The organism is Mucilaginibacter sp. P4_A11 (assembly GCF_056402535.1).
The window spans coordinates 403,699-461,369 of the sequence record NZ_JBFUHE010000005.1; the positions used below are offsets into that span (position 1 = coordinate 403,699).

Genomic DNA, 57,671 nt, shown 5'->3' on the forward strand with positions numbered 1-57,671 from the left:
ACTGTATCCACCAGTTTACCATTCAGCAAGACCAGGGCATAATCATGCGGTTCTGTAATGGTAAGGGTACCGCTTTTGCGGCCTATTAATTTTGTCCGGTATAAAATGAAGCCACTGTACTGCCCAAGGGCTTCCATTGGTACGGGCTGGGCCGATTTAACAGCCGCGGGCAATTCATTCCAGATGGTATTAACGGGCTTCACATCAAATGCAGCAACTTCCGTTACCGGGGTTGCCTTTGGAACGTTTGGAATTTTATACTTTACATATTTGGCAATGAGGCCACGCAAAGCATAGTATTTTGATGTGGCTTCACCACGCTCATTAACCGGCGCATCATAATCATAACTGGTAACATCCGGCTGAAACTGTACAGGGCTAAAGGCATTAGCGCCGGCATTAAACCCAAAGTTGGTACCGCCATGGATCACGTATAAATTGAATGATTTTTTATGCTCAAGCAGGTAAGTAACTTCTTTTAAAATGCCGTCATTACCTGGCTTTTGCCATTTTTCTTTCCAGTGGGTTAACCAACCAGGATAACTTTCACTGCTGAATGAGGGTACATTTGGATTTTGCTTTGCTGCCTGATCAAAATCGGCATCGCTTGAACCACTGTCCAGCCCTATCGCCGCACCATCCACTCCACCGGCTTCCAGCATAAATGCAGTTGGGCCATCAGCAGTGTAGAAAGGCACACTAATACCATTTTCAACCCACAGGTCCTTTAGTTTCGCAATATATTCACGATCATTAGCGTAGCTTCCGTATTCATTTTCAACCTGTACCATGAGGATGGGGCCTCCGTTTGTACATTGCAGATCGCGCACCTGTCCTGATAATACATTTACGTATCTTGTAACTTCGGCCATGTAACGTGGATCCATACACCTTAGTTTAATATCCGGTATAGTTAACAGGTATGGAGGCAAACCGCCGAAATCCCATTCGGCACAAACATAGGGACCGGGACGAAGCAGTACCCACATCCCCTCTTCCTTACAAATGCTTATAAATTCGGCGATATTCCTGTTTTCTGTTTTGAAATCAAATACGCCTTTTTGCTGCTCATGATAATTCCAGAAAACATAAGCGGCTATCGTGTTACAGCCCATGGCCTTAGCCATCTGGATGCGCTGCCTCCAATACATTTTAGGTATCCGGGCGGGGTGCATCTCACCGCTGACGATCTGAAAGGGTTTACCATCAAGCAAAAAATCACTTTTACCTAATGAGAATACATGTTTTTGCTGCGCACCGGCAATACCGGATGTTAAAATTACGAGAGCGAACAGGAGGATCTTTTTCATTATGAGTGCAATATAAATTAATCAGTATACTTAAACGGGAAGAGCAATATAGCCCTTCCCGTTCAATTTTTTATTTACCAGCCCGGATTTTGTACCAGCTGTTTGTTCAAATCGATCTCATTTTGAGGAATAGGCCACAGGTAGTCACGATTTGCATTAAACTGCCTTTTTTCAACAAGGATATGCTGACCGTAATCGGCCCTTGACGAATTAAAATAATTAAGGATACCGTAGGCATTGCCGGGCATTACAGTTTCAGCTGTTTTCCATCTGCGGATATCAAACAAACGGTTATCTTCCATCGGAAATTCAACATGCCTTTCACGCCTTACAGCGGCCCGCAGCTGCGCTTGTGTTGCGGCCTTTGCAGCTGTTAACGCAGGCATATTAACACCTGCCCTCTGCCTTACTTTGTTAATAGCATCATAAACCGACTGATCTATTGTACCTGCTTCTATCATAGCTTCCGCATAGTTCAGCAATACTTCGGCATACCTGATCAAAACAATATCGTTTGATGAATTGGCATCATAACTTCCGGATATTACCGTCGGGATGTATTTTTTATAATAATAGCCGCTAAAAGAAGCATTGTTTTTACCCAAAGCATCGATTGAATTTGTGTTGGTGATATCGATAGTATTACCATTAACTACCGAACCCGGAACAACCACGGTCAACTTAAGCCTTGGATCACGGTTATCAAATGGTTTTGTCGCATCATACAACGGTGAATTATCAATGGTGTTACCATCTGTACATTCATAATCATCAACCAGTTTTTGCAGCGGCACTACTTGTGACCATCCGCCTACCGTAGGTCCGCCAACCCAGGTTGCGGTTCCGTTGGCATAGGTATTAGCAATGTACTGTCCGGCAAGGATTATCTCAGGACTATTTTTATTGGTGCCGTTAAATAAGCTCAGATAATCGCCATCTATGCTGTACTGGCTTAAATCCATTACTGCTTTTGCAGCGGCAGCGGCTTCTGTGTATTGCGCATTATAAAGCAATACCCTGGCTTTTAAAGCTAAAGCCGCGCCACGGGTTATCCGGCCCTGATCTGCAGCGGCATAAGTAAGGGGCAGGTAACCGGCAACAGTATCCAGTTCGGCAACTATAAATTTAGCTACCGAAGCTTTTGGCGTACGCGCCACATCGAATTCGCTGATTGCCTGTACGTGGGTAACCAATGGTACATCGCCATACATACCTATCAATTGCTGGTAAGCATAAGCCCTTAAAAAGCGCGATTCACCAATGAGGCGCTTACGCATATCATCGCTCATACCGGTTACTTTATTGATATTGTCAAGCACATTGTTGGCTGCACCGATCATGGTATAAAAGTTTGACCAGTAGTGGCTAAACACCCCGTTACTTGAAGTACCGGTTCCGTTGCCTGCATATTGTATATCATCAGGCCAGTTACTCCATGAATAACTGTCGTCTGTACCGCATGACAGGAAGATCCTGTCGGTAAAATCGCCAAGATAACGGTATATATTGTTCACCGCCTGTACGGCATTGGTTTCGGTTTTCCAGTAGGTTGTACCGGATGAAGCATCTAATGGTTGTTTATCAAGCAGGTCTTTTTTACAGGCCGAAAACGCCACAGCTACAACAACCAGCATTAATATTATATGTTGAATCTTTTTCATCTCTGTTCCTTTAAAAATTTGCGTTTATACCAAAGGTGTAAGTCTTAACCTGCGGATAGTAGCGGTTATCATTTGGCGACTCAGGGTCGATATCGCTTGGCAGGTTACTGAAGGTGAATATGTTTTGTCCCGATACATATAACCTTAGTTTTGACAAGCCCAGTTTGCTGATGAGCGCCGGTTTAAGGCTGTAACCCAGCTGCATACTTTTAACCCTTAAATATGATCCGCTTTTGATCCAGAATGAAGAAGCCTGGTAGTTTTGAGTTGAAGTAGTTAACCTTGGATAAGCAGCATCGGTATTTGTAGGTGTCCAGCTATCTTCCTGGATGGCTTTGAAGTTACCATCGGTGCTTGTTGGTGCCCTTTGCATTACCAGGGTACTTACATCAACTTTACCAACGCCTTGTAATAAGGTTGAAAAGTCGAAACCTTTATAGCTTGCGCTTAAGTTGAAAGCGTACGTATAACGCGGGATATTGCTACCCAAATAAACGCGGTCTTTTGAATCAATAACACCATCACCGTTCTGATCTTTATAGATCAGATCGCCGGCCGAAGTGCCTGCGGTTTGGGTTGCATGTGAAGCTACTTGGGCAGTCGACTGGAAGATCCCCTCAACCTGGTAACCGTAGTAAGAGCCAATAGGTTTTCCTGTGATGTAACCAAAAGTATTGTTGTTATTATCTGTTGTCAAATAATCAGTACCCTTCAGGTCGGTGATCTTATTTTTCACATCAGAAATATTGCCGCCTGCCGAGTATTTAAAATCAGACCCAATAGTGCCTTTGTAATTTACACTAAACTCATAACCTTTGTTGTTCATGCTGCCCGCGTTTTGGTAAGAGGCAGTAAAACCTACTGTTGACGGGATAGGAAGAGCATATAGGATGTTATCGGTAGTTTTGTTATAGTAATCAAAAGTAAAAGTCAGCTTGTTATCCAAAACACCTAAGTCAAAACCGATATCGGCCATTTTGGTGGTTTCCCAGGTAAGGCCATTATTTACATAAACACTTTGACTGGCTGCTGTATTCAGCGTGCCGCCAAAAGGATAGCTGTTGTTGTAGCTGAAGGTTGACTGATATGGGTAATTAACCACCGCGCTTGTAGTTGAAAGCGGGTTGTCGTTACCTAACTTACCCCATGAACCCCTTATTTTCAGATCCTGGATACCGGAAAAATCCTTCATGAACTCTTCTTTGGCAAGGTTCCAACCGGCAGAAAATGACGGGAACCAACCATAGTTTGATCCTTTAGGAAAACGTGACGATCCATCGCGGCGGATGTTTGCCTCAAACAGGTACTTGTCATCATAGGAGTAATTTAATCTTCCGAAATAAGATACCAGCAGGTATTCGGTGGAAGTACCGCTGTTGGTAGAGGTACTTGCCGAACCGGCATTGATCTCTGAAAGGTCACCGTCAGGGATGTCTTTTCTGAAAGCAGTCAGGTAATCATAGGTTTCGCTCAGTCTCGATGCACCCGCCAAGAAGCTCAAGTTATGTTTGCCTAAGGTTTTCTTGTAATTGATCAAGCCCTGGTAATTCTGGAACCAGTAGCCTGTATATTGTTTGGTGATATCATTCTGACCTACGGTCAGTGTGTTTTTGGTATCATACTGAATATAGTCAAATGCCTTATTGTGCAGACTGTTGTATGAGCTCTGATAGTTGTCAGATGCCGTACCAGTAAGCGTTAAACCATCAATAACCTGGTAGTTCAGTTTGAAGTTGCCGATAAACAGGTTCTTTTTATAATCATAAAGACCGCCTTCATCCTGAAGCCTCAACGGGTTTTGTCCGCCGCGTAGCGTAGCCCAGGTGCCATCAGTGTACTTGTCAACACTTAATGGGTTGGCTATAGCAGCCTGGCCAAACTGGTACCATGCCGAACCAGCAACACCTTGAGGTTCCTGTTGTTTGGAGATATTGGCCGATATATCAGCACTGAAGTCAAGGCGTTTGGTGATCTTGGTATCAGTGTTAAGCCTTACGGTAAGCCTGTCATAATTCATATTTTTGATCAAGCCGTCCTGGTTAAAGTAGTTGGTAGAGAAACGGTAGGTATTTTTTTCACCACCGCCCGATACCGACAGGCTGTGTTGCTGCTGGAAGCCGCTGCCTGTAAGAATTTTTTGAAGCCAGTAATTATCGGGATATAAATTCTGATTGCGGTTTGGGTTGTTATATTCGTCAATCTGCGCATCAGAATAAACTGCACCTGAACCTGAGTTAGTATACATCAGGTTTGCTAAGCGCATAAACTCCTGTGCACCTACAAATTTAGAGATGCGGGTTGGGTTCTGCCATCCAAAATAATCAGAATAGGTAACTGCTGTTTTGCCACTTGCCCCTCTTTTGGTAGTGATCAAAACCACACCATTTGCAGCCCTTACACCATAAATTGATGAAGCTGCCGCATCTTTTAATACCGAAACGGAAGCAATGTCATTGGCATCAACGTTATTGATATCAGTTTGAACACCATCAACCAAAACGAGTGGATTACTGTTATTCAATGTACCTATACCCCTGATCCTTATGGTACCCTGATCGCTTCCCGGCTGGCCCTGGCTTTGCGTAACTGTAACGCCCGATGCCATACCCTGCAAGGCAGTTGATACCTGGCCTACCGGTTTCCAGTTAAGGTCGTTTCCGCTTACAGATGTTACCGAACCCGTAAGGTTCACTTTTTTCTGCGTTCCGTATCCAACCACAACAACTTCGTTAAGCTTGCCCAAATCCGGCATCAATTTCACACTCATCGGCGATCCTGATGTTGCCGGCAATTCTGCCGTAGCAAAACCTATAAATGAAAATACCAACACAGCATTACCATTCGGCACTTCTATTTTGAACTTTCCATCTGCATCAGTAATGGCTACTGCCGTACCGCCTTTTACCTTAACGGTAACACCTGGCAACGGGAGGTTCTTATCATCTGTAACATGCCCGGTGATTGTAACCGCAGCCGGTACCACTTGTACGGGTTCATTGTTAGTTTTTTCCTGAAGTATGATAGTTTTATCAAGTACCTTATAACTTAAAGAAAGATTATTGAGGCATTTTTCAAGCGTTTCGGATAGCGAAGCCTCATTAAGTTTAACTGTAACTGTTTTGTTTTTTACATCTTTAGAATCATAAAAAAACACATATCCGCTTTGCTTGCTGATATTGTCAAGCACATTCACCAACGAAGTATTGGTTTCGTTAAGATTGATTTTTTGACTGAAAGCTTTGGCACTACACTGAAGCAGGCCTGCTATTAAAAAAATGGTGGTCAGTTTCATAACCAGGAGGAATTTTTTGGGCAGCCATTTTTTATACATGGCAATAGAAAAAGCATTATAATTCATACTTTTGATTAGTTTGGGTTAATACACGATTAGGTTCAATTATTCGTATTTCCGGAAACGGAAGGGGTTAACTCAAATATTCGTACCCTGATTGCCGTCGGGGTACGTTTTTAAATTAACAGCCTTTAAAATGCGCCGCTAAGGCAGGTGATGTAGTTTTCTGTTCATTTTTCTCTATGTTTTAGTTTATTGATTAAAATATCTGAATGCTATACTCAGAGGGTAATAATTATAGTTTTACCTTGTATCCGGTATTTAACCTTTTTAAAGCTTAAAAGATCAAGTATCTGCGAAGCCTTGACATTGCGCGAGATCCCGCCCGAAAATTCTCGATCAGGAACGTTACCTTCAAACTTCACGTCAACATCATACCAACGGCTAAACTGTCGCATAACTTCATAAATACTGGCATCATGGAAGTAAAAAAGACCATTTTTCCACGCTATTGCCTGGTCGGTGTTCACTTTTACTACGTCAAGCTTATCTGCATTCAAGCGGGCCTGTTCGCCGGGTTTGATCACTTTGTTGCTGCCATTATGAGAGACTTTCACAATGCCTTCTAAAAGCGTTGTGCTCATTACCTGCTCATCTGCGTAAGAATTGACATTGAAGTGGGTACCTAAAACCTCCACAACCTGTCCGTTGGAAACTACCCTAAAGGGCTTGCTCCTGTCATGGGCAACCTCAAAATATGCTTCGCCTGTAAGCTCTACCCTTCTCTCGTTGCCTTCAAACTGCACGGGGAATTTAAAAGTGGTAGCGGCATTTAACCATACCTTAGTACCATCGGATAAAGTGAATTGATATTGCCCGCCCCGCGGTGTGGTAGCGGTATTAAACAAAGTTTCGGCGGATTGCTGCCCCCCTTGTTTCGATGCATAAGCAACACTGCCATCGGCTGTTTTATTAATAGCAATACCGGCATCGCTGGCAACCAGTCCGTTTTTTGCGCCAGAAAGCACAACCTTATTACCATTGGATAACGTAAGCGTTACTTTATTGCTGCCCGGCAGCAGATCAGCTGCCGGAGTTTGAGAAGCCGTGGTATTTTGTTTTACCTTATTGTGGCTGGTAAACTGATAAACGCCTATTGCAAGCGCAATAGTTAGAGATGCGGCAGCAAGCATGAACCGCCTCCCATATAGTTTGCGCACTTTGTTGCCGCTACGGGCATATTCAGTTAAACCGGCGATACTTTGCTGCTGGTGATGCTTCAGTAGCTCATCGTCAATTTCAGGCGATGGATTACCGGACCGGTATGACAGGTACCATGATTCAACAATGGCTTTTTCCTCTTCAGAAACGTTGCCTTCGTCATATCGCCTTAATAAATCTTCAGGGTAATTTTTATCCATAAGCAGGGTTTATTCCTTTTGATCACGCTAATGACAACCGGGAAGAACCTATGGAGTAGAAGAATTATAAAAAAATTGAAAAAAAATAGGTACTTAGTTTCACCTTTAGTATTTTAAGGGAGTTTTGAACCTGTTTACGTACGGTAAGTACGCTGATATCAAGCTCGTTGGCAATTTGCTGATGCGAGAGGTATTGCTTGCGGCTCATCTCAAAAACCAAACGCATTTGAGCTGGTAATTTTTCAACCTCGGTTTCAATAAGCTCTGTGAGTTGCTTTAGCCTGATATTGTGATCTGCTTCGGTAGTACCGTTATCTATAAATGATTGAAGGGAATCAAAGTAATCATACTTCAGCTTATTGCGTTTGTAAACGTTGATAACCCGGTTTCGCACAGCCGTGTAAAGGTAACCAGATAAACTAACGGTAAATTGAATCGTGTCCCTGTTATCCCACAAATAGGAAAAAAGTTCCTGTAATATATCCTGAACCTCGGCGTCATCCTCCAGCCTTTGCAGGGCATGCCTATAGAGGACAGCGTAATACCGGGAGTGTATTTCGGTAAAAGCGTCAACATCGTTTTGTTTCAGCTTAGCTATTAATTCTGTATCGGTGTGCGACCTATAAACACTCATTAACAATTAAAACGGGGTATTCAATTTTCAATATTAAGGAATTATTTCTTAAGATGAGGATTATGTTAACTCCAACGTGTCATTTTAACAATTAATAACACTTTTGTCCGGCAGGCCCGGTAAAGCCAGAAACAATCGATTGAATAGTGATCTATTTCTGTGTAATTGGCCTTCCTGTACGGTAATTGCACATTTGTCCCATAAACCATCCAAGTACGTGACCACCGTAACCGGAGGCAGATAATTTCATGGTGCCATTTAAAAAATTTTCATTGTCTTAAAATCTTTACATTGCTCAATCGTCTGCTTATAGAGATACGCATTTGTATCAACTTATATAAATGGCAAAAAGACTTCCCCTGATCGTACTGCTTTGGCTGGTTAGCGATCTTTATTTTTTTCAGGCGTTAAAAACGCTCACCAATTCAGGTATCATTTTACAGTGCTATTGGCTTATTGACCTATTGCTGATAGGAAGCATAGTTGCAGTAATTTTTATACGGCGCGGTTCACGTGTGCAGCAAACACTCATCACCTGGTTGATGGGGTTGATGCTATCGACCTTTGTTCCCCGTTTATTTTCTCTGCCGGTTTTATTAATTGAAGACATAACCCGTTTGTTCCGCGGATTTCCGCCAAGGGCTTTTTGGGTAAGCGAACTCGCGATGGTCGTGGCTGCCCTGCTCTTCCTGATCGTACTGTTCGGCATTACGCGTGGCCGGCACTTTTACCGGGTAAGACGGGAAACGCTGCAGTTCCCCGACCTGCCTGCAGCTTTTGACGGATTTACCATCACGCAGATCACGGATGTTCATTCGGGCAGCTTTACTAATGCCACAGGCGTTAAAAAGGGCTTGGACCTGGTTAATGCCCAGCGCAGCGACGTTATTTTATTTACCGGCGACCTGGTTAACAACACGGCATCTGAAATGGATCAATGGATCCCTGCCTTTGCCGGTTTACAGGCACCAATGGGAAAATTCTCGGTGCTCGGCAACCATGATTACGGCGACTACATCCGGTGGGAAACGCCGGAAGCCAAGCAAACTAACCTGGCCCGGCTGAAACAGGTACATACAGAAATAGGGTTCCGGCTATTGCTGGATGAAGCCATCACATTAAAAAAAGACGGCCAATCCATTACCTTATTGGGGGTAGAAAACTGGGGAAAAGGCGGCTTTCACCAATATGGTGACCTCAACAAAGCAACCGCCGATGTACCCGACCAGGCCTTTAAAGTACTGTTGTCGCATGATCCATCGCACTGGGAAGGTGTAACGCTTGATCATCATCAGCACATCCACCTAACGCTTTCGGGGCATACCCATGGCATGCAGTTCGGCATAGAATTGTTTGGCTTTAAATGGAGCCCCATTAAATATGTTTATAAGCAGTGGGCCGGGCTTTATCAAAATGCCGGGCGCTTTTTATACGTTAACCGCGGATTTGGCTTTTTGGGGCTCAAGGGGCGGATCGGGATGTGGCCGGAAGTAGCTGTCATCACTTTAAAACAAAAGTAGCATTTGATTGATTTTAAGCGCGACCTGTAACCCGCATCAGGTTTTACAACAGTAAACTTAATCCACCAAAATATCCTGTAATATCTGTCTAAACAATTCGACATTTTATCAGTTGTTACCAACAGAAGGCCAGCTATGGAAAATTACCCGATCACAATCAGTAAAGACAAAGACGTGCATCATTTTGAGGTAGGCGAATATGCCCATCATTATGATGAAAAATGTAAATTCAGGGTATTTGAAAACGGGGTATATGTTGCAAGTTTTGAACCTGACGAGCAGCAATTTCTGCACATATGTCAAAACCCGGGTAAGGTTGACGAAGAAATACTTCACCTCCTTGCCGATCAGATCGAGATACAACATCCACATGGCACTGCTAACAATATCACCAAATTAAAGTTATGAGAAGCATCTGGAAAGGTTCCATTGGGTTTGGCCTGGTCAGCATTCCCGTCAAACTGTACTCTGCTGTGCAAACTTCTTCCCTTGATCTTGACATGCTGGACAGCCGTGACCATGCCCATATCAAATTCCAGCGGGTAAATGAAAACACTAAAAAAGAAGTACCGTACGATAAGATTGTAAAGGGCTACAAATATGATGACGATTATGTGATCATTGAAGAAGCAGATTTCCAGGCAGCTGCCCCTGAAAAAAGCAGGGTGATCGAGATAGAAAACTTCGTTGACATTGCCTCGGTAAACCCCATGCTTTACGAAACCTCTTACTATACCGAGCCGGAAACGAAGAATAATAAAGCATACGCTCTCCTTCTGGAAGCTTTGAAAAAATCAGGCAAGGCCGGTCTTGCACGGTTTGTATTACGCAATACCGAAAACCTGTGTATTGTACACCCGGTGGAAAAAGCGATAGTGGTAACCCGGATCCGCTTCGAGCAACAGATCAGGGACCAGGATGAGTTAAAGCTCGATGATAAAGTAACCATATCTAAAAAAGAACTGGACATGGGCCTGGCGTTGATCAATCAGTATGCTGAGCCGCTCGACCTGTCGAAATACAAAGATGAGTATCATACGGAGCTATTGAAACTGATTGAGGCCAAAGCCAAAGGCAAACGCCCTACCATCAAGAAACTCAAACCAAAAGTGTCCAAAAATGATGATCTTTATGAACAACTGATGAACAGTTTACAAAGTAAAAAAGGAGCATAGAATGACGAACCCTGTACAAACCAGCCTCCCCCAAGCGGACGGCAGCAAACGCTACGTAATCATAGAACCGGTGCTTAAAAAAGATGCCCCCGCCCATCTCCACGAAACCGGCATTTTTAAGATCTATAAGGATGCATTTGGTGATGAAAGTCATTTATTCACCGAGCCCGCGGAAAACGAAGGGCAGGCAGATGACTTACCCGACGACCAAAATCCCGATTACCTGGGGAAACTTCATTTTTCCGGAAAACACTGGCGTTATGAAGGCAGCGGTTTGAATAACAAAGAACAGGAAACACTGGCAAAATTGATCCGGAATGGTCAATCGGCTGAAGATACAGAAGAGTTCCCGGAAAGCGCCAATCCGCCGGAAGACATGCCACTGAACCCTGGAAGCCTGAGTTAAACCACTTGGTAAGATGCTGCGCTTCTATAGTCTATAAAACTCCCATCAAAAAACGAAGCTGTATCACAAATCCAATTGACCACTATTGGCATTGTGTTACCTATGAATTGAAATTTAGCCGATAATATTTATACAAAAGGGGGTTAACATATTTCCGAGATAAAAATCACTCAACTAACTTATTATTAATTATATATGCTAATGTTAACCCTAAATTATGTTAACCCTGTTAACCCCTTTTTGCAGTAGAGTTAACCCCAAACTATATATCATTTAAGTATCTGAATATTCAAAAAAACGAGGCTGATCATGTAAAATCATGATCAGCCTCGTTTTCAATTAAATACCGGCATAATCGTTCAATCTATTTCCAGATAGATTTCAATGCGGTTTGTTTCAGGCTAATGCCTTTGCTTGTTATATGATCAAACGGTTTGTTGGGGAAAAAGATGGTGGTCATGGTAGTAAGGCCGTTATCGGCAAAAAGCTCAACTGAGGTGCCGTCAATCACCAGTGTAAGGTCTGATGCTTTTGCGGTTGCAAATCTCGGGGCAACAAATCGGCCTTTAAAATCATGCTGAAAATCAACTTTCCCTGCTTTTGTCCTGTCGATATAATATTGATTGGCCTTTTTATCATAACCGATCACCAGCTCCTCACCGACATCATTTGAAAGCATAATGGTATAGTCACTAAGTGATGCTGTACTCATTTTTAACAGGCTTTGCGCAGGCAATTTTGCTTTAACCGAAGTTGACAGTCCAGAGACAATACCTTTAAGCTCGCCAACAGGCACTGAAGCCAACAACAGTTCATCGTTTACTTTTTTTAGGGTTATATCCCGTGGGATGGTCATGGCATTGCGCCATTTTTCGGTTGGAACCTGGTTGGCATATTGCCAGTTGCTCATCCAGCCTAAAAATATTTTACGGCTGCCGGTGTTACCCCAGGTAATACCTGCGTATTCATCGGGCCCATAATCAAGCCAGCGGGTTTTGGTATCAATAGGAGTAAATTTATTGCCATCAAACTGGCCAACAAAATATTGAGTTGCCGAGCCGCCGTTTGGCCCGCCGGGGTTGATGTTCACAATAAGCACCCAATAGGTTTTACCATTAAGTTTTAAAGGGAACAGATCCGGGCATTCCCAGACACCGCCATGCGCGCCGATTTCCAGGCCAAATTCACTTTCCTTTTTCCAGCTTTTCAAATCGGGGGCCGAATAAAAGGTAATATGATCTTTAGTGGCCAGTGTCATTACCCATTTCTTCTCTTTTGCATACCACATCACTTTGGGGTCACGAAAGTCCTTGATGCCGGGGTTCCTCAGTACAGGGTTGCCTTTATATTTGGTCCAGGTGTTCCCGTTATCCAGGCTATAGGCAAGGCTCTGGTTTTGAAATTTATCGCCCCCCTCCTTTTCACCTTTAGGGTCATGATGGGTAAATATAGCTACCAGCGGCGTCTTTCCCTTTTTGCCAAAACCGCTGGTGTTGTTTGAATCAACCACGGCGCTGCCCGAAAATATATAGCCCAAACTGTCGGGATATAAAGCTATCGGCCGCTCCTTCCAGTGAATAAGATCGGCACTGGTGGCATGCCCCCAGTGCATAGGCCCCCAGGTTGAACCTTTGGGATAATATTGAAAAAACAGGTGATAGGTATGATTAAAATAAACCATGCCGTTAGGATCGTTTATCCAGTGTTCTTTGGGCGAAAAATGGATCTGCGGGCGATATTGTTCCTTGTAAGTTTTGGGGGGCGAATCCTGTGCCTTACAAATACTATTTAAAGTAATAAACACAATCAGCATTAATACGCCACATTTTGTTTTCATAATTTAAGCTTTTAATGGTTATATATTTAGCAGGATAGTACAAAAAAACTGAGCTGTATAATTGGTATAAAATAACAGGAATCCCAGCCTGATTGATCAAGCCAGGACTCCGTTAATTTAATAATTTAATAACCAGGATTTTGTTTATATAATCCGTTAGTGAATGTAATTTCTGATTGCGGAATTGGAAGGTATTCGTCTCTCCCGGCAGTAAATTTAGCCGTTGCTAAAAATGGTCTTCTAACTTTTTCAACATTGATATAGTCGTTTAAAGTTTTTTCTGCAATTCCCCATCTAACTAAATCAAAAAAACGCGCCCCTTCGGTGGCAAATTCCAGTCGTCTTTCCCATTGCAATGCTTTACGTGCATAGTCCTGGGTCCAGCTTGCCGGGGTATAAGGTTTTATATTATAGGTTGAAGGGAACGTCCCATCCAGTTTTTTTAGCCTCCCCGTACTGGCCGCAGCCCTGTTTCTGATTTGATTAATTAGCGGCAGCGCATTTGCCTGTTGTCCTAACTCAATATAAGCTTCGGCCTGCATTAACAAAACATCATCATACCGGATGATATCATAATTTTTTGCCGAGCCCATAAATGGCCCAAGCTTAAAGTAAGATGAGCTTGTGGCTAATTGCTGGTTACGCATGGTATGAAAATTCCCGTAAACACCCGGGTCACGCACCCAACTGTTGCTGAACGGTTTGGTGTTATCGTATTTATAAGGATGCCCGTCTATCCCAACAGTATGGTCTATCCTTGTATCTACAGTAACTTTTGACAGATCGGCGATACTATTATTAAATGTATCAAAATTAGGTAAACCATTTGCATCAGTTGTATAGGCATTTACCAAATTCTGACTTGCAGCGTGGAAACCACAGCATCCATATTGAGGCGCCCCATGCGGATAGTTCAGCCCGTCTTCAAAATTCAAGCGACCGGCAGTAGTACCGTCATTGATGGTAAACTGTATGGCGAAAACCGATTCCGGCCCGTTCTCGGTTTCAGGTAAAAAGTTATCAGCAATATCCGGACTTAACGAATATTTACCAGATGCAATAACTGCCTGTGTAAGCGTAACAACTTCCTGTAACCTTGTTTTATTAATATTGGTGACATGATGGTTACCATCCTGCTCGTATGCCTGGTACAATTTTAATTTAGCTAAATAAGCTTGTGCGTTCAACTTATTGGCCCTCGCTAATTCGGGCTGCGTGGCTGGCAAATTATCAACTGCATATTGAAAATCGGCAGCAATCTTATTCCAAGAATCATCGTTTGATAAAGTGTTTGAAACTTTCAGGATGTCGGCTTCAGTCGCGGTTTCATCAAAAATGGGTATGTTTTTGTAGAGCAATTTCATGGTAAAATAGCTATGGGCGCGTAAAAATCTCAATTCGGCCAAACGGATCTTTTTGTTTGGAAAATCTGCATCCGAAAGTGAATTAACAGCCCTGATGGCTACATTTGCCCTTGAGATAGATTTAAACAGATTTTTCCAGGTTCTGGAAACAAAGGAGTCCATTGATGGGGTTACCAGGTTGTAATGCTCTAAAGCATCCACCTCGCCAACATCGCCGGTGCCGCCGCCGCCTTTATAAGCGTCATCTGAGCGAACGCTGCCATAAGCCCAATCGCTGTATATTGGCCCAATCATATCGCCGTTTCCGATAGCCGCATAAGCCGCGGTTACCAGTCCTTCAACAGCGGTGGGTGATTTTAAATCTGAAGAAGACAGTACACCCTTTGGTGTATAATCTAATGCTTTTTTACAGGAACTAAAAATAATCAGCCCCGATAAAATAGTGGTTACAAATATTTTCGATTTCATATTGAATGATTTTTGAGATTAAAATGATGCATTGGCTCCAAAGCTGAAGATGCGTGGAATTGGCACAGGATTGAGGTCAATCCGCTCTGGATCAGGACTCAGGTACTTGCTGCTTTTTACCGTAAATATGTTTTCGGCCATAGCAAATACCCTGAGCCTGGTAAATACAGCTTTAGGTAAAATGGTATATCCAATTTGAAGGTTCCTTAATTTGAAATACGAGGTGTTAACAATGAAGTAATCAGAAGTACGGCCTTCATTGTTATTGTCTTTTAGTGTTAATGCAGGTACATTGGTGTTGGTATGCTGTGGTGTCCAGCCGTCAAATACACCAGGGCCTACATTTTCCCGGCTATGCATCAAATTGTTATACAAGGTATATACATCAAAGCCTTTTCGGCCAGCAACACCCGATCCGAATATGGACAGGTCGAATTTTTTATAGGTAAGGTCGATTCTTGCGCCGTATTCTAATGCCGGTAGTGTAGTACCTATCCAGGTTTGATCATTGGCATCAATTTTTCCGTCGTGATTGATATCAATATAACGGATCCTGCCCGGCCCGGCACCAATTTGCGTTGGAGCAGCATCAACATCGGCCTGCGATTGGAAAAGGCCAGCCGTTTTATAGCCAAATATGTCAAACTGTGAATGTCCTATGATGGTATTATCTATATTGCCCGGGTAGGCTGGTCTAACATTCTCTGGTAAATCGGTGATCTTATCCCTGAAGTGAGAAAAGTTTAAAGTTACATTGTAATTAAAATCGCCCGACCGTTGCCCGTGATAGGTTACTAAGAACTCCCAGCCCCTATTGGTTTTTGAGGCACCGTTAACAGTTTTAGATTGTCCTTCGCCCAATGCAGATGCAACTGGTGGTGTGATCAGGATGCCTGTGGTTTTCCTGGTAAAATAGTCAAATGAACCCGAGATCTTACCATTTAATATAGCAAAGTCTAACCCGGTATTTAATTCGTCGGTAGTTTCCCATTTAAGGGCAGGGTTTTCTGCCTGAGTTTGAACAAAGCCAGATGGCAGTGATCCTGTATTAGCGCCGGATAATGAATATGCGGTACCAACGTTCATATATTGCTCCCAAAAGCCGGGGGTAAGTTGGTTTTGAGTAGTGCCGTAACGTGTATTGTAAAGCGCATAACGCGACAGATCACCGATTTCCTGGTTACCTACGCGACCTACGCCAGCCCTTAATTTCAGTTCAGAAAATATGGTACTGTTTTTCAGGAAGCTTTCCTGGTCTATTTTCCAGCCGGCTGAAGCAGATGGGAAAATACCATATTGGTTATTGGCACCAAACCTTGACGAACCATCACGACGAACTGTGGCCGACAGTAAATATTTGCCTGCATAGTTGTAATCAAAACGACCAAACTGTGAAAACAAACTATTACCTGTTGACCTGCCGGTAACAATAGTATTTCCTGTGCCGGCATCTAACGTAAAATAATCTTCAGTTTGGATCGCATATCCCTGTTTCAGGGTAGTTTGAAAATCAGTAAAGGTTTTAATGTACTCTGTACCAACTAATATTTTAAAGTGATGCTTAGCGTTTAAATCATAGCTGTACCTTAAAGTATTGGAGAGCGTTGTGCTTAAATAATGATTTTGATCAAAGAACAGGCTGTTGGTAGTACGATTTAACGCGCCCTCTGAAAAAGTTGGCGTGATCACCTTGCTCAGGTAATCTGCATTATCAGCACCATAATTTGATCTGAAGAATAAATTCTTGATGGGCTGTACCTCTAAAAATACGTTACCAAATGTGTTTAGCCTGTTGGCATTATTCCATTTCGCAAGGTCCTGCATATGTAAGGGATTGTTCCTGTCAGAGTACCCGGCACCTGATTCACCTGCATAGGTTACGCCATCTTTTTGATAAACAGGGATGGTTGGGGCCAGCGTAACCGCAAGGAACGGCGTTGAAGCGCCACCCAAATCCGTGGTAGTCAGGGTTTCGTTTGAGTTGGTGATCTTTATATTTACGCCGAAGGTCACTTTGCCATCAAAGGGCCGGGTTATGGCATTAATGCTACCGGTGGTTCGCCCGTATTTGGTGAAGCGCACAAGGCCTGTGTTCTTGATGTTTCCAAAATTTATCTGGAGCGAAGAATTTTTATTACCTATCGATGCGGTAAAATCATTATTGTAAACAAAGGCGGTTTTATAAAGCACGCTTTGCCAGTCGGTATCGCCAGCCGGGGTATTGGGGTCGCCGCCTACAAATGGTTTTGGCGTAACACTATTTAAAACAGGGTTACCAAAATTATTATTCCAGTCGAAGTTATAGATCTCTCCATAACCTGCGGCGGGGTCCTGTCCATCATTAACCGAGGCTTGCCATAAGGCCTTACCCCTGTCAACAGAGTTCAGCATTTTAAACCTTAACGATTTTTCGGATTGGATAGAAGTACTGTTATTAAACTGAAACTGCACCTTACCCTCGGTGTTGCCCCCGTTTTTGGTAGTAACAATGATAACACCATTGGATGCCCTGGAGCCATAAATTGACTCGGACGAAGCATCCTTTAATACCTGAACCGAGGCTATATTTGAAGGCGACAAATTTTGAAATACTTCGGGCCTTGTAGTAGGGATACCATCAATAATATACAGCGGATTATTGTTACCTAAGGTATTAGCCCCCCTGATCAGGATCCTGCTGGTTGAGCCATTTGCCGAGCCATCTTTTTCGATATATAAACCGGCAACCCTGCCCTGTAAGGCCTGCATGGTATTTCCCGAACTGTTGTTTTTTACCGGGGCTAAATCAACTACCGCAACGGCGCCCGTCAAATCTTTCTTTCTTTCAGAAGTATACCCGGTTACAACTACTTCGTTGAGCTTATTTTCTGCATCTTTGAATACTACGTTAAGTGTTTTAGTATCGGCAGTAATAGCTATCAGTATCGGTTTGGCACCTACATAGGAAAATCTTACCGACTCGCCGTTTTTCACAGCAATACTGAATTTTCCGCTGGCATCTGATAGTGTTGATTTTTGGGATTCAACAACCACTATAGTAACTCCGTCGATAGGTTTTGAGGAGTTATCTAACACAGTCCCGCTGATGATGCGGGATTGCGCGTATCCTTCACTTATTAGCAGTATAAGAAAGGAACAAATAAGTAATAATTTTCTCATTGATTTTGATTTAAGTGTAATTGGTTTGGTTAAAACATCTTGTTTATAAAGTCTTGATACTCTCTGATCTTATAATCCGGACAACCTCCTTTCTTCGTTGCAATAAAGCCGCCCATCGCTATTGCATTTTTTAATATGATTTCCGGCGATACGCCACGGTAATGATTGGCAATAAAGGCGGCCAGGAATGAGTCGCCACTGCCTATGGTGTCCCGCACCTTTACCTCGCGGCCTGCGGCATGATATGCTTTGTCGTTTTTGTAATACGATGCACCGAACTCGCCCTTGGTAACTATAATTTCGGGCACGTTGAAATGCTCCTGTATAAACCTGATCTGCTCCGATTCTTTCCCGAATGATCCGCGGAAAAAGCTCTGTACCATTTCCAACTCGGCCTGGTTAAACTTCACGATATCGGCCTTGTGCAAGAGCTGTCCCAGCAAATCGCGGGTGACGAATGGCGGCCGCAGGTTAATATCAAATACCTTAATAGCGTCACTTTCCAGCAGTTCCATAAGCGTACGGCGCGAAACATCATTGCGAGAGGCCAGGCTGCCAAAAACAAAATAGGTTGAAGGCTTTAACTGACTAATTATGTTTTTACTATCGCTGATAAAATCCCAGGCAACCGGAAAAATGATCTCGTACGATACCTCATTACCGTTATTCATTTTGGCTATCACCTGGCTGGTTGGATGTTCGGTATCGGTTTGCAGCAGGTGTTTTTTTATCCCCCAGTCGTCTAACAGGTTTTCAAGCTTCTGACCGTTGGCATCCTTACCTATTTTGCTCACCAGGCTGGTTTGTACGCCAAGCTTATTGAGGTGATAGGCCACGTTAAGCGGTGCGCCGCCGGGCTGCGGCCCATCGGGCAAAACGTCCCAAAGTATTTCGCCGTAGCAAATGGCCGGTGTTATAGTTTCATTTAGCATATTCATTATATTATTAATGCATTACCATATTGGTTCCTATCTGCTCCAGTGAGCGGCCTTTGGTTTCGGGCATAAACTTCCATACGAAAACCAGCTGGCAAACCATCATGATACAGAAGAAGGAAAAGGTGATTGCCCCGCCCAGTGATTCGGCCAAATACGGGAAACAAAAGGCTATGATAGCTGCCATGATCCAATGGGTTGAGCTACCCAGTGTTTGCCCTTTGGCCCTAACCTGGTTAGGAAAGATCTCCGAAATAAACACCCAGATAACCGCTCCCTGCGAAAAGGCGAAGAAAGCGATGAAGATCATCATGTAAACAGGTATAGCGAAACCGCTGAAGTGGCCTGAGTAAAAAGTAATGGCTACCAAAAACAAGGAGGCAATAAGGCCGAACGAGCCAACAATCATTAAAATGCGTCGGCCTACCCTGTCAATAATATTGATACCCAGCAGGGTAAAAATAAAGTTGATAAGCCCGATGCCTACTGTTGACAGCAATGATGAATGCGCACCCAGACCAGCCATTTCAAATATCCGTGGCGCATAATATATAATGGCGTTAATGCCCGATACCTGGTTAAAAAAAGCAAACAGCACCGCCAATATCACCGGCGTTTTATACTGCCCTGAAAAGAGATTAGCTTTTGATTCAGAGGCATCAACAAGACTTGAGTTTTTGATCGAGGCCAGTTCGTCTTCGCAATTAAGAGGGTTGATAACACGTAATATTTCAAGCGCCCTTACGGTTTCATTCTTTTTAAGGATAAGCCAGCGCGGGCTTTCCGGAATGAAATAGATCAACACTAAAAACAAAGCCGACGGAAAAGCCTGAACTCCCAACATCCAGCGCCATGAAGTTTCCCCACCCTGGCTGATGAGGTAGTTTGACAGGTATGAGATCAGGATACCCAATACCACATTGAACTGGAACAACCCCACCAAACGGCCCCGCCTGTCGGCAGGTGAAACTTCTGAAATATAAATTGGAGCCGTTACCGATGATATGCCTACACCCAGGCCGCCTAACAACCTGAAAATTAAAAACACATACCAGCTATCAGCCATTGCAGTACCAATTGATGATAACAGGTAGGCAGCAGCTACGAAGTATAGCGTATTTTTCCGTCCGAAGATATCTGAAGGCCTGGCACCGAACAGCGAGCCTATTACAGTACCTATTAATGCGATAGATATGGTAAGCCCATGTTCAAATACAGAAAGATGCCAGAATTGCTGGATAGATTTTTCGGCGCCCGATATCACAGCGGTATCAAACCCGAAAAGAAAGCCACCAAGGGCCACGACCATGGACCAGGCCAGGACGGAATGTTTTCTCATAATAATTTATAAAGTGTTAATTGGATTTACGGTTGCAAAGTAGGCCCATTTGCAAAGGGGCAGTTATTGATATTATACCAAATATGTATAAAAATCAAACCAAGCATAAATAACTAAAAATCAGACAGATAAAATTTACAGAATTTAATTTTGATACCAAACCTTCAATTCTGTTACCGGCTTATTTCAATTTTGATACATGCTTACACCGTTGTGATAGCCTATTGAGCCCGCCTGGTTTGTTTTGTAAAAACATTTATTGATACCTTTGTTACAAGGCGTCCAAAAAGATTGCGCCAGCCAATAAAACCACGTTTAAACATCTTTATAACCTTATTAAAAGCTAATGGCTTTGTATTATAACCTGCGCAACATATTTCTGTTACCTGTACTCCTGCTGTTTTTACTTACCGGCTGTAAAAAGGCTGATAAAAGATCGCAGTACACCATAGGTTTTTCGCAATGCATAGGTTCTGATCTTTGGCGGCGCAATATGCTTGATGAAATGAAAATGGAACTTTCATTACATCCGGACGCGCAATTTATTTATACCGATGCCGATGGCAACAGCAAAAAGCAGGTCGAACAGGTTAAAAAAATGCTGGATGAAGGAATAGACCTGCTCATTATATCACCCAACGAAGCCCAACCGCTTACCGGCGTTGTGGAGCAGGCCTATAATAAAGGAATCCCAGTTATTGTTATCGACCGTAAAACATCTTCAGAATCGTACACAGCTTACGTAGGCGCCAACAATTACCAGCTTGGCAAAATGGCCGGCGAGTACGTTGGTTCAGTATTAAAAGGCAGGGGCAACATCATAGAAGTGATGGGCCTGCCCGGCTCCTCTCCTGCTATCGAACGGCAGCGGGGCTTTAGTGATGGGCTTTCGAAGTTCGGCAATATTCATATCACAGCGCAGGTTTATGGGGACTGGCTCAAGGCCAACGCTCAAAAACAGCTGGAAATGATACAGCCTGCCTTGAAAGATGCGGATGCCATATTTGCCCATAATGATGTAATGGCGCAGGGAACCCGCGAGGTGCTGAACCGGCTGGTGCCACAACACAAAGTAAAAGTGTTTGGAGTTGATGCATCGCCGGGCAACAGCGGGGGCCTGCAAATGGTAGCCTCAAAAACAATTACCGCCAGTATGCTTTACCCTACCGGCGGTAAGGAGGCTATAACCATCGCATTCCGCATTTTAAATAAAGAGTCGTTTGCCAAACAAAACATATTGCAATCATTGGTTATTGACAGTACCAACGTGCAATTGATGAAATTGCAATGGAACAAGATTAACAGTCAGCAAAAAGATATTGAACGGCAGCAATCACTATTGGCGGGGCAGCGCGAGGTTTATAACAGCCAGGAACTGGTGCTCAATATTATTGTTATTACGCTGGTGCTGGCTATAGTTTTCGGGGGACTTGCATTTTATTCGCTGATGGAAAACCGCAAGATCAATAAAAGTCTGGAGGTCAAAAACAACGAAATTTTATCGCAACGGAACCAACTGATCGAGATGTCGGCCCTTGCTGAGGCAGCCACCGAGGCCAAGCTCAACTTTTTTACTAATATCTCGCATGAGTTTCGTACGCCGCTAACGCTTATCCTATCGCCGGTTGAGGATATGATGCGTAATGAAAAGCTTAATATTGTTGCAGGCAAAAATTTAAAACTGATCCACAAAAACATATTCAGACTGCTGAGGCTGGTTAACCAGTTGATAGATTATCGTAAAATTGAATACGATAAACAACAGATCAATGCATCGCCCGGTAACCTGGTTGATTTTGTGCGCGATATATTGGATAGCTTTCAGCATAATGCCCAAAAACGTAATATTAATATAAGCCTGTCACCGGCCGAAAAGAACATAATTGTTTGGTTTGATGCGAACATGCTTGATAAGGTGTTCTTTAACCTGGTATCAAACGCCATGAAGTTTACTAAAGATAATGGCCGTATTGAACTCAGCATTACAACAACTGATAATGACACAGTTGAAATAACGGTTAGCGATAATGGCATAGGCATGGAACCGGAAGAAGCCGAACATGTTTTTGACCAGTTTTACCAGGCCGATAATGGTAATGCCAAAGGCTCGGGGCTGGGTTTATCACTATCAAAAGAGATCATTAGCATTCATCATGGCACCATTACCGTAAAAAGCAGGAAATGGCAGGGCACAGCTTTTACCATTACTTTACCGCTGGGAAACCCACACAAATACACTGCCGACAAAAATACACGTACGAGCAACGCTGCCGCTATCGACGAACGTGCAAGGATCTATACCACCGACCTGGAACAGGCCGAAGAAAAAACCAATGCAGATCATTTTGAAACGCCCAAAGAGCAATCAATACTCATTATTGAAGATAACGCCGATCTTTTAAATTACCTGAATGATAAACTTAGTGCCGATTACGAGATCTTTACTGCCGATAACGGAAACCTTGGCCTAAGCGAGGCCTTTGAAAAAGTTCCTGACCTGATCATATCTGACGTGGTATTACCCGGAATGTCGGGCAAGGCTATAACCGAAAGCCTTAAAACAGACATGCGTACATCGCACATCCCTGTGATATTGTTAACAGCGCAAGCCAGTGTGGAGCAGCAGATTGACGGCATCCGCAGTATGGCCGATTGTTACATGGTTAAACCTTTCAATTTTGACCAATTACAGGCTACCATCAAAAATCTGATTAAAAACAGGGTAATATTGAAAGAGCATTTCAGCAGCGAGGTGAGCCACGGCAAAATGCCGGTATCCAAAACCCTTGATAAAAAATTCCTGAACGATTTTGCCGGTATTGTAGAGCAAAACCTTGCTAATGAAAATTTCAATGTGGATGATATTTGCAAAACCATAGGCATTTCGAGGGTGCAATTATACCGCAAGGTGAAAGCTCTGCTTGGTTGCAGCATTACCGATTACATTTTGAACCGTCGTCTCAAAAAAGCCAAATATTTGCTGGTGCATGAAAGCTATTCCATATCCGAGATCACTTATATGGTAGGCTTTGCCAGTCCCAATTATTTTTCGACAGTGTTTAAAGCCAAATACAACTGTACCCCAAGCGAATTTAAACGCAATCAGCATTCATAATCAATATTTTTTTGGCATCGGGCGTATATCGTCACGCGCATAACCTGTAACCAAACAGAGCCATTTATGTAATTATAATGCTACTTAAGCAATTGAATTGCTGATAAGTCTTAAAATTGTTTTTTCATTAAAATTATATTGCATATTTGTAGCCGGTTTTGGAGCAGTTCCCGCTGTAGCCCTGACCGGTAACCAATTAGAGAGAATCTCCGGAACGGGGCGAATGTCAAAGTACAGTACATATACAGATCAGGAGTTAACCGGTTTGCTGCAGGCAGACGATCATGACGCCTTTACAGAAATTTACCAACGGTACTGGAAAAAGATGCTTGGCGTTGCCTGGAACCATAGTAAGGATGCTGCAATTGCCAAAGATCTGGTTCACGAGGTTTTTTTATCCCTTTGGGAGCGTCGTGCTTCTGTCGAAATACAAAGTATTGGCGCTTTCCTTGCCACCGCTGTAAAATTCAGTGTGTTTAAGCATTATCAGCGTGAAAAACACCGCGCCGACCTGGCTAAAGAAAATTACGAATTCGCCGATATTACCCATGATGAGCACAAACTCGACGCGCTTTTCTTGCAGGAATACATCAATGGTATTGTTGAGGAGATGCCCGAAAAATGCCGCTTAGTATTCCGTTACAGCCGCGAACTCGGGTTGAGAAACAATGAAATAGCCGAAAAAATAGAGATAAGTGAAAAAGGAGTTGAAGCAAATCTTACCCGCGCACTAAAGATCATCCGTGGCGAGCTGAAAAACTACGGATGGAGCGTTATAGTGGTATTGCATACTGTTATTTCATTGCTGAAATAACCTACCTAAATGCGTAATTACAAGTTTAAATCTAACTTTCATTTCCAACGCGTCATCGCGTTTTTAACATTGCTTCACCAATTCATATAATAATTTATTTTTTTTAAAATCGATGTAGGGTAAGGTTGCTTTCATGGTACACCCGTATATAAGCACCCAAACCAATTGGACCAGGAACGTATCTACATTTTAATTAAAAAGTATCGGGATAATACTGCCACGGCAGCCGAACGCGAGGAATTACTGAATTGGTACCGCGAAAACGCATACCACGACGCCGAATTTCCAGAAAGTGAAGAGATGACCGGCGAAGCCATGCTTGCAAGGCTCAACCGGGAAACCAAACCTGCTAAAACGAAGCCCATCTTCAGATGGGTGGCCGCGGCTTCCACCGTATTGATATTGGGTGTGGCAGGCTTGTTCATTAGCAGGATGCTTACAACAGATCGTGAAAATTTCCCTCGTCGTGTTACTCAATCAAATATCCATCCGGGTGGCAATAAAGCTATCCTTACCCTGTCTAATGGAAAAAAGATCTCCCTTACTGATGCCGGCAACGGGCAGATAGCCAATCAAAATGGCATTAAGGTAACCAAGGCCGCAAACGGACAACTTGTGTACACCATAATTGAACGTTCGCCAAATTTACCGGGCGCCACTGCCAGTAATGAAGTTAATACACCTGATTTTAATACCATCGAAACACCAAAAGGCGGTCAGTACCAGGTTGTTTTGCCCGACGGCTCAAAGGTTTGGCTTAATGCTTATACATCTTTAAAATTCCCTGTAAGTTTTAACAACCAGAAAGAACGCCGAGTGGAACTAAGCGGTGAAGCTTATTTTGAAGTTGCCCATAACAAGGATCTGCCATTCAGGGTGGTAACTTCCCGGCAGACGGTTGAGGTGCTGGGTACGCACTTTGATGTTAACGCCTATGCCGACGATGCTGTTACCAAAACAACTTTATTGCAAGGCTTGGTGCGCATAACCGCTGCCAGCAGGAGTGCCGTATTAAATCCCGGTCAGCAGGCCAAATTAACCGGCACGCTTGATGTGAGCGAGGTAAATACCGCTGAAGCGATAGCCTGGAAAAACGGCTATTTCAATTTTGATGATGAGAAACTGGAAAACATTATGCGCAGTGTGTCGCGCTGGTATAATGTAGATGTTGTTTTTGAAGATCAAAGCCTGAAAAAAGAAACCTTTGGTGCTGTAACTACCCGCTTTACCAATATCACAACCCTGTTAAAAATGATGGAGCAAACCGGCGATGCCAGGTTTAGTATTCAGGGTACTACCATAACCGTAAGTAAGAAGAAACAACCACCCCAATAAACCAATTTAAACTAAACAAACAATATGAGAAAAATCAATACCTACCCATAGCTTAAAGCAGATCAGCGGTTTATAAAAAGCAGAGCAGAGGCACTTCCGATGCCCCTGCTCCTATCAGCTTTTTAAAACCTGAATGTAATTGTCGTAACATTTCAACTTAAAACAGCCTTTAACAAATGTATAAAATTTTTACTACAAACATTTGTACGCCTTCGTGCTACCCTAAGAAATTTCTGCTCATCATGAAGATAACGACGTTTATACTCTTCCTGGCATTCATGCAGGCAAGTGCAGCGGTTTTTTCACAAAAAATCACTTATAAACAGAATGATGCAACGCTAAAACAAATATTCAATGAAATAAATAAGCAAACAGGCTACAACCTTTTCTGGTCGGCAAAGAACATAAAAAATGTGCCCCCTCTGGATGTGAACTTCCAGAATACCCCGCTTGAAGAAGCCCTGAAAATCTGCCTTAAAAACTCAGCTTTAACCTATACTATTGATGGTAAATCGGTCATCATTAAAGAAGCTGACGGATCTAAAAATGATAATCATGCCGAAAACATAGCCGATATTACCGTAACCGGTACCGTGCGCGATTCAAAGGGAATAACACTGCCCGGTGTAAGTATCACTGTTGTTAATGATGCCAAGCGTGGTACGGTAACGGATAACAACGGTAAATTCATCCTCGATGTAAAAAACGGCTCGGTGATCCGGGTATCTTTTATAGGCTTTGTTACGCAAACTTTTACCGTAAGCCCCGACAACAAACTGTTTAATGTTGTTTTGGTTGAAGATGTAAGGCAGGCCGAAGAGGTTGTAATTACCGCTTACGGTAAAAAAGAACGTAAGGAAGCCATTGTAGGCTCGGTAACTACCATAAAACCAGCCGAATTAAAGATCCCCGCAAGTAACTTAACCACCGCCCTCGCAGGTCAGGCGGCTGGTATCATCGCTTTCCAGGGAACGGGACAGCCGGGGCAGGATAACGCTCAATTCTTTATCAGGGGTGTAACCACATTTGGTTATAAAGTTGATCCCCTGATCCTGATCGACAACATCGAGCTTACCACAAATGACCTTGCCCGCTTGCAGGTTGATGATATTGCCAGTTTCTCTATCCTGAAAGATGCGAGCGCTACAGCCCTGTACGGTGCCCGCGGTGCTAACGGTGTAATTTTAGTGGCTACCAAACAGGGTAAAATAGGCAAACCGCAAATCAGTTTCCGTGCAGAAAATTCGATATCACAAAATACGCAGTCGCTTAAAATAGCTGATCCTATCACCTACATGAACCTTTTTAATGAGGCTACATTATCGCGTGATCCGTATCAGCCAACACCTTTTGATCCGGATAAGATCATCAATACCCAAAACACTTTGGCTAAAGGACCGGGCTATAATCCCTACGTATACCCGGCGGTCGACTGGCTTGGTATGCTGTTAAAAAAGCGCACCTCAACCCAACGGGGTAACCTAAGTATTAGCGGCGGTACACCCTTTGCCCGTTATTATGTTGCCGGTTCATACAACCTTGACCATGGTAACCTGGTTGAGGACCCTGCCAATAACAACAGTAATAACATTAAATTTCAAAATTACCAGTTACGGTCAAACGTTAACCTCAACCTCACCAAAACCACGGAATTGGTATTGAGGTTTTCGGGCACGTTCAGCGAATATGCAGGACCGCTCACAACCGATGGATCGTTTAATTCGGATGTTTACAAAATCGCCCTGCATACCAGCCCGGTTTTATTCCCGGCTTACTTCCCGGCCGATTCCGCTAACCGCGATACCAAACACATTTTGTTTGGAGCCCCGGCAGAAAAGGGAGTGCCTTATAATAACCCTTATGCGTTGCTGTTAAGAGGACATAAAACCTCATCAGAGTCGAGAGTGCTGGCGCAAATTGAGCTGAACCAGGGATTTGATTTTATTACCAAAGGCTTAAATTTTCATGGCATCTTCAGTACCAACAGGTATTCTTACTTTGATGCCAATTATGGGTATAATCCGTTCTATTACAATGTTGGCAGCTATGATAAAGTAAACAATACCTATTCGTTGGTATGGTTAAACCAGGACCCTAATGATGCTAAGGAGTACCTGTCGTATTTTCCCGGCACACCGGTTATCAGCAATCAGATCTACCTGCAGGGCAACTTTGATTACAGTAGGCAGTTTGGCGATCATAATCTTTCGGCAACCATGGTGCTAACCCGGCAGCAAACGGTTTATTCAAACGCAATCAACCCGGTTACAAAGCAACCTGATCTGCAATATGCCTTACCTCACCGTAACCTTGGTGTTGCCGGCCGGGCGGGGTATAATTACAAGAGCAAATATTTTTTGGAGTTTAACTTTGGTTACAACGGCTCCGAAAGGTTCTCTACCGAACATCGCTACGGCTTTTTCCCAACCATCGGTGCCGGCTGGCTTGTTTCGGGCGAGAAGTTCTTTGAGCCGCTGGCAGATATTTTCACCAGGGTAAAAGTGCGCGGCAGTTATGGTTTGGTGGGTAATGATGCCATCAGCGACCGGCGTTTCTTTTATGCATCAAACGTAAACCTTAATGGTGGGGCCTCTGCCGCCTTTGGTACCAACGCGGGCTACGCACATAATGGTGCCACCATCCTTAACTATCCCGACCCTAACGTAACCTGGGAAACCTCAAAACAGGCAAACCTTGCGCTGGAGATGACTTTGTTTAAAAAGCTGAATATCACAGCCGAGTTTTATAATTATAACAGGTACAACATTCTGCAAAAGCGTTCATATATTCCAAGTACATCAGGGCTTGAGGCCGATATTTATGCCAACTTGGGTAAGGCAAATTCAAAGGGTATCGACCTATCTTTCGATTATAAACAAAGTATCGGCAGTTCATGGCTCATCTCCGGTCGCGGTAATTTAACCCTGGCAACCGATAAGTATACCTATTACGAAGAGCCTAATTATCCTGAGGCGTACAGGCATTTTGTCGGCCAGCCAATCCGCATTGGGTACGGCTACATTGCCGATAGGTTGTTCGTTGACGATGCCGAAGCTGCCGCATCACCAACGCAGATCTTTTCAACTACGGGCAAAGCTCCAAGGGGCGGCGATATCAAATACCGCGACCTGAATGGCGATGGTATTATCGATAGCCGCGATGAAACCTTTTTGGGTTATCCGCAGGTGCCTGAAATTGTTTACGGGTATGGTGTATCCGCCCAATACAAAAACTTCGATCTTTCAGCGTTCTTCCAGGGACAGGCAAGGGTATCTTTTTTTGTCGATCCTAACCAGGTTAGCCCCTTTGTGCAAAGTACGGAAGACTACATTTACGGCAATACCCAGTTATTACAACAGTTTGCAGATAGCCACTGGAGCGAAGAGCATCAGGACCTGTACGCTACCTACCCGCGTTTAGGAACAACCCGCAACATTATCGAAAACAACTTACAGCCAAGCACCTGGTGGCTGCGTAATGGCGCGTTCATGCGGCTTAAGTCGGCCGAGTTTGGGTACACCCTGCCGGCATCGGTATCAAAGAGGCTGGGCTTGCGCAGTCTGAGGTTGTACGTTAATGGCCTCAACCTTATTACCTGGAGCTCATTTAAACTCTGGGACCCGGAACTGGGAAGCAATGGATTTAACTACCCTATCCAAAAGGTGTACAATATTGGCTTGAATGTTAATTTATAAGGAGATGAAGAGTATCATGAAATTTAACTATAAACATATTTGCTTATTATTATTAATGGTATTAAGCGGCTCATGTAAAAAATACCTTGATGTTGTTCCGCCCGATGTTGGAACAATTGACTACGCGTTCAGAAGTAAGAATGAAGCTGAAAACTATCTGTTTACCTGCTATTCATCTGTTCAGCAATTAAATGATTTAAACAGGAGTGCCGGTTTTACAACTTCGGGGGAGATCATTTTTCCGCTCAACCTGGCTAACAATCCTTTGGATATTACAGGCTATACCCTCATTACAGGCACCCAAAACGTTGGTGAACCCGGCTTAAATTTCTGGGATGGCAGGGCTAACGGCACAGCTATGTTTGTTGCCATAAGGCGCTGCAATACCATGCTCGAAAATATTGATAAGCCAGCCGATTTAACCGCCATTGAAAAAAAACGATGGATAGCCGAAACCAAATTCCTGAAAGCTTATTATCATTATTACCTGATGCGGATGTACGGTCCGATCCCTATTATCGACGTAAACTTGCCCGTTGAGGCATCAACAGCCGAGGTGAAAGTGAAACGCCAACCGGTTGATGATGTGGTAAACTATATTGTAGGGCTGCTTGATCAGGCTATTCCCGATCTGCCCGCCACAATTGATAATCCGGCCAAGGAACTGGGCAGGATAACCGGCCCCGCAGCAGCAGCCATCAAAGCCGAAGTATTGATGACAGCTGCGAGCCCCCTATTTAACGGCAATCCCGATTACGCAAACTTTAAGGATAAAAGTGGTAAAAACCTTTTCCCAACATCGTTTGACGCCACTAAATGGCAAAAGGCCGCCACTGCTTGTAAAACTGCTATCGATATGTGCGAAGCTGCCGGACTGCATTTAAACACCAATTTTGTACCTGCACCGGGCGTTTCAAACCTTCCCGATTCATTAAAAAGGGTGCTAACCTGTCAAAATGCGCTTACTCAAAAATGGGATACCAATCCTGAACTGATCTGGTCGCTGAGCAATATCTGGCATGGGCAGGAGTATTGTATCCCGAGGTTAACCCAAAAGGCCAATCAAAACGATAACCAGAACCCAGCTTATTATGCAGTCCCTATTTCAACTACCGATTTGTTTTACACCAATAAAGGTGTACCTATTGATGAAGATAAGAGCTGGGATTATGCCGACCGTAACCAATTACGTACCGGTGATGCGGCAAACTTCTTCTACATAAAACAAGGCTATCAAACCATCAAAGCTCATTTTGACCGCGAGCCGCGCTTTTACGGCAGCATAGGTTTTGACGGTGGCATTTGGTTTGGCGACGGAATTCTTGACGCAAAAATTGCGCACTATGTACCTGCACGCGGTGTTACGTCGTTGGCCGGTCCTAAAACGCTGCAAAAATCAAACATCACCGGCTACTGGCCTAAAAAGCTGGCAAACTACCTCACCGTTTATGATGATGGCTTTAACTGGACAGATTTCTCAATGCCGGTTATGCGCATGGCGGGATTATACCTACTGTATGCCGAGGCCTTAAATGAAGTAAACGGCCCTACTGCCGATGCAATAGCTTATGTAGATAAGATCAGGGCACGTGCAGGCCTGGATGGTGTGATTAACTCATGGGCAGCCTATTCAAAAAATCCATCGAAACCAACTACAAAAGAAGGTTTAAGGGCTATTATTCACCAGGAGCGCCGGATTGAGCTTTGTTTTGAAGGGCAGAGTGGCTGGGACTTACGTCGCTGGAAGGAACTGCAGGGCGTGCTGAGCACTCCTTTAACCGGCTGGAGCATTTACGAAGAACAGGCTATTAACTATTACCGTGCCCGCAACGTGGAGATTCCGGTGTTTAATACCAGGGATTATCTGTGGCCAATCTGGAACAACTCTATTGTGGTAAACGACAACCTTGTTCAAAACCCTTATTGGTAGGATTTTAATGGTTTTTAATTGGATAAATAATTAACGAAGAAACATTATGAGCTATAATCATATAAAGCCGGTGCATTTTTTATGTGTGCTGGCGCTTTTAACAACATGTTTGTTTTCATGTTCCAAAAGCGATAACTATAAACTTCCTGAAAGTACCGATAAAACAAAGCCCGAGGTAGTTACCAATGTTAAAGTGCGTAATTTTAACGGAGGTGCGGTTTTAACCTATACTTTACCATCGTCACAAAACCTGCTTTATGTAGTTGCCGATTATAATATCAATGGCAAAACAACAAGGCAAACTAAATCCAGCTATTTTCTGGATACCATTAGGGTTGATGGTTTTCAAAGCAGCAAAGATTATACTATTACGCTGCATGCCGTGACAAGGGCTAACGTAGAGTCGGACGCGGTTACGGTCACCGTTCATCCGGATACCCCCTACTATCAACTGATCAGGAAAAACCTGACCATAGCGGCCGATTTTGGCGGCATCCATTTATCAACAATAAATAAAGACAAAAGACCTATTGGCATTAACGTAATAGCCATTGATCCTGCCGATAATAAGTTCAACATTAAAGACAGGCACTTTACCAGTACCGATACCATAAGTTACGCGGTGAGAGGCTTTAGCACTACGCCTGCAAAATTCGGTGCTTTTGTTACCGATCAGTTCGGGAACGCTTCGGATACCTTACTGGTTACCCTCACTCCTTTGTATGAAGAATTGCTGGATAAAAGCAAGTTTTTCCAATACCTCACACCAAGCGATGCTTATATAGGCTACGGCGGTATCCTTCCTTATTTATGGGATGGCTTTACCAAGGAAGTAGGCGGCGCAGCACCATGGCAAACCACTATCGGGCCGGTGCAAAAACTGGTACAGGGTACATTTGGTGTAGGCAAAAGCTATAAACTGAGCCACTTTTTGATGTGGCCAAGGGGCTACGGTTATGCAAACCCGAAAGTGTTCAGCGTTTGGGGATCAAACAAGGATAACCCCGCCGATGCAGTTACGCCAGGTGGTAAACCTGCAGGTACAGTAAGCGGCGATTGGGTTGTGCTGGGTACTTTCCGTTTTCCTGATCCTCCATCGGGCTTGCCACAGGGGCAAACCAACGCTGCCGACCAGGCCTTTATTGATGCAGGGGTAAGCTTCGATGTTCCTTTTAGCAGTCCCCCAGCCAAATACCTGCGGGTTGTGGTTAGCGAAACCTGGTTTGGTTTGGATTACACCTACATTGAAGAAATGTCTTTTTACGGAATCCCTCAATAATTTTTAAGCGACAAACAAATGAAGATCAACATAAAAAATATAACATGGCTGCTGTTGTTGCTGGCCGTGTGGGGCTGCTCAAAAAAGAACGAGAATTACAAAGAACTGATAAAGGGCGGCGAAATATATTACCCCGGTGTAATTGCCAATGCAAATTACCGGGCAGGTAAACTACGTACCCAACTGGTGTGGAACCCAAGCCCCGACCCCAAAATTGTTAAGTATAAAGTTTACTGGAATAATAAGCAGGATTCATTAATTATTAATGCAACCAGCCATAACCCGCTTGATACGGTGAAAGTGCTGGTATCGAACCTTACAGAAGGTACTTATAATTTCATTGTAAACTCTATCGATAGTGATGGTCATATTTCCATAGCTAAAACCATCAACGGGGTTAGGGTATATGGGGCGATTTATGCAGGTGGTATTTTTAACCGCGGCTACAATGCTGATAACCCATTCACGGTGGATATTACCACTGGTATTGTTAAATTAAACTTTAATCAGATCACGCTTGATTCAGTAACCATCAATACCAAAACCATTGTTACTTACGTCAATAACGCAGGCGAAACCAAAACCACGTTGTTGAAACCTGCTGATTCGGTAGTAACCATCAATGATTTTAAGTTTGGTACCGATGTTACTTACCAGTCCAGCTATCTGCCTTTCAGAGGCGCTATTGATACTTTTACGGTTGCTACACCTACCCTTTTCCCAAGAGTAAGGCGTATAGGTGATATCACATCGCTGTATATCAAGAATGCCGGCTATCCTTTTGTACGGGGAGATAACGGCACAAATAAATGGGGCACACCTAAAGACTGGCAGTATAACAGCAATGTACTGAACCAGGATGGCGGTAAAGGCGGCGGCTGGTCATGGGATAATAATGGCTGTATCCATTTTGAAGCTAAAGATTACAGTGGAGATGGCGTAAACAACGGCAAAGTTTACCAAAGCATTACACTGCCCTCAGGCAACTATGCCCTGGATATTGAAACCGCCGGTTATGGCGGCACTTTTAACGCCAATGAAATTGTTACAGTTGGCAATTCACTGCCGGATATCAGCAATTTAGGTAATCCGCTGGCAATTTATAAAGGCGATCAAAATAACATGGGTGGTGTACACACACTTAGCTTTACCCTTTCTGCAACCACTACCATTACTTTTGGATGGGTTGTAAGCACACAGTCATATACTTACTTACAATTTAAAGGTGTTAAGCTCAGAAGTTTATAATCTTGTTCATTTTTCAATTGCTCCCCTGATATGCCGGGGAGCAATTGACTTGAATACAAATTCAACGATATCAATTTTCAATGGCGCAAGCCCGAAATCCTTCTCTAAATAATTTAATCCTAATGCTTAAACATTTCTCTTTACGCCAATTTTTAATTGTCATTGTTACATGTTTTTTTAGCGAAGCCCGGGCGCAAAGCAACGAGGTATCTCTTAACAGCTCCTCCGGGCAACAATGGAAAGTAAAACCTCAGGCCGATTTAGCCGACGCATCAAAAATTAAAGATGCCGGTTATAACACAGGCGACTGGGTTACAGCTATTGTCCCCGGTACAACATTTGCCTCTTACGTAACCGCGGGCTTGGAGAAAGACCCCAACTTTGGCGATAATATTTATAAGGTTGATAAAGCAAAGTACGATCGTAACTTTTGGTATCGTACCGAATTTAGTATTCCTGTAAACTATACCAAAAAGGTCATATGGCTCAACTTCAGTGGCGTTAACCGCAAGGCTGATATTTATCTTAATGGCACTTTATTAGGCTCTCTTGACGGTTTTATGCAGCGCGGGAAATTTGATATAACCGGCCCTGTAAACCGAACAGGGAAAAATGTGATTACAGCCCTGGTTTATATCCCCAAACAACCATTGGCCAATGTGGGCAGCCCCAACTACGTGTCAAGTGCCGGCTGGGATTGGATGCCTTACGTGCCAGGACTTAACTCGGGTATCACCGATAATGTTTACCTGAGCAATACAGGCGACGTAACTATTAAAGATCCATGGATCCGAGCTAACCTGCCAACCAATGCCCGTGCAGATCTGTCGGTAAACCTTGAGGTAAAAAACAATGCTTCAAATTCACAGGCGGCCGTTATAAAAGGTGTAATTACGCCGGGTAATATTGAGTTTGAAAAAAAGGTTTATGTTGACGCTAACGGCACTACCGACGTAAAGCTCAACAAGCGCGATTTTGAACAATTGATGATCAACAGCCCTAAATTGTGGTGGCCAAATGGTTATGGTGAGGCTAACCTTTACAACTGCAAACTAAGCGTTGTAGTTGGTGATGAAGTATCAGATGTGCAGAATATCAAATTCGGGATTAAAAGATATAGCTATGATACCATTGGTCATGTGCTGCATTTAGCTATAAATGGCACCAAAATATTTATAAAAGGCGGCGACTGGGGCATGAGCGAATACCTGTTACGCTGCCGTGGGGCCGAGTATGATTATAAGGTGAAGCTACATAAGGAAATGAACTTTAACATGATCCGCAACTGGATTGGTTCAACTACTGATGAGGAGTTTTATGATGCCTGCGATAAGTATGGTATCATGGTTTGGGACGATTTCTGGCTTAACGCGAATCCTAACCTGCCTGCAGACATCACTACTTTCAACGCCAATGCCATTGAGAAAATAAAACGCTTCAGGAACCATCCTGCCATCGCCGTTTGGTGTGCGGATAATGAGGGATGGCCTGAACAGCCGTTAAGTGCCTGGCTAAAGGAAGACCTTTCAACATTTGATGGCGGCGACCGCTGGTACCAGCCAAACTCACATGCCGAAAACCTTACGGGCAGTGGTCCCTGGGATGCTAAAGATCCACGATACTATTTTACCGCTTATCCAACCGGCTTAGGCGGTAACAAAGGCTGGGGCTTACGTACTGAGTTGGGCACGGCCGTTTTTGTGAACTTTGAAAGCTTCAAAAAGTTTATGCCTAAGGAAAACTGGTGGCCGCGCAATGAAATGTGGGACCAGCACTTTTTTGGCCCAAGGGCGTTCAATGCAGGGCCAGACAGCTATGAGGCCAGCATTACCAATGGTTATGGAGCACCAAAAGGTATTGAGGATTTTTGCCGCAAAGCCCAGTTTGTAAGTTTAGAGAGTAACAAGGCCATGTTTGAAGGCTGGCAGGATGCCATGGGCGAAGATGCCTCAGGCCTGATGACCTGGATGAGCCAATCCGCTTATCCATCAATGGTATGGCAAACATATGATTACTATTATGATTTGACCGGGGCATACTGGGGGGTAAAAAAGGCCTGCGAACCACTGCATATTCAATGGAACCCGGTAACCAACGCCATTAAGGTGATCAATACCACCCGCAAGGATACTGAAGGTTTAACCGCATCAGCCGATGTTTATAATTTAGATGGCACATTGATTAAGCAGTATAGTCAGTCAAAAATTGTGGATGCGCCGGCCAACAGCGCAGGTGCCGTATTTAATTTGAAATTTAACCAGTACAAGGCCGATCTCGCCAAAAATAAAAAAGTCGTAAGTTCATCATCAACCAACGGCGACGCGGCGGCAATAAATGATGGCAACCCAACTTCACGCTGGGCCAGCCGCTACAGCGATGGCGAATGGGTTTATATTGACCTGGGCAAGGAAGAAGTAGTAAATGGCGTTGGCCTGAGCTGGGAAGATGCCTATGCCAAAGCTTTCAGAATCCAGGTGTCAACCGATGCCAATCACTGGCATGATGTATACAGCACTACCGATGGCAGACAGGGTGAACAGAAGATCACCTTCCCCGAGGTAACTGCCCGTTATGTTAAAATGCAGGGCGTTGAGCGTGCCACCTATTGGGGCTATTCTTTGTATAATTTTGAGGTTTACCAGGGCGATGTAGCCAGCGAAGGCCTTTCGGACGTGCATTTCATCAAACTGAAGTTAACTGATAATACAGGCAAACTGGTATCAGATAATTTTTACTGGAGAGGTAATAAACGCAAAGATTACACTGCACTAAATACCCTGCCGAAAGTTGATCTGAAGACCGACTATAAAACGATTAAGACCGATGGTAAATATTACATCACTGCACAGGTAACTAATCCATCGTCATCAAAGGCAGTGGCTTTTGGGGTGCGTGTACAAGCTGTTAGGGCATCAAACGGCGAACAGATCTTGCCGGCTATCATGAACGATAACTATTTTACCCTATTGAAGGGTGAGACCAAAACCGTAAAAATAGAATTTGATGCCGACGTTTTGGGTAAGGATAAGGTTAAGCTGATAGCTGAGCCTTACAATAATACTAAATAACCGGATACTGTTTTAATTTGTTGAAGAATGGAAACGGCTGCGAAAGGGAAAAGGCCAAAGGAACATAAGTTGGTTGTGCTGCCAGCTCATATCAAACAGCAGGTGGCTGATAACCCGATGAACCGAAACATGTTATTAACCGCCGCCGGCTATTTCCCGAAGGCTGTTGAAAGTCCCGGTCGGCAAAGAACTGGAAGCAGTGATTATACATTGATATATTGTACGGAAGGGGCAGGTACTATTAACCTTAAGGGTATTGGTTATGAGTTACGGTCAAATGATTTTGTGATCATTCCGACTAAAACACCGTACCGCTATGAAAGTTCGGCTGCCGATCCCTGGAGCATATATTGGGTAAATTTCAAAGGGGATTTAGCGGCCGGACTTTATAACCGGTCGCTTTTAAACGGGCGGCACATCGTTCACTGGGTACCTTATGATGAGCACCGCATCAGGGTATTTGACGAGATCTGCCGAATCCCTGAACTGGGTTATGATCAGCGTGAAATAGAGAAAATGAACTTTTACCTGCTACACTTTATCACATCGCTGGTATACTATGAAAAAAAAGAACAACCGGAGCGCGATGCTGACGCTATCAGCAAATCCATTGTTTTTATGAAAAATAATATTGGCCAAAAATACGAGATAAAGGAGCTGGCCATGCAACAGGATTTGCCACCGGCTTATTATTCGGCCAGATTTAAGAAGGAGATTGGAATGTCGCCTATCAAGTATTTTAACACGCTCAAAATCCAAAAGGCAGCGGAGTACATGCGTTTTGATAACCGTAACATCAAAACCATTTGCGCCGATCTAGGTTTTGATGACCAGTATTACTTTTCGAGGCTGTTTACCCAAATTAGTGGCGTATCGCCTTCAAAATACAGGCAGAAGGTTCGTAAACCTGCTAACATCGCCTGATTAATTTAAATATATGATACAAATCCGCCTAAATAAAATAGCCGTTTTAATTTTGATGCTGATTGGTTTTAACAGGGAAATTAGTGCCCAGCAAAGGGAGCCCGGTACCTGGGGCGACCAGTTGAACGGAACTTATAAAAATCCAATCCTCAATGCGGACTATTCAGATCCGGATGTGATACGCGTGGGGGATTATTTTTATATGGTTTGTTCGGATTTTCATTTTATGGGGATGCCTGTTCTCAAATCTTCCGATCTCGTAAACTGGAAGATCATAGGGCAGGTATATAATCGCCTTGATCTCGACCAAAAGTACAATACCATGAACAGATACGGAAGCGGCAGTTGGGCACCGTCTCTCCGTTATCATAATGGTAAGTTTTATGTTTATTTCTGCACGCCGGATGAGGGGCTGTATATGAGTACAGCTTCTAACCCGTCCGGGAAATGGGAAACGCTAACAGAGGTAAAAAGAGTAAGCGGCTGGGAAGACCCCTGCCCTTTTTGGGATACTGACGGGCAGGCCTACCTCGGTCATAGCCGTTTGGGTGCCGGGCCTATCATCATCCATAAAATAAGCGCCGACGGCAAGCAACTGCTCGATTCGGGCAAAACCGTTTATGAAGGCCCGGTTGCAGAAGGCACCAAAATATATAAGCGAAATGGGTATTACTACATCATCATTCCGGAGGGTGGAGTGGGCACTGGCTATGAAACTGCTTTACGCTCAAAAAGTATTTACGGCCCCTATGAACGTAAAATTGTTTTGGAGCAAGGCAAAACCAAAACCAACGGCCCGCACCAAGGCGGTTTAGTTGAACTGAACAACGGCGAAGCCTGGTTCATCCATTTTCAGGATGCAGGAGCCATTGGCCGCATCTGCCACCTTGAACCTGCAAAATGGCAAAACGACTGGCCATTCATCGGCATTGATAACGATGGCAACGGCATTGGCGAGCCGGTAAGTATTTGGGCTAAACCAAAAGTAAAAAGACAGTCTGCAATAATGGCTCCGCAAACATCCGACGAGTTTAACAGGCCAGCTCTTGGTCTGCAATGGCAATGGAACCATAACCCGGTTGATGGTAAATGGTCATTAAAAAATCGTAAAGGCTATTTGGCGCTTATAGCTATGCAATCGCCGGATAATAAACACGCTAAAAATACCCTCACCCAAAAACTCATGGGCCGGAAAGGAGAAATCACTACAACGTTGTATACCGATGAGATGGCGTCGGGCCAAAAAGCAGGTTTATGCCTGTTGGGCAACTACATTCACGAAATTGGCTTGATCAAAACGGATAGCACGCTGAATGTTTATGCCGATAACAATGGCAAGTTTAAAGAAGGAATCTCTCTTAAACAGAAAATGATCTTCTTTCGCTTGCTTATCGATCTTAATCACAATACGATAATGCAATATAGCCTGGACGGCAAAACTTTTATTCAGTTAGGCGATGTGTGCGCGTTATCCAATTATAATTACTGGAAAGCAGTGCGACCGGCTTTGTTCTCGTATAATATAAAACAAAACAGCGGCATTGCTTTTTTTGATTGGTTTCGTTACTTACATGATGGGCCGAAAGGTGGCCGATATGTTTTTTAGAATAGGTAATTACATAGCTTAAACCTTGCACTCCTATTAGGATGATCCAATGCCCCCGAATCAGTTCAATATCATTTGAATAGTTTTACTATGGCTCGTAAATTTCTTTAACCTGACGGCGGGTCGGGTTCATTTGATACATCTCAGACTATTTGCCATTATTTTTTTCAACCGAACGTAAAATCATAAACTTCCACTTTGGGGGCTGAAAATTCAATTTGAAATTCGTGGTCAATAATTGGCCCCTGTTGCCGTATCAGTTGATACATCCGCGGTTCGGTTACCGTTCCGTTTCCATTCGAATCGATATCTATACCATGCGCGTTGCCTGGAGGAGTACCGTCAATAAGCACACGAAACTTTAAATTTGAAGCTTTTGAACCGGGTGACATGATGAGGTTAATGTCCCGGGCATGAAACCGGTAAATGAGCTTACCCTGTTTTCCATTTAAGCGGGCCTTTTCCCTTTCAATAGTCCATTCGCCCGATAGCGCCCACTGATTAAGTTCCAGGCTTGCGGGTACACCATAAAGAATTTGCTTATCGGGCATGATCCCACCGGGAGAAGCAAAACCTTGAGTGCCGCGATAACCAACGTAGTTTTCGGGTGATTTGAGGGTTTCCCAATCAGCGGCAGCTTCGAACCCATTAGGTTTCAGGGTCACAGGTTGAGCAGGGACATTACGTGGCGAAACCTCCTTTAAGAGCTGCTGAATCATTAATTCGGATTCGAGATAATCGCCTTCGCCAAATTTTTGGTAGCGGATTTTTCCTTTCGCGTCAATGAGGTATAACGCCGGCCAATAATTGTTTTGGAAAGATCTCCAGATCTCATAATCGGAATCTACTGCCACCGGATAATTAATATCCATTTCTTTGCTCGCTTTTTTTATGTTTTCCAGGTTATGTTCAAAAGAAAACTCAGGCGTATGAACACCGATAACAACCAAGCCTTGATCTTTATATTTTGATGCCCATTCATGCACGTAAGGCAACGTTCGTCGCCAGTTAATGCATGTGTAGGTCCAAAAATCAATAAGCACTACCTTGCCGTGCAGATCGGCCAGATTTAACGGCTTGGTATTAAGCCAGTCTGTTGCACCATTTAGCGAGGGGCCTTCTTCCTGTTTTGGTGACAGATTTAAGGGGCTGATGGCCACAAATACAGTGGCAAATAATATGGCTGAGATGCTTAAAAACATGGTTCGGAGGGATGAGGGTAGTTTGCGCATTTTGTAAGAATTAATGTAGGATTGCTAATGTCCAAGTTTATAGCCCAGGCGGTAGAAAATTGAAATTGATGCCCAGGTTCAGTGGTGTCAGTGTGTGTTCATTTGTTTCCATAGCTATTATTGTTTGGTGGTTTCTATAGATAAGAACAGTTCTTCCAAGCTCCTGTTTAATTTCGGATCCGCCGTCGGCAGCTATCGGATAAGCAATATTCCATCGAGTTTTAGCAACCCATTCTTTGGATTTTATTTCAATGCTTCAGCTCCGGCCTTGGCTACCGCGTAATCATTCTCAACAGTGCTTCCCGATACACCAATGGCTCCGATAATATCGCCAACACTATTTTTTATAGGCACTCCGCCCGGAAAAGTGATAAGTCCGCCATTGGACTGTTCAATTTGCCACACCTTACCTCCGGGTTGCGATAATTTACCTATCTCCCCGGTTTCCATATTAAAATACCGGGCTGTTTTGGCTTTACGCAAAGCAATGTCAATACTTCCGATCCATGCTTCATCCATACGGGCGAAGGCAATCAAATTGACGCCCGCATCTACGATCGCGATATTCATCAGCGTATTGAGTTGTATAGCTCTTTGCTTGGCAGCTTCGATAGCTGTCTCCGCCTGTTTAAGTGATATATTCATAATTTTATTTTTATTTCGAGATTATAGGATCTTTAGTGCTTATCATAAAGTAAAATTGGTTAATTGCAAAAAGAAGATCCAATTAAAACATTAACAAACAGATACTTAACAAAATCAAAAGCACTTTAAAATGATCCGTGTGTTTCCAAAGTTTAACAGGGCTCATTTGATCTGCCCTGTTAAACTTTGATTTTTTTCAAAGCCTCTCTGTGTAATCAAGCAGGGTATCTACTACTAACACTGACGAAGCAGGATTTTGCCCTGTAATCAGCAAGCCGTCACGGGTAACAAATGGTTTCCAGTCCTCCCCTTTCAAATACTTAGCATCCCTTTGTTTCAGCATATCTTCCAGCAGAAATGGCACCACATGTGTGAGCTGAGCGGTTTCTTCTTCTGTATTGGTAAAAGCTGTAACCCTTTTCTCCTCTATCAGCCACCGGCCATCCGGTCTCCTGGCATATTTTAAAGCAGCCGGTGCATGGCAAACGAGCGCGACGGGTTTTCCGGCGGAGTAAAAAGACTCAATTAGCTTTACTGAATCCCTGTCTTCGGCCAAATCCCACATCGGGCCATGGCCGCCGGGATAAAAAATGGTGTCAAAATCGCTTTCTGAAACAGTGGTTAACTTTACCGTATTACTTAGCCTTTCCTGTGTTTCTTTATCGTTATAATACCTTATTGTGGCCTCAGTCCTATTCTCAGGCAGGTCGCTTTTAGGGTCTATCGGAGCCTGCCCTCCTTTGGGCGAAGCAATGACAATTTCTTTCCCGAGATCACGAAGCTTATAATAAGGTGCCGCAAATTCCTCAATCCAAAGACCAGTTTTTTTTCCGGTGTCGCCCAACTCATCATGAGATGTGACAACAAATAGAATTTTTTTGATTTCCATAATTTTAAGTTGGTAGTTTAAAACTTGTTATTTTCCTTCAATCATATTTTAGCAGGGTTCCCATTTGGCAGCGCTTCAACAAGTTGGCTGGTTGTTACCATAGCATGGGCATATGTAGGGCCATTGAGTATATGCGCAGCATGCATCATTGCCGGCGTGAATGCTGCTGTAGCATCTTTTACCAGTGTAACATGATACCCCAGTTCCATGGCAAAACGGCAAGTACTCTCCACACAAGTGTTAGCCAGCAATCCTATAGCAATCACATGTGAAATGCCGTGCTGCTTGAGTATCATATCAAGGTCGGTATTGGCAAAGCCGCTTTGCGCCCAGTGTTCTTTTGCAATAAGATCTCCTTCCTGCGGAGCAAAATCGGGATGCCATTCTCCGCCCCAGGTGCCTTTAGCAAATGAGTGGCGCTCCATGATGGCCACCTGCGTTGGGTTGGGATATTTCCAATATTGATAGTCGGTAGCTTCCCATCGTTTATGCGGAACAATGATCACCTGGATCCCGGCCTCCCGAATAGCCTTAACAATCTTTCGCAGGTTATTCAATAAATCATTAGCCTCTGCTACTTCTTTAACTCTCGGCCATATTTTTCCGCCTTCTGATAAAAAGTCATTATAGGGATCTATAAACATCAATGCTGTTTTATCCCGTTGGTAGGTTTGGATTTCCATTTTATTGATTTTTAAAACTTAACGTCCGATTATTTTTTTCCCAATGCGTGCCGTTCTATACTTTTTGCAAACAGTGGTGTTTCTGTTTGATTGTGATAGATAGATACCGGCTGGCGCTGGGTTTTAAACAATTCAAAAGGGATCCCCTGCTTTTCAAGGGCGGTGATAAATCCATCGGTTGGTTTAGAGATTACCCTGTTTGTGAATTCGCAGGTATCATCGTCAATTTTTTTTACGCTTAGTTCCCAATGCACAAAAATATTGGCGCGGCCTGTAGGTGTAAATACATCTGAAACAGATTGCAGGATCAGGTGCGAAGGCTCGGCCAGTTGCTCTACATAATGCTGAACCATAGGGCTCCCTCCCAGTACCTCTACATTTATAGACATACGTTTACCTTCGGGTGATGTGGTAAAGCCGGCGGCTACGTGGGCCGGGGAGCATGACTGATATTCCTTTTCCGGAAGATTAAAGCACCATTCGGGTATGTTGACCTTTTCAATCGGCGCGTTGATTATAGCCGAAAAGCTTGAATCAACAATTATTTGTTCAGTTTCCATGTTAGTTGTTTTTTTAATTAGATATTTTGTTTTTTAGTAATCCATCAGTTTTTCTCAGGATAGAATTATTGCATCAATCAAATTTTAGTTTATTTAGAATAACCATCCGCCTCGATGATCGCATCAGCAAAAGCTTTTGGTGCTTCCTGTGGCAGGTTATGCCCAATGCCCCCGTCAATGATCTTATTCAAATACTTTCCGGAAAATTTGGCTGCATAGGCAGCCGGCGGCGGATGCGGAGCGCCGTTGGCGTCACCTTCCAACGTTATTGCAGGCACAGCTATTATTGGGCTTTTAGAAAGCTTTGCCTCTATATCGTCGTATTTTTGCTCACCTTGCGCAAGTCCTTGTCGCCAACGGTAATTGTGGATGACTATGGCAACATGATCCGGGTTATCAAAGGCCGCGGCAGATCGATCAAAGGTGGCATCATCGAAGTTCCATTTCGGCGAGGCGAGCCGCCAGATAAGCTTATTGAAGTCGTGCCGGTATTTTTCATACCCAGCAACACCGCGTTCTGTCGCGAAATAGAACTGATACCACCATTGCAATTCTGCTGCCGGAGGTAGCGGTATTTTCCCTGCAGACTGACTGCCAATAAGATAACCACTAACAGAAACCAGCGCCTTACACCGCTCTGGCCAAAGTGCTGCCATGATATCGGCAGTGCGCGCGCCCCAGTCAAATCCCGCCAATATGGCTTTTTCAATTTTAAGCGCGTCCATTAACGATATGATATCAAGCGCGATAGCACCGGGCTGCCCGTTCCTGAAAGTTTCATCGGCAAGGAAGCGGGTTGTACCAAAGCCGCGCAGGTAAGGGATGATTACCCGGTAGCCCTTAACTGCCAGCAAAGGCGCAACATCAGCAAAGCTGTAGATATCATAAGGCCAGCCATGCAATAGAATTACAGGTTTACCATTGGCAGGCCCCGCTTCGGCATAGCCGATATTCAGAACCCCGGCATTAATCTGTTTAATTGTATCAAATGAAGTGCTGCTTCCTGGCTTTTTGGGTGTTGTAGCGGGTGAGTTTTGCCCGTTTGTTTGAGCACCTGCCGGCCCAATCATGAAAATTGGACCGGCGACTATGCTAACAGCCGCGGCGCCTAAAAAATGGCGACGGCTATAATCGAAATATTCAGACATGTGCTGTTAATTTTAAGTGTCAATTAAATATTTAAACCTCCATCAGGAATGGTTTATGTTTAAAACTCTTAGACTTAACAAGTTCTTAAAGAACAATGGTATCTACCTTTATATTGCCGTGCGTAGCCTTTGAGTATGGGCAGATCTCATGCCCGGCTAAAGCCAACTCTTCCGCCACTTCGCGGTCTATCCCCGGTAGGCTAATATTAAGACGTACCTGTAAAGAGTAAGCATCGCCGGTAAGGAGCAGGTCTACTTCTGCATCAACATAGGCCTCCGCCGGAAACCTTAACTTCCTTTTCGCGGCCTCGATTTTCAAAGCGCTGAAAAAACATGAGGACCACCCCGCTGCAAACAGCTGTTCGGGGTTGGTTCCGTTGCCCGGGCCACCTGGAATTGAAAGTTTTACATCTAAACGGCCATCCGAAGTACGTGATGACCCGCCATCGCGGCCACCTGTTGTGTGTGTTTTAGCTGTGTATGCTACTTTTGTAATTTGGGTATCTGTTTGTAGGTCCCCGCTGTTGTTCTTTTCCATGGTTTTTGTTTTTTAAGTTTGTTGATTTGTTATTTAAGCATATAGCTTTGCGAAGTTGTTATTACTGATCAGCGTAGCTTTTTAAATGCTGCACGCATTTCTTGGGCAAAAAGCTGTGGCTGTTCCCATTGAGCAAAATGACCACCTTTATTTACTTCATTGAAATAAATGAGGTTACGGTAGCTGCGCTGGGCCCAGGTTTTAGGTGCCTGGTAAATCTCACCCGGAAAAACAGTTATGGCAACAGGAATTGATATTTCGGCCGTTTTTTGTTCTACCGAATTGAAGTTATTGTTATTATTTTCCCAGTAAAGCCGTGCTGAAGAAGTACCGGTATTGGTAAGCCAATACAGGGTAATGTCGTCCAGCATCTCATCCTTAGTGAGTACCTTACCCGCATCTCCTCCGCTATAGGTCCAGTCGTTAAACTTATCAAGAAAGAAGGCGGCAAGTGCTACGGGCGAATCGGCCAGCCCGTAGCCCAGGGTTTGCGGGCGTGTTACCATAATCCCGGCGTAGCCCGCACCTTTAGTATACAGGTAAGAAAGTGATTTATATGCCGCGTTTTCCTTTGCTGATAAACCTGCGGGCGCGGGTGCGCCGCTGTTAAGTAATTTGGCAATTTCGGGTGGCACTGTTGCAGGCATGTTGACATGTATACCTAATAAACCGGCCGGTTTTTGACGGGCCATTGCATCTGCCACTACCGAACCCCAGTCGCCCCCCTGCGATACATAACGTGTATAACCCAGGCGTTTCATCAGCACATCCCACGCGCTGGCAATCCTGTCGGGGCCCCAGCCTGTTGTTTTTGGCCTTTCAGAAAAACCATAGCCGGGCATTGAAGGTATCACAACATCAAAGGCATCTTCGGCGCGGCCGCCATAAGCTTCCGGATCAGTAAGCGGCCCTATTGACTTGATCAACTCAAAAATTGATCCCGGCCAGCCGTGGGTGAGGATAATGGGCAGGGCATTCGGCTTTTTTGAGCGAACATGTATAAATTGAATGTCGAGCCCGTCAATATTGGTAACAAATTGCGGCAAAGCATTCAGCCTTGCCTCCGTTTTACGCCAGTCATAACCAGTTCCCCAATAAGTTACCAATTCCTGTATCTGGTTTAACTGTACACCCTGCGTCCTGTCGGACACAGTCTCCTTATCAGGCCATCGTATTGATGAAATCCGCCTGTGAAGATCGGTAAGATCATCTTCGGCAATATTGATATGAAAAGGCCTGATAGCCTCGGCCGATTTTGAGTCGACCGGATTTGATTGGGCAAAACCAGTCTGCGCCAAAAGGATAAATATACCGGCAAGCCAGATAAAAGCTGCACGGGCTACTGCTTGTTTATTATTTTTAATTGTTGTCATTGTTTTTATGATTTATTGAAATTCTTTGTCCAGTTTTTTTACTTCTTTTGATTTCGGGGATCATCGGCAGGGTTGATGTAACTTATCCCAAGGGGACCATGGGCGGTAACCTGGGTTACATATTCGCCTGATTTTGCCCAATGAAAATGCGGTGTGTTGCCGGGTAATATGATCACGCTCCCGGGCGGATATGCAGTTAATTTGGCAGCGTCGAATTTTGAACCTATGCCAATGTAAAACACGCCGGATATAACCGTATAAATTCTGTCTTCGGGGTGAGTGTGCGGCATCAGGATCACACCTGCCGGTACTTTTACCCTTACTACATAAGGTTCATTTTGTTTAGGATTACCAACCAGTACGGCCAACCGGGCCTGCGGCGGGAATGCCGCAAACGCTATCCATTTGATATTTTCCTGGTAAATGGAGCCAAATTTTTTATTAGCGGCGCCCTGCGCTGATGCGTTGAACACGCCCAAAAAAACGACAGCGGCTAATAAGGTCGATAACTTATTTAAGTTTTTCATGATGACTGTTTTAAAGCGTTAAATGATGTTATTTAAAATCAGCCGATATGGTGGTTTCCTTCCAGTATTCCAGCTCGGCTGTCATGGCCTTTAATTTTTCTGAAGCACGCTTATAAGCATCCAGCCCCAGGTAAAGGTGATTTGGTGGTTCTTCACTTTCGGCCAACCCGATCAATATTTCCGAGGCACGCTCCGGGTTACCCGGTTGTTTGCCATTGGCCGCCAGGTAGCGCTCCATTGTATCTTTAACAGCGTTGTAGCCATCAATTTTACTTTCAGCAAATGCCATTGAATCTTTGGTTAAAAAGCCTGTTCTAAAACCGGAGGGTTCAACAACAGTTACATTGATATTAAACTCTTTAACATCAAGCGCCAGCACTTCAGAAAAGGCCGCTACCGCAGCTTTGGTAGCCGAATACACCGACCATCCAGGAGCTCCCACAAAACCAGCCACCGAACCCATATTTATAATATAGCCCGCCCCCTGGCCGCGCATTATCGGCAAAGCCCTTTTTACCACATTTATTGTTGCCAGCACATTTATCTTAAAAATATTTATGATATCCTGCTCTGTTATCTCTTCTACTGTTCCGGCCATGCCGTAACCGGCGTTATTAACCACCACATCCAACCGGCCAAATGCAGCCAGGGTTTGCTGTATGGATTCATCAATACAATCGGCATTATTTAAATCAACCGCCAGCGGCAAAAAACGCTCTTTATCCACAAGGCCAACCGCTTGACTTAGCGAATGCGCGTCGCGTGAGGTTGCCGCCACACGGTAGCCATTATCAAGCAGCATTTTTACAAGGGTTAGCCCCAATCCCTGGGAAGCCCCGGTTACATACCATACTTTTGAACTGTTCATAACATTATGTGTTTTATGCTTGTAATGCCTAAGCTGTTTCATTAATTTCAGTCATGAGGTACCCCGTCCGGGTATTTCCCAGCCTTAAAAACGTTTATGATTAATGATTTACAGGTTTATTTTTACGCGGCCAACGAATAACTAATCGGCCACGTCAGTAAGCATTTTATTAACGATGAGCCAGTTGTTATCGATCTTGTGAAACGACAGGAACTCCTCATACTCAAAGTCGTACATTTTAACATGGAGCTTTGCAATAGCAATAGTGTTGACCACATCAATGGAAATGATGGTTCCTTTAAATGGCTTTCCCGAATCTTTTACACTTTGGCGGTGTTTTACGCCATCGAGGTATTGTTCAAGTGTTTTAGCATATGGCTGCCCCTTTACATCCCCGAACAACAGAGTACCGGGATAATAAATATTTTTCAGGATATTGGTATCGCCTTCATAAATTCCTTTGAAGTAATGATCTTCCAGCACCCGGCTAATCGCTAACGAATCTTGTTGATTTGGTTCCATTTTATTTGCGTTTTGTGCTTTTAATACCAGCATGATGCTTGATAAAAAAGCGGTTAATACAAGCATTTTCATCTTAATTGAGATTGTGTTTTACCTTTCCCGAAACCATTGCCATAGCATCTCTCACCAAAGTGCCCCGTGAGCCTGTTTCAATCTGTGAATGGTTGTAAAATCGATCATGACATTACTACCTTGGTTCAAAATGAGGGGGTACTTATTTACCAATGCCAGATGAAGTACCGATAGCTATTACGGTTTGCTTTTTCGTTACTTTACTTCCTATCGGCAGTGATCCCTTTTTCTCTTAATGCTGATACCTGTTCCCCTGCATATCCCCAGTCGTCCAACTCAACTTCACTGATCACTACATGAGTTAAGTGAGGATCTTTATTCAAGGTATTGGTGATTAAATCGGTCACACCTTTTATAAGGGTTTGTTTCTGCTCGCGGGTAACCCCCTCACGGGTCAGTTCAATTTTAATATATGGCATAGTTTTTAATTTTATGCTGAAACAGGTTCAGCGGTAATACTTACGTTCACATCAAAGTCATTGTAAATAAGGGTGTCGCCCAAATCCTTAAAGAAGTTACCCGAGCGAAATTTCATTCCGTATTTGGTACGGTCAATTGTTAGTTTGCCTGTTGCAGTTACGGCGTGACTATTTAAATTTATTGCGACTTCAAAAAAAACAGGATGGGTAATATCTTTTATAGTCAGGTTACCTTCTACATAATTACCGGAAACACCGGTAACCAAAAAAGTTGCTTCAGGATATTTTTCTGATGAAAAGAAATCCTCAGAAGAAAGATGACCTACTAACTGCGCGTTATTTGTAGGGTCGGTAACATCAAGTGCTTTGATAGATGTTGTATCTATGATAAATTGTCCTCCGGTAAGTTTACTGTCGTTAAAAGTGAGGTTACCGCCTTTAATGGCGATGGTGCCGTTATGCGGGCCTGTCACTTTTCTGCCTACCCAATCAATATTGCTTTTGGAGCTTATGATATTAAATTTTTGATTTTCCATTTTATATTCGTTTGATTACGTGAACAAAGTACGGTTGTATTATGATGATAAGTATGTGACCTACATCACATTAAGAAGGGCATTTTTTTTTGTGATGTAGGTCACAACAGAGAGAATAAGATTACAAGCGGTTCTCCCTGTTAATTTATTATCGCAGGGTTTTAAATGACGCCCGCATTTCCTCTGCAAATGTTTGAGGTTGTTCCCATGCTGCAAAGTGACCACCTTTGTTGAGCTTATTGTAATGGATTAATTTTGGGTACGCCCGTTCTGTCCAGCTTTTCGGTGCCTGGTAAAGCTCATCAGGAAAGGCACTTACAGCAACAGGAATTGTGATACCCTTTGGAGCGAAAAAGGCAAGCTTGCTCTCCCAATACAAACGCGCCGAAGAGATGGCAGTTCCTGTTAACCAATAAAGCGTAACGTTGTCAAGAATATCTTCTTTGGTGAGGCCCTCAGACTGCCCGTTAAAAACACGTGTAATGAGTGCGAGACTTACACCATCATGGTCAAGCATCCAGGCTGCAAGGCCTATAGGCGAATCCTGGATCCCGTAAAGTGTTTGCGGCCGGTTGGCCATCTCGCTGGCATATCCCAGGCCATGTTTATAAAAAAAGTCAAGCTGGTCCCAGGCATGTTTTTCATCATCAGAAAGGCCGGTTGGCTGAGGTTCGTTGTATTGAAGGGCTTTAGCAACATCAGCAGGAACTGTGGCAGGCATATTGGTATGAATACCAAGTAGCCCCGGAGGGGTTAAAAGCGCCATTTGTTCGGTAACAGCGTTGCCCCAATCACCACCCTGTGCAACAAAACGGGTATATCCCAGCCTCTTCATCAATACTACCCACGCCTTTGCTATATGTTGCGGGTCCCAGCCGGTTGCAGTTGGTTTACCCGAAAAACCATATCCGGGGAGCGATGGAATCACTACATCAAATGCATCTTCGGCCTTGCCCCCATAGGCGGTGGGGTCAGTAAGCGGGCCTATAATTTTCAACTGTTCGATAATTGAACCGGGCCAGCCATGCGTTATGATGATGGGTAAAGCATTTTTATGTTTAGAACGGACATGTATAAAATGAATGTCAAGCCCATCGATATTAGTAATAAATTGAGGTATAGTATTCAGTTTCGATTCACATTTGCGCCAATCATAACTTGTGGCCCAGTATTGCGCCAGTGCCTGGATAGTGGCAAGCTGAACGCCCTGCGATTGATCATCAACAGTTTCGCGTTCGGGCCATTGTGTTGCTAAAATACGCCGCTTAAGGTCAGTAAGCTTTTTTTCAGGGATGTTTATATGATACGGGCGGATAGACTCATCTAATGACGTGCCTTGTGCACTGCTTAATGTGCCCTGTGCTACAATAGCACTTAAAATGATTGAACTAACAAGGATTTGGTTGGTCTTTTTCATGGTTTCAATGTTTTTATTTTACCTCTATTTGCTGTTGACCAACCTATTTCCATGCCACATGATTAAAACACTACATATCAAACAGTTACATAAAAACAAAAGCATCCAAAACCTTTAAATATCGCAAATCACGAAAGTTATTCCTGAAATGTCGTGATGGCAATGTAATGTTCATGTTACTCAAAAAGTTATGAAACATTTCTTTTTTTGAAAAAAAAATCAGATTTTTATTTTATAACTACAACTCACTGTAAATCAATATATTATAAATAAAAAATGAATACATTTTATCTACTACATAGTGCAGATAATACAATAAAATACCAACTCCATAGTACAATAATGGTTAATCATACGTGATTAACCATTTTAATACTTATGAAAGCGGTACTGCTTTCGTTGTGTTTAATTTAATAATTTAGCCGTCGGGGTAGGTTCTCTTAGGGGTTCCAGTCCAATTTGTTCAGATATATTTACGCCGTACCAAAATATCAAGCCGCCGCGTTTTTCCTTTTGATCATTTAAGTGATCAATTAATCTAAGCCCTTAATCCTGTAGTTCCGAATTTCCATGAAAAAACTTGGCCTTATCTTAATTATTTTATGTATGATCAGCATTGCTCATGCACAAGATGAAACCCATAACATTTCTGCACCTGAAGCAAAAGATTTATTAAGATCTTTAAACTCAAAAATTGCTGATACTGCCCGAATAGATAAATTATTAAGGTTAGCCCTCTATAATATCTTAAAATCAGGAGAGAATAAGGCAGATCTTGACAACGCAACAACTTTTATTAGCAAAGCGGAAATTATTGCAAAGCCTTTAAATTCGACAGTTATAAATGGTTATATATCCTGGGTAAGAGCCAACCTTTACCGCGAAAGCGGCCTACGGGAAGAGGGTAAAAAATTTGCCGGAAAAGCTATTGCCCTTTTAACTAATACATCCGATAAATATCATTTGGGCCTCGCCTATTTAGAAATGGCGCATTATTACGAATATACCGATCCCAAAGAGATTTTAGAAAAAATACACATGACCGAACAATCTGTAAAAGCGCTGGAGCAGTCAAACCATACAGAATTAAAGGCTTATGCATACAAATCCCTCGCCGATCTTTATGCAGCCCAGGCAGAATATCCCAAGGCTCTGCAAAACATCAAACTTTCACTTGCGGCATATCAATCAATTCATTACAAGCAACTTCAAGGAGTATATATTATATATTCAAGTGTTTACAGCTTAATATCCGATTTTAAAAACGCGTTAAAATATGGTTTTCTGGCACTGAAAACTGCCGAGGATGTTAACGATACTACGATGCAGCTTTGCGAGATCAACAATATTGTCGCGGTGATGTTGGGCAAAATGGGCGAAAAAGAAAAAGCGATAGGCTACTATAAAAATGCATTACAAATTGCAGAAAAATACAATGACCATTCCAGTATTTTGCTGGTAGTTGGAAATATAGTTATTACCTACAGGAGCCTGAACAAGTACGAAACAGCGCTTCAGTTTTTAAAAAGCATCGACCCTAAATACCTGGAAACAGACAATCCTGCATTTGCTGCAACCATCTCAAATATGTATTGCATCCTGTGTTTAAAACTGAATTTATACCAACAAGCTAAACATCATGCCGACAAACTTTTAAAAATAGTTTCGCAACATGCTGACGGCATTGCTGATTTATTAAATGTTTATAATACACTCATAAAATATGGTATTGCTACCAAACAATATGAATTAGCACGTACATATTTACTTAAAAGTGATGCCTATATTAAAACAAACAACTATGGGTCGGCTATGTCGATCTCATCAAATTACGCACTATGGTTTAAGCTTGATTCGGCAACGGGCAATTACCGGTCTGCACTCAATAATTACCTGCAATACATCAAAATAAGGGATTCATTATTTACCGAAACTAAAAACAAGCAGCTCAAACAAATAGAGATCCAATATGAAACGGAAAAAAAAGAAGCACAGATTAAAATATTAAACCAGAAAAGCGAACTTCAGCAAAGCAAATTACACGAGGCGCAAAACACCAGGAACTGGATAATCGCAGGCTCGTGCATGGTGCTGATCATTGCGGGATTACTTTACCGGCAAAATACGATAAGAAAGAAAAACAACCTGATAGTAACTCAAAAGAACGATTTACTACAGCATTTACTTACTGAAAAAGAATGGCTGCTAAAAGAAGTTCATCACCGGGTAAAAAATAACCTGCATACGGTAATCTGCCTATTGGAGTCACAGGCTAACTATCTTGAAAACGATGCACTCCAAGCTATTGAAAGTAGTCAGCACCGAATTTACGCCATGTCGTTAATCCATCAAAAGCTATATCAATCGGATGATATCAAAACAATTGATATGGCTACTTATATCCCGGAACTGGTTCAGTCACTGGAGGATAGTTTTGCTGCTTCAAAGCAGATCAACTTCAAGCTGAATATAAATTCAATAAACCTAAATATATCGCACGCTATTCCGTTAGGGCTTATCATCAATGAAGCGGTAACTAATTCAATCAAATACGCTTTTCCGGATAACAGGAAAGGTGAAATCTCAATTTCGATGATTAACGACGGCAGTCAAATTAAATTAGAAATTGCAGATAATGGTGTAGGAATCCCTGAAATCGTTTACGATATTGAACCGGAATCATTAGGATTAAGATTAATAAGAGGCCTTAGCGAAGATATTGACGCCGAAATCACCTTTGAGACTAACAACGGGACCAGGATAGTGATTACTTTTAGCCAGGATCTGGTAAATGCTCCTGAAAACTTTTTACCATCATCTAAAACCACGGAGGCGTATATATGAATACCAAAATACTTATTGTTGAAGACCAATTTATTGAGGCCGATAACCTAAGGTCTATCCTCCGCAAAGCTGGCTACATCGTTTTTAAAATTGCCCGTTCTGTACCTGAAGCTTTACAAATTATTGAAACTGATAAACCTGACCTTGTATTACTTGATATCCGTTTAAAAGGCGATTTGACAGGCATTGATCTGGGCAAGCAACTCAGGGAAAAAAATATCGCCTTTGTATATTTATCGGCAAACTCAGACAAGCAAATCCTTAACGCGGCTAAGGCTACTAAACCGTATGGCTTTCTTGTAAAACCATTCCGCGAAAAAGATGTATTGGTAATGCTGGATGTTGCCTGGTACCTGCATCGCCAAAATCAGGAACCGCTTAATAATTCTAACACCCCTCCCCATTTGTTGCAAGGGAGCGAGTTTAAAGAGGTCATAGGCACCTGCGACAGTATGCGCGATGTTTTGGAGAATGTAAAAATAGTAGGATCATCAGACATATCCGTACTCATATTAGGAGAAAGTGGTACCGGTAAGGAACTGATAGCGCAAAGTATCCATAAGCTTTCATCCCGGAAACAAAAGCCATTTGTGGCGGTTAACTGCGCCGCACTACCGGCAAACCTAATTGAATCAGAGCTCTTTGGTCATGAAAAAGGTGCCTTTACCGGTGCTACTGACAAAAGGACCGGTAAATTTGAACAGGCTAATGATGGGACCGTTTTTTTAGATGAGATTGGCGAATTACCCTTAGAATTACAAGTTAAATTACTGAGGGTGCTACAGGAAAAAGAGGTAGAACCTATTGGCGGGCGCAAAAGAAAGGTAAACGTTCGTATCATAGCTGCTACCAACCGTAACCTGGAAGAGGAAATTTCAATGCAGAGGTTCAGGCTCGACCTTTATTACCGTTTAAATGTTTTCCCCATAACTTTGCCTCCATTACGCGAGCGAAAAGAAGACATAGCGTCGTTGGCCAATCACTTTGTGAATATTTACGCCCGCAGAGAAAATAAAGAAATTACTGGTTTAGCCAACCATGTGATGCAATCAATGCTCAATTACGACTGGCCGGGGAACATAAGGGAACTGGAAAATTTGATGGCACGTAGTGTTTTACTTGCCAACGGGCCCGTTATTAATGCTTTGAAATTACCCGGGCAAAATATTGCAATTGCATCAGCGGTGCCGGGTCGTATCAAAACCATGACCGAAAATGAACGCGATCATATTTTATCGGCCCTTGAGCGATGCAACTGGAAAATTTATGGTGAGGGCGGCGCCGCCGAATTACTGGAGCTTCATCCGTCTACATTAAATTCCCGAATGAAGAAATTAGGAATTGAAAAAACCTATTCCAGGCCCGACAAATAATTAGTTATCAACTTCATGTTTCATTCTGTAACCTGCGTCAAAAATGTTTTTCTGGCTGGAAATTTCAATACGATGAGCACCAGCCAGTAAATATTTTCACATCCTTTCGAAATAAACAGTGATAATATCTGCAGACCAAACTTGTTTAGTCTGCCAGCTTCAGGTTAACGCCCTCAAAAGTAATTATCCCCGCTTGTATTGTTTTACCAATGGCTTCAGACAATTGTTGCCGCATCTCATCCGTGACCCTCGAAAACCCGAGCAATTTAGCTACCAGCGGTACAGCTTCCTCTTCGGTAATAGAAATGGAGCCGCTTACCACTTGCCCGATACCGGCATGAATTTCTTCGGGTGCTACCAGATTGAGTTTCCGATAGGCAGCAGGCAATTTACTACGGTCGCGCACTGTTGCTATTTCCATTTCTGGCGCCCAAAGAAATTCTCCTTTTACTACTACTTTTTTTTCGCTTTGCGCCTGGTGAAGCGCTTGTGTCAAAGTATAGCGGATACGTGACCCTACTTTAGCAATGCCCGCGGCATCGGTAATGCGCTTGGCCACTTCATCAAAATGTACAGGGCCTTCTGTTTGTACTACTTCAGCTATCCAGTCCCCCAGTTCGGCAAAGGTATATAGTTGAAATTCGGGCCTGATGTGCTCAATATTGATTTCGGCCAGCTGATATTCTGGTGTTGCGAGGACAGCCGCCGGTGTATTATCACGGCTAAGTTCCTGCTGCCAGGTATCATTATCCTTATCGGTAGTTTCAGTGATGAGTTTTGCCTGTTCAATAGCGGCCAGCAAACGTGACAATTCCCTGCCCGGATTGCGGTACCAGTCGGCGCTCCAAACCTGGTAAAGGTTCCAGCCAAATAATTCCAGCACCTGCGAGCGCAGGCGGTCACGATCAGTTGCCGAGGCGGCACTGTCATATGCCTTGCCATCGCAAACCAAGCCTAAGATATAGCGTCCCGGGTTTTCTGGATCAACCACAGCAAGGTCTAAATAAAAACCAGGTGAGCCCACTTTATTGCGCACAACATAACCTGCTTTGGCCAATTGGGATGCTACTTCATCTTCAAACGGTCTTACCTCGTCTGGGATGAGCGCTTCGGGCTTGTCAAATTTAGCGTACCGGGCAAAATATAAAAAGCTTTTCAGCGCCCTGATCCCAAAACGGGCCGATTCGCCTATCTTGATATCTTCCGGCGTAATATTGGTAAATACCTCACAGCGCATTTTTGCCCGGGTGATCAGTACGTTCAGCCGGCGTTCGCCGCCTTCATTATTTAGCGGTCCGAAGTTCATAGGCACCTTACCATCTTCGGTACGGCCATAGCCGATACTGATCAGGATCACGTCACGCTCATCACCTTGTACATTTTCAAGGTTCTTTATAAAGAAAGGCTCATCAGGCCGGCTTATAAAAAAGCTTTCAGTAGCCGGGCTGGCTTTTCGTTCTACCTCAAGCGCTGCTTGTATGGCTTGTGCCTGCGCTGTACTGAACGCCACCACACCTAAACTTTGGTTAGGGTATTTGCCTGCGTAATCAATAACAGCTTTGGCCACTGCCTGCGCCTCAATTGGATTACTGCGTGTTTTGCCCCGGTCATAAACCGCGTCGGGCAGGTAGTGAAAGCGCAGTCCCAGGTTTTGTTTATTACCGGGACTGGGGAAAATCACCAGTTTATCCTCGTAAAACTCATGATTGGAAAGCGTGATCAGCGATTCGTGCTGGCTACGATAATGCCACTTAAGCATACGCGTAGGCGCGCCTTGCCCGTCGCACATACCCAATATGCTTTGCATATCGGCGGTTACATTTTCTTCATCCTCTATATCGCTGTTTAGCTTGTCGAAAAAGCTGGTTGGCGGCAATTGACGGGTATCACCTACCACTACTAATTGCTTGCCGCGTGCAATGGCGCCAATGGCATCTACAGGCCGTACCTGGCTGGCCTCATCAAAAATCACCAGGTCAAAATCAATAGCACCGGGCGGCAGATAATTGGCTATTGACATCGGACTCATCATCCATACCGGCTTAACGGCCTGCATCGCTTTCCCGGCTTCTTCCACCAGCTTACGTATCGGCATATGCCGCGCTTTTTTATTAAATTCCGTTTTAAGGATATTCACCTGCCCGCCGGCATTGCCCGGAGGAAGGCTTTCCCAATGTTTAAGCGCCACACGCGCCCTGTTGTAGTATAGGTTTACCTGATCAAGTTTTTTGAACTTGGTAATGATCTCCTCATGGCTGGCCCGTTCAAACCTGGATAACTCAGGACTGCGTTTAAAAGCTTCGCCTATCAGGTATTCATACCACGTTTTTTGCAGGCTTATCTTTAACAGATCTTTAGCTTCATCCCAATTAACAGCGGCTTGTATCAGGAAAGCTAAATTTTCTTTTTCAGATTGCGCGGTTAACTGGTTCCAATCAATGGCCAATTGTAATTCATCGAAATTCGCTATCCAGTTTTTCCATGTATTTT

41 protein-coding genes (2 of these 41 only partly in view) are annotated in these 57,671 nt (G+C 43.5%); 16 read left to right on the top strand and 25 right to left on the bottom strand.

What is annotated here, in order from left to right; genetic code table 11:
- The 5 genes from AC1DUD_RS12760 to AC1DUD_RS12780 all read right to left on the bottom strand — a co-directional run.
- Positions 1–1,310, bottom strand: partial view of a glycoside hydrolase family 35 protein gene (locus AC1DUD_RS12760; protein WP_477375060.1) — the 5' portion only. The gene continues 493 nt to the left of window position 1, outside the view; 1,310 of the gene's 1,803 nt are visible here — the first part of the coding sequence; its start codon is at positions 1,308–1,310; the stop codon falls past the left edge of the window.
- A gap of 74 nt (positions 1,311–1,384) precedes the next feature.
- A complete protein-coding gene (locus AC1DUD_RS12765; protein ID WP_477375061.1) occupies positions 1,385–2,971 on the bottom strand; it encodes a RagB/SusD family nutrient uptake outer membrane protein in 1,587 nt (528 codons plus the stop codon).
- Between the two features lie 10 nt (positions 2,972–2,981).
- Positions 2,982–6,329, bottom strand: a complete 3,348-nt coding sequence (locus AC1DUD_RS12770; RefSeq protein ID WP_477375062.1) for a TonB-dependent receptor — start codon at positions 6,327–6,329, stop codon at positions 2,982–2,984.
- Between the two features lie 215 nt (positions 6,330–6,544).
- Complete coding sequence (locus AC1DUD_RS12775) at positions 6,545–7,684, bottom strand: FecR family protein (protein WP_477375063.1); 1,140 nt, start codon at positions 7,682–7,684, stop codon at positions 6,545–6,547.
- A gap of 64 nt (positions 7,685–7,748) precedes the next feature.
- Complete coding sequence (locus AC1DUD_RS12780) at positions 7,749–8,318, bottom strand: RNA polymerase sigma-70 factor (RefSeq protein WP_477375064.1); 570 nt, start codon at positions 8,316–8,318, stop codon at positions 7,749–7,751.
- Positions 8,319–8,659: 341 nt separating this feature from the next.
- On the opposite strand from AC1DUD_RS12780, the gene AC1DUD_RS12785 reads away from it, so the two are divergent.
- The 4 genes from AC1DUD_RS12785 to AC1DUD_RS12800 all read left to right on the top strand — a co-directional run bounded on the left by AC1DUD_RS12785 (position 8,660) and on the right by AC1DUD_RS12800 (position 11,419).
- Complete coding sequence (locus AC1DUD_RS12785) at positions 8,660–9,838, top strand: metallophosphoesterase (RefSeq protein WP_477375065.1); 1,179 nt, start codon at positions 8,660–8,662, stop codon at positions 9,836–9,838.
- Between the two features lie 135 nt (positions 9,839–9,973).
- Positions 9,974–10,246, top strand: coding sequence for a hypothetical protein (locus tag AC1DUD_RS12790; RefSeq protein ID WP_477375066.1), 273 nt, complete (start codon positions 9,974–9,976; stop codon positions 10,244–10,246).
- Positions 10,243–11,013, top strand: coding sequence for a non-homologous end joining protein Ku (gene ku / locus AC1DUD_RS12795; protein ID WP_477375067.1), 771 nt, complete (start codon positions 10,243–10,245; stop codon positions 11,011–11,013). Before AC1DUD_RS12790 ends, ku begins: the two co-directional genes overlap by 4 nt.
- A 1-nt stretch (position 11,014) precedes the next feature.
- Positions 11,015–11,419, top strand: coding sequence for a hypothetical protein (locus tag AC1DUD_RS12800; protein ID WP_477375068.1), 405 nt, complete (start codon positions 11,015–11,017; stop codon positions 11,417–11,419).
- Between the two features lie 364 nt (positions 11,420–11,783).
- On the opposite strand, the gene AC1DUD_RS12805 is transcribed toward AC1DUD_RS12800, so the two are convergent.
- The 5 genes from AC1DUD_RS12805 to AC1DUD_RS12825 form a co-directional block, all read right to left on the bottom strand.
- The gene (locus AC1DUD_RS12805) at positions 11,784–13,256 is read right to left on the bottom strand and encodes a glycoside hydrolase family 32 protein (RefSeq protein ID WP_477375069.1); all 1,473 of its coding nucleotides are present in this window, start codon (positions 13,254–13,256) and stop codon (positions 11,784–11,786) included.
- Between the two features lie 125 nt (positions 13,257–13,381).
- Positions 13,382–15,088, bottom strand: a complete 1,707-nt coding sequence (locus AC1DUD_RS12810) for a RagB/SusD family nutrient uptake outer membrane protein (protein ID WP_477375070.1) — start codon at positions 15,086–15,088, stop codon at positions 13,382–13,384.
- 18 nt (positions 15,089–15,106) lie between these two features.
- Positions 15,107–18,247: a SusC/RagA family TonB-linked outer membrane protein gene (locus tag AC1DUD_RS12815; RefSeq protein WP_477375071.1), complete on the bottom strand. Its 3,141-nt coding sequence runs from the start codon at positions 18,245–18,247 to the stop codon at positions 15,107–15,109.
- A 29-nt stretch (positions 18,248–18,276) separates the two neighbouring features.
- Positions 18,277–19,179 (bottom strand): carbohydrate kinase family protein, encoded by a 903-nt coding sequence (locus tag AC1DUD_RS12820; protein ID WP_477375072.1) that lies wholly within the window; start codon positions 19,177–19,179, stop codon positions 18,277–18,279.
- Positions 19,180–19,192: 13 nt separating this feature from the next.
- Positions 19,193–20,521, bottom strand: a complete 1,329-nt coding sequence (locus AC1DUD_RS12825; protein ID WP_477375073.1) for a sugar porter family MFS transporter — start codon at positions 20,519–20,521, stop codon at positions 19,193–19,195.
- A 346-nt stretch (positions 20,522–20,867) separates the two neighbouring features.
- Between AC1DUD_RS12825 and AC1DUD_RS12830 the strand changes: the two genes are divergently transcribed.
- The 10 genes from AC1DUD_RS12830 to AC1DUD_RS12875 all read left to right on the top strand — a co-directional run bounded on the left by AC1DUD_RS12830 (position 20,868) and on the right by AC1DUD_RS12875 (position 39,535).
- The gene (locus AC1DUD_RS12830) at positions 20,868–23,636 is read left to right on the top strand and encodes a substrate-binding domain-containing protein (protein WP_477375074.1); all 2,769 of its coding nucleotides are present in this window, start codon (positions 20,868–20,870) and stop codon (positions 23,634–23,636) included.
- Positions 23,637–23,859: 223 nt separating this feature from the next.
- Entirely contained in the window at positions 23,860–24,450 is a 591-nt protein-coding gene (locus AC1DUD_RS12835) for an RNA polymerase sigma-70 factor (protein WP_477375075.1), read from the top strand.
- 165 nt (positions 24,451–24,615) lie between these two features.
- Entirely contained in the window at positions 24,616–25,785 is a 1,170-nt protein-coding gene (locus tag AC1DUD_RS12840; protein WP_477375076.1) for a FecR family protein, read from the top strand.
- A 176-nt stretch (positions 25,786–25,961) separates the two neighbouring features.
- Positions 25,962–29,480 (top strand): TonB-dependent receptor, encoded by a 3,519-nt coding sequence (locus AC1DUD_RS12845; protein ID WP_477375077.1) that lies wholly within the window; start codon positions 25,962–25,964, stop codon positions 29,478–29,480.
- Between the two features lie 16 nt (positions 29,481–29,496).
- Entirely contained in the window at positions 29,497–31,410 is a 1,914-nt protein-coding gene (locus AC1DUD_RS12850) for a RagB/SusD family nutrient uptake outer membrane protein (protein WP_477375078.1), read from the top strand.
- A 46-nt stretch (positions 31,411–31,456) separates the two neighbouring features.
- Positions 31,457–32,689, top strand: a complete 1,233-nt coding sequence (locus AC1DUD_RS12855; protein WP_477375079.1) for a DUF4959 domain-containing protein — start codon at positions 31,457–31,459, stop codon at positions 32,687–32,689.
- 18 nt (positions 32,690–32,707) lie between these two features.
- Positions 32,708–33,937 carry a DUF4998 domain-containing protein gene (locus AC1DUD_RS12860; protein WP_477375080.1) on the top strand — a complete coding sequence of 410 codons (1,230 nt, stop codon included), beginning with the start codon at positions 32,708–32,710 and terminating at the stop codon, positions 33,935–33,937.
- Between the two features lie 122 nt (positions 33,938–34,059).
- On the top strand, positions 34,060–37,005 hold the full coding sequence (locus tag AC1DUD_RS12865) for a discoidin domain-containing protein (protein WP_477375081.1): 2,946 nt from the start codon (positions 34,060–34,062) through the stop codon (positions 37,003–37,005).
- A gap of 27 nt (positions 37,006–37,032) precedes the next feature.
- On the top strand, positions 37,033–37,929 hold the full coding sequence (locus AC1DUD_RS12870; protein ID WP_477375082.1) for an AraC family transcriptional regulator: 897 nt from the start codon (positions 37,033–37,035) through the stop codon (positions 37,927–37,929).
- 13 nt (positions 37,930–37,942) lie between these two features.
- Positions 37,943–39,535, top strand: a complete 1,593-nt coding sequence (locus tag AC1DUD_RS12875; protein ID WP_477375083.1) for a glycoside hydrolase family 43 protein — start codon at positions 37,943–37,945, stop codon at positions 39,533–39,535.
- A gap of 167 nt (positions 39,536–39,702) precedes the next feature.
- Here the strand turns inward: AC1DUD_RS12875 and AC1DUD_RS12880 are convergent, their stop codons facing one another.
- The 14 genes from AC1DUD_RS12880 to AC1DUD_RS12945 form a co-directional block, all read right to left on the bottom strand.
- Positions 39,703–40,767 carry a thioredoxin family protein gene (locus AC1DUD_RS12880; RefSeq protein WP_477375084.1) on the bottom strand — a complete coding sequence of 355 codons (1,065 nt, stop codon included), beginning with the start codon at positions 40,765–40,767 and terminating at the stop codon, positions 39,703–39,705.
- A 243-nt stretch (positions 40,768–41,010) separates the two neighbouring features.
- Positions 41,011–41,412: a GlcG/HbpS family heme-binding protein gene (locus tag AC1DUD_RS12885; protein WP_477375085.1), complete on the bottom strand. Its 402-nt coding sequence runs from the start codon at positions 41,410–41,412 to the stop codon at positions 41,011–41,013.
- Between the two features lie 196 nt (positions 41,413–41,608).
- On the bottom strand, positions 41,609–42,301 hold the full coding sequence (locus tag AC1DUD_RS12890; protein WP_477375086.1) for a type 1 glutamine amidotransferase domain-containing protein: 693 nt from the start codon (positions 42,299–42,301) through the stop codon (positions 41,609–41,611).
- Between the two features lie 41 nt (positions 42,302–42,342).
- Entirely contained in the window at positions 42,343–42,984 is a 642-nt protein-coding gene (locus tag AC1DUD_RS12895) for a cysteine hydrolase family protein (protein ID WP_477375087.1), read from the bottom strand.
- Positions 42,985–43,013: 29 nt separating this feature from the next.
- The gene (locus AC1DUD_RS12900) at positions 43,014–43,544 is read right to left on the bottom strand and encodes a hypothetical protein (protein ID WP_477375088.1); all 531 of its coding nucleotides are present in this window, start codon (positions 43,542–43,544) and stop codon (positions 43,014–43,016) included.
- Positions 43,545–43,633: 89 nt separating this feature from the next.
- Positions 43,634–44,692: an alpha/beta fold hydrolase gene (locus AC1DUD_RS12905; protein WP_477375089.1), complete on the bottom strand. Its 1,059-nt coding sequence runs from the start codon at positions 44,690–44,692 to the stop codon at positions 43,634–43,636.
- A gap of 85 nt (positions 44,693–44,777) precedes the next feature.
- Positions 44,778–45,230, bottom strand: coding sequence for an organic hydroperoxide resistance protein (locus tag AC1DUD_RS12910; RefSeq protein ID WP_477375090.1), 453 nt, complete (start codon positions 45,228–45,230; stop codon positions 44,778–44,780).
- 68 nt (positions 45,231–45,298) lie between these two features.
- The gene (locus AC1DUD_RS12915) at positions 45,299–46,603 is read right to left on the bottom strand and encodes an epoxide hydrolase family protein (RefSeq protein WP_477375091.1); all 1,305 of its coding nucleotides are present in this window, start codon (positions 46,601–46,603) and stop codon (positions 45,299–45,301) included.
- 38 nt (positions 46,604–46,641) lie between these two features.
- On the bottom strand, positions 46,642–47,130 hold the full coding sequence (locus tag AC1DUD_RS12920; protein WP_477375092.1) for a cupin domain-containing protein: 489 nt from the start codon (positions 47,128–47,130) through the stop codon (positions 46,642–46,644).
- 28 nt (positions 47,131–47,158) lie between these two features.
- The gene (locus AC1DUD_RS12925; protein WP_477375093.1) at positions 47,159–47,998 is read right to left on the bottom strand and encodes an SDR family NAD(P)-dependent oxidoreductase; all 840 of its coding nucleotides are present in this window, start codon (positions 47,996–47,998) and stop codon (positions 47,159–47,161) included.
- A 141-nt stretch (positions 47,999–48,139) separates the two neighbouring features.
- On the bottom strand, positions 48,140–48,586 hold the full coding sequence (locus AC1DUD_RS12930; RefSeq protein WP_477375094.1) for a nuclear transport factor 2 family protein: 447 nt from the start codon (positions 48,584–48,586) through the stop codon (positions 48,140–48,142).
- A gap of 206 nt (positions 48,587–48,792) precedes the next feature.
- Entirely contained in the window at positions 48,793–49,011 is a 219-nt protein-coding gene (locus tag AC1DUD_RS12935; protein ID WP_477375095.1) for a tautomerase family protein, read from the bottom strand.
- Positions 49,012–49,022: 11 nt separating this feature from the next.
- The gene (locus AC1DUD_RS12940) at positions 49,023–49,547 is read right to left on the bottom strand and encodes a YceI family protein (protein ID WP_477375096.1); all 525 of its coding nucleotides are present in this window, start codon (positions 49,545–49,547) and stop codon (positions 49,023–49,025) included.
- A gap of 148 nt (positions 49,548–49,695) precedes the next feature.
- Positions 49,696–50,964 (bottom strand): epoxide hydrolase family protein, encoded by a 1,269-nt coding sequence (locus AC1DUD_RS12945; RefSeq protein ID WP_477375097.1) that lies wholly within the window; start codon positions 50,962–50,964, stop codon positions 49,696–49,698.
- A gap of 606 nt (positions 50,965–51,570) precedes the next feature.
- On the opposite strand from AC1DUD_RS12945, the gene AC1DUD_RS12950 reads away from it, so the two are divergent.
- A complete protein-coding gene (locus AC1DUD_RS12950) occupies positions 51,571–53,808 on the top strand; it encodes a histidine kinase dimerization/phosphoacceptor domain -containing protein (protein WP_477375098.1) in 2,238 nt (745 codons plus the stop codon).
- Positions 53,805–55,181: a sigma-54-dependent transcriptional regulator gene (locus AC1DUD_RS12955; protein WP_477375099.1), complete on the top strand. Its 1,377-nt coding sequence runs from the start codon at positions 53,805–53,807 to the stop codon at positions 55,179–55,181. Before AC1DUD_RS12950 ends, AC1DUD_RS12955 begins: the two co-directional genes overlap by 4 nt.
- 145 nt (positions 55,182–55,326) lie before the next feature.
- Here AC1DUD_RS12955 and AC1DUD_RS12960 read toward each other — a convergent pair whose 3' ends face one another.
- Positions 55,327–57,671 carry the 3' portion of a DUF3320 domain-containing protein gene (locus AC1DUD_RS12960; protein ID WP_477375100.1) on the bottom strand. Its footprint extends 2,221 nt past the window's final position, so the window shows 2,345 of its 4,566 coding nt (coding positions 2,222–4,566); the start codon falls outside the window, past its right edge; it ends in the stop codon at positions 55,327–55,329.

Excerpts from the sequence above, each read along its gene's own strand:
- AC1DUD_RS12950 (WP_477375098.1), top strand. The coding sequence starts at position 51,571 with ATGATCAGCATTGCTCATGCACAAGATGAAACCCATAACATTTCTGCA.
- AC1DUD_RS12815 (WP_477375071.1), bottom strand. The coding sequence starts at position 18,247 with ATGAGAAAATTATTACTTATTTGTTCCTTTCTTATACTGCTAATAAGT.
- AC1DUD_RS12895 (WP_477375087.1), bottom strand. The coding sequence starts at position 42,984 with ATGGAAATCCAAACCTACCAACGGGATAAAACAGCATTGATGTTTATA.
- AC1DUD_RS12910 (WP_477375090.1), bottom strand. The coding sequence starts at position 45,230 with ATGGAAAAGAACAACAGCGGGGACCTACAAACAGATACCCAAATTACA.
- AC1DUD_RS12900 (WP_477375088.1), bottom strand. The coding sequence starts at position 43,544 with ATGGAAACTGAACAAATAATTGTTGATTCAAGCTTTTCGGCTATAATC.
- ku (WP_477375067.1), top strand. The coding sequence starts at position 10,243 with ATGAGAAGCATCTGGAAAGGTTCCATTGGGTTTGGCCTGGTCAGCATT.
- AC1DUD_RS12765 (WP_477375061.1), bottom strand. The coding sequence starts at position 2,971 with ATGAAAAAGATTCAACATATAATATTAATGCTGGTTGTTGTAGCTGTG.
- AC1DUD_RS12860 (WP_477375080.1), top strand. The coding sequence starts at position 32,708 with ATGAAGATCAACATAAAAAATATAACATGGCTGCTGTTGTTGCTGGCC.
- AC1DUD_RS12825 (WP_477375073.1), bottom strand. The coding sequence starts at position 20,521 with ATGAGAAAACATTCCGTCCTGGCCTGGTCCATGGTCGTGGCCCTTGGT.
- AC1DUD_RS12865 (WP_477375081.1), top strand. The coding sequence starts at position 34,060 with ATGCTTAAACATTTCTCTTTACGCCAATTTTTAATTGTCATTGTTACA.
- AC1DUD_RS12835 (WP_477375075.1), top strand. The coding sequence starts at position 23,860 with ATGTCAAAGTACAGTACATATACAGATCAGGAGTTAACCGGTTTGCTG.
- AC1DUD_RS12775 (WP_477375063.1), bottom strand. The coding sequence starts at position 7,684 with ATGGATAAAAATTACCCTGAAGATTTATTAAGGCGATATGACGAAGGC.
- AC1DUD_RS12875 (WP_477375083.1), top strand. The coding sequence starts at position 37,943 with ATGATACAAATCCGCCTAAATAAAATAGCCGTTTTAATTTTGATGCTG.
- AC1DUD_RS12845 (WP_477375077.1), top strand. The coding sequence starts at position 25,962 with ATGTATAAAATTTTTACTACAAACATTTGTACGCCTTCGTGCTACCCT.
- AC1DUD_RS12805 (WP_477375069.1), bottom strand. The coding sequence starts at position 13,256 with ATGAAAACAAAATGTGGCGTATTAATGCTGATTGTGTTTATTACTTTA.
- AC1DUD_RS12940 (WP_477375096.1), bottom strand. The coding sequence starts at position 49,547 with ATGGAAAATCAAAAATTTAATATCATAAGCTCCAAAAGCAATATTGAT.
- AC1DUD_RS12925 (WP_477375093.1), bottom strand. The coding sequence starts at position 47,998 with ATGAACAGTTCAAAAGTATGGTATGTAACCGGGGCTTCCCAGGGATTG.
- AC1DUD_RS12890 (WP_477375086.1), bottom strand. The coding sequence starts at position 42,301 with ATGGAAATCAAAAAAATTCTATTTGTTGTCACATCTCATGATGAGTTG.
- AC1DUD_RS12920 (WP_477375092.1), bottom strand. The coding sequence starts at position 47,130 with ATGAAAAACTTAAATAAGTTATCGACCTTATTAGCCGCTGTCGTTTTT.
- AC1DUD_RS12800 (WP_477375068.1), top strand. The coding sequence starts at position 11,015 with ATGACGAACCCTGTACAAACCAGCCTCCCCCAAGCGGACGGCAGCAAA.
- AC1DUD_RS12880 (WP_477375084.1), bottom strand. The coding sequence starts at position 40,767 with ATGCGCAAACTACCCTCATCCCTCCGAACCATGTTTTTAAGCATCTCA.
- AC1DUD_RS12850 (WP_477375078.1), top strand. The coding sequence starts at position 29,497 with ATGAAATTTAACTATAAACATATTTGCTTATTATTATTAATGGTATTA.
- AC1DUD_RS12770 (WP_477375062.1), bottom strand. The coding sequence starts at position 6,329 with ATGAATTATAATGCTTTTTCTATTGCCATGTATAAAAAATGGCTGCCC.
- AC1DUD_RS12945 (WP_477375097.1), bottom strand. The coding sequence starts at position 50,964 with ATGAAAAAGACCAACCAAATCCTTGTTAGTTCAATCATTTTAAGTGCT.
- AC1DUD_RS12885 (WP_477375085.1), bottom strand. The coding sequence starts at position 41,412 with ATGAATATATCACTTAAACAGGCGGAGACAGCTATCGAAGCTGCCAAG.
- AC1DUD_RS12820 (WP_477375072.1), bottom strand. The coding sequence starts at position 19,179 with ATGCTAAATGAAACTATAACACCGGCCATTTGCTACGGCGAAATACTT.
- AC1DUD_RS12785 (WP_477375065.1), top strand. The coding sequence starts at position 8,660 with ATGGCAAAAAGACTTCCCCTGATCGTACTGCTTTGGCTGGTTAGCGAT.
- AC1DUD_RS12870 (WP_477375082.1), top strand. The coding sequence starts at position 37,033 with ATGGAAACGGCTGCGAAAGGGAAAAGGCCAAAGGAACATAAGTTGGTT.
- AC1DUD_RS12930 (WP_477375094.1), bottom strand. The coding sequence starts at position 48,586 with ATGCTTGTATTAACCGCTTTTTTATCAAGCATCATGCTGGTATTAAAA.
- AC1DUD_RS12855 (WP_477375079.1), top strand. The coding sequence starts at position 31,457 with ATGAGCTATAATCATATAAAGCCGGTGCATTTTTTATGTGTGCTGGCG.
- AC1DUD_RS12810 (WP_477375070.1), bottom strand. The coding sequence starts at position 15,088 with ATGAAATCGAAAATATTTGTAACCACTATTTTATCGGGGCTGATTATT.
- AC1DUD_RS12935 (WP_477375095.1), bottom strand. The coding sequence starts at position 49,011 with ATGCCATATATTAAAATTGAACTGACCCGTGAGGGGGTTACCCGCGAG.
- AC1DUD_RS12790 (WP_477375066.1), top strand. The coding sequence starts at position 9,974 with ATGGAAAATTACCCGATCACAATCAGTAAAGACAAAGACGTGCATCAT.
- AC1DUD_RS12780 (WP_477375064.1), bottom strand. The coding sequence starts at position 8,318 with ATGAGTGTTTATAGGTCGCACACCGATACAGAATTAATAGCTAAGCTG.
- AC1DUD_RS12830 (WP_477375074.1), top strand. The coding sequence starts at position 20,868 with ATGGCTTTGTATTATAACCTGCGCAACATATTTCTGTTACCTGTACTC.
- AC1DUD_RS12915 (WP_477375091.1), bottom strand. The coding sequence starts at position 46,603 with ATGACAACAATTAAAAATAATAAACAAGCAGTAGCCCGTGCAGCTTTT.
- AC1DUD_RS12955 (WP_477375099.1), top strand. The coding sequence starts at position 53,805 with ATGAATACCAAAATACTTATTGTTGAAGACCAATTTATTGAGGCCGAT.
- AC1DUD_RS12905 (WP_477375089.1), bottom strand. The coding sequence starts at position 44,692 with ATGTCTGAATATTTCGATTATAGCCGTCGCCATTTTTTAGGCGCCGCG.